Annotated in this window: 47 protein-coding genes and 1 tRNA gene (2 of these 48 cut by a window edge); 27 read left to right on the top strand and 21 right to left on the bottom strand. The window is 41.0% G+C overall.

All coding sequences use genetic code 11. The features are described 5' to 3' along the window. From BJI48_RS01905 to BJI48_RS01855, 10 genes are all read right to left on the bottom strand, one after another. A protein-coding gene (locus tag BJI48_RS01905; protein WP_095331281.1) for an Imm41 family immunity protein crosses the window boundary here: on the bottom strand, window positions 1-779 show its 5' portion. 277 nt of this gene lie to the left of the window's left edge; only the first 779 of its 1,056 coding nucleotides appear in the window; its start codon is at window positions 777-779; its stop codon lies off the left edge, out of view. Further along, on the bottom strand, window positions 779-1,921 hold the full coding sequence (locus tag BJI48_RS09575) for a toxin C-terminal domain-containing protein (protein ID WP_095331279.1): 1,143 nt from the start codon (window positions 1,919-1,921) through the stop codon (window positions 779-781). The genes BJI48_RS01905 and BJI48_RS09575 overlap by 1 nt, the downstream gene beginning before the upstream one ends. A 25-nt stretch (window positions 1,922-1,946) precedes the next feature. Continuing rightward, window positions 1,947-2,072 carry a hypothetical protein gene (locus BJI48_RS09625; RefSeq protein ID WP_257874349.1) on the bottom strand — a complete coding sequence of 42 codons (126 nt, stop codon included), beginning with the start codon at window positions 2,070-2,072 and terminating at the stop codon, window positions 1,947-1,949. Window positions 2,073-2,595: 523 nt separating this feature from the next. Further along, window positions 2,596-2,937 (bottom strand): hypothetical protein, encoded by a 342-nt coding sequence (locus tag BJI48_RS01885; RefSeq protein WP_095331273.1) that lies wholly within the window; start codon window positions 2,935-2,937, stop codon window positions 2,596-2,598. Beyond that, a complete protein-coding gene (locus BJI48_RS01880) occupies window positions 2,915-4,033 on the bottom strand; it encodes a hypothetical protein (RefSeq protein ID WP_095331271.1) in 1,119 nt (372 codons plus the stop codon). Before BJI48_RS01880 ends, BJI48_RS01885 begins: the two co-directional genes overlap by 23 nt. Further along, window positions 4,030-5,703, bottom strand: coding sequence for a colicin E3/pyocin S6 family cytotoxin (locus BJI48_RS09570; protein ID WP_219350122.1), 1,674 nt, complete (start codon window positions 5,701-5,703; stop codon window positions 4,030-4,032). The genes BJI48_RS01880 and BJI48_RS09570 overlap by 4 nt, the downstream gene beginning before the upstream one ends. A gap of 59 nt (window positions 5,704-5,762) precedes the next feature. Then, window positions 5,763-6,287, bottom strand: coding sequence for a hypothetical protein (locus BJI48_RS01870; RefSeq protein WP_095331269.1), 525 nt, complete (start codon window positions 6,285-6,287; stop codon window positions 5,763-5,765). After that, the gene (locus tag BJI48_RS01865) at window positions 6,284-6,733 is read right to left on the bottom strand and encodes a hypothetical protein (RefSeq protein WP_095331267.1); all 450 of its coding nucleotides are present in this window, start codon (window positions 6,731-6,733) and stop codon (window positions 6,284-6,286) included. The genes BJI48_RS01870 and BJI48_RS01865 overlap by 4 nt, the downstream gene beginning before the upstream one ends. A 28-nt stretch (window positions 6,734-6,761) precedes the next feature. Continuing rightward, window positions 6,762-7,343, bottom strand: a complete 582-nt coding sequence (locus BJI48_RS01860) for a hypothetical protein (RefSeq protein ID WP_143428753.1) — start codon at window positions 7,341-7,343, stop codon at window positions 6,762-6,764. 13 nt (window positions 7,344-7,356) lie between these two features. Beyond that, window positions 7,357-14,532, bottom strand: a complete 7,176-nt coding sequence (locus BJI48_RS01855; protein ID WP_095331263.1) for a hemagglutinin repeat-containing protein — start codon at window positions 14,530-14,532, stop codon at window positions 7,357-7,359. 568 nt (window positions 14,533-15,100) lie between these two features. Between BJI48_RS01855 and BJI48_RS01850 the strand changes: the two genes are divergently transcribed. Continuing rightward, complete coding sequence (locus BJI48_RS01850) at window positions 15,101-16,798, top strand: ShlB/FhaC/HecB family hemolysin secretion/activation protein (protein WP_095331261.1); 1,698 nt, start codon at window positions 15,101-15,103, stop codon at window positions 16,796-16,798. 50 nt (window positions 16,799-16,848) lie between these two features. Here BJI48_RS01850 and BJI48_RS01845 read toward each other — a convergent pair whose 3' ends face one another. Genes BJI48_RS01845 through BJI48_RS01835 form a run of 3 tightly spaced genes read right to left on the bottom strand, consistent with a single transcriptional unit; the run spans window position 16,849 to window position 19,981 of the window. Continuing rightward, window positions 16,849-17,817, bottom strand: a complete 969-nt coding sequence (locus BJI48_RS01845) for a Gfo/Idh/MocA family oxidoreductase (RefSeq protein ID WP_095331259.1) — start codon at window positions 17,815-17,817, stop codon at window positions 16,849-16,851. A gap of 2 nt (window positions 17,818-17,819) precedes the next feature. Next, entirely contained in the window at window positions 17,820-18,299 is a 480-nt protein-coding gene (locus BJI48_RS01840) for an acyltransferase (protein WP_095331256.1), read from the bottom strand. Further along, window positions 18,299-19,981: an N-6 DNA methylase gene (locus BJI48_RS01835; protein ID WP_257874348.1), complete on the bottom strand. Its 1,683-nt coding sequence runs from the start codon at window positions 19,979-19,981 to the stop codon at window positions 18,299-18,301. The genes BJI48_RS01840 and BJI48_RS01835 overlap by 1 nt, the downstream gene beginning before the upstream one ends. 161 nt (window positions 19,982-20,142) lie before the next feature. On the opposite strand from BJI48_RS01835, the gene hisA reads away from it, so the two are divergent. From hisA to BJI48_RS01775, 12 genes are all read left to right on the top strand, one after another. Then, window positions 20,143-20,865: a 1-(5-phosphoribosyl)-5-[(5-phosphoribosylamino)methylideneamino]imidazole-4-carboxamide isomerase gene (hisA, locus tag BJI48_RS01830; protein ID WP_095331252.1), complete on the top strand. Its 723-nt coding sequence runs from the start codon at window positions 20,143-20,145 to the stop codon at window positions 20,863-20,865. A gap of 126 nt (window positions 20,866-20,991) precedes the next feature. Then, window positions 20,992-21,366: a chemotaxis response regulator CheY gene (locus tag BJI48_RS01825; protein ID WP_095331250.1), complete on the top strand. Its 375-nt coding sequence runs from the start codon at window positions 20,992-20,994 to the stop codon at window positions 21,364-21,366. Window positions 21,367-21,387: 21 nt separating this feature from the next. Then, a complete protein-coding gene (locus tag BJI48_RS01820) occupies window positions 21,388-22,380 on the top strand; it encodes a 50S ribosomal protein L11 methyltransferase (RefSeq protein WP_095331248.1) in 993 nt (330 codons plus the stop codon). Between the two features lie 36 nt (window positions 22,381-22,416). After that, window positions 22,417-24,336, top strand: coding sequence for an ATP-dependent zinc metalloprotease FtsH (gene ftsH / locus BJI48_RS01815; protein WP_095331246.1), 1,920 nt, complete (start codon window positions 22,417-22,419; stop codon window positions 24,334-24,336). 3 nt (window positions 24,337-24,339) lie between these two features. Beyond that, window positions 24,340-24,951, top strand: a complete 612-nt coding sequence (locus BJI48_RS01810) for a phosphatidylserine decarboxylase (RefSeq protein WP_095331244.1) — start codon at window positions 24,340-24,342, stop codon at window positions 24,949-24,951. Further along, a complete protein-coding gene (pssA, locus tag BJI48_RS01805) occupies window positions 24,948-25,652 on the top strand; it encodes a CDP-diacylglycerol--serine O-phosphatidyltransferase (protein WP_095331242.1) in 705 nt (234 codons plus the stop codon). The genes BJI48_RS01810 and pssA overlap by 4 nt, the downstream gene beginning before the upstream one ends. 226 nt (window positions 25,653-25,878) lie before the next feature. Further along, window positions 25,879-27,426: a 2-isopropylmalate synthase gene (locus BJI48_RS01800; RefSeq protein WP_095331240.1), complete on the top strand. Its 1,548-nt coding sequence runs from the start codon at window positions 25,879-25,881 to the stop codon at window positions 27,424-27,426. 44 nt (window positions 27,427-27,470) lie between these two features. Further along, window positions 27,471-29,846 carry a heavy metal translocating P-type ATPase gene (locus BJI48_RS01795; RefSeq protein WP_095331536.1) on the top strand — a complete coding sequence of 792 codons (2,376 nt, stop codon included), beginning with the start codon at window positions 27,471-27,473 and terminating at the stop codon, window positions 29,844-29,846. Between the two features lie 2 nt (window positions 29,847-29,848). After that, on the top strand, window positions 29,849-30,052 hold the full coding sequence (locus BJI48_RS01790; protein ID WP_095331238.1) for a copper ion binding protein: 204 nt from the start codon (window positions 29,849-29,851) through the stop codon (window positions 30,050-30,052). Further along, complete coding sequence (locus BJI48_RS01785; RefSeq protein ID WP_095331236.1) at window positions 30,049-31,695, top strand: ABC transporter ATP-binding protein; 1,647 nt, start codon at window positions 30,049-30,051, stop codon at window positions 31,693-31,695. Before BJI48_RS01790 ends, BJI48_RS01785 begins: the two co-directional genes overlap by 4 nt. A gap of 132 nt (window positions 31,696-31,827) precedes the next feature. Further along, window positions 31,828-32,493, top strand: coding sequence for a metallophosphoesterase (locus BJI48_RS01780; protein ID WP_095331234.1), 666 nt, complete (start codon window positions 31,828-31,830; stop codon window positions 32,491-32,493). Between the two features lie 429 nt (window positions 32,494-32,922). After that, on the top strand, window positions 32,923-33,951 hold the full coding sequence (locus BJI48_RS01775) for an MraY family glycosyltransferase (RefSeq protein WP_095331232.1): 1,029 nt from the start codon (window positions 32,923-32,925) through the stop codon (window positions 33,949-33,951). A 1,416-nt stretch (window positions 33,952-35,367) separates the two neighbouring features. Here the strand turns inward: BJI48_RS01775 and cysK are convergent. Both cysK and ybeY read right to left on the bottom strand, forming a co-directional pair. Continuing rightward, the gene (gene cysK, locus BJI48_RS01765) at window positions 35,368-36,288 is read right to left on the bottom strand and encodes a cysteine synthase A (protein WP_095331227.1); all 921 of its coding nucleotides are present in this window, start codon (window positions 36,286-36,288) and stop codon (window positions 35,368-35,370) included. Between the two features lie 130 nt (window positions 36,289-36,418). Beyond that, the gene (gene ybeY / locus BJI48_RS01760) at window positions 36,419-36,847 is read right to left on the bottom strand and encodes an rRNA maturation RNase YbeY (RefSeq protein WP_095331225.1); all 429 of its coding nucleotides are present in this window, start codon (window positions 36,845-36,847) and stop codon (window positions 36,419-36,421) included. A gap of 104 nt (window positions 36,848-36,951) precedes the next feature. Here ybeY and speA point away from each other — a divergent pair, with 104 nt between their 5' ends. Next, the gene (gene speA, locus BJI48_RS01755) at window positions 36,952-38,805 is read left to right on the top strand and encodes an arginine decarboxylase (RefSeq protein WP_095331223.1); all 1,854 of its coding nucleotides are present in this window, start codon (window positions 36,952-36,954) and stop codon (window positions 38,803-38,805) included. Continuing rightward, entirely contained in the window at window positions 38,806-39,564 is a 759-nt protein-coding gene (cysE, locus tag BJI48_RS01750) for a serine O-acetyltransferase (RefSeq protein WP_095331221.1), read from the top strand. It abuts the gene before it with no gap. A 474-nt stretch (window positions 39,565-40,038) separates the two neighbouring features. Here cysE and BJI48_RS01745 read toward each other — a convergent pair whose 3' ends face one another. Both BJI48_RS01745 and BJI48_RS01740 read right to left on the bottom strand, forming a co-directional pair. Then, a complete protein-coding gene (locus tag BJI48_RS01745; protein ID WP_257874347.1) occupies window positions 40,039-42,297 on the bottom strand; it encodes an AAA family ATPase in 2,259 nt (752 codons plus the stop codon). A gap of 8 nt (window positions 42,298-42,305) precedes the next feature. Beyond that, window positions 42,306-42,605 carry an ATP-dependent Clp protease adaptor ClpS gene (locus BJI48_RS01740; RefSeq protein WP_095331219.1) on the bottom strand — a complete coding sequence of 100 codons (300 nt, stop codon included), beginning with the start codon at window positions 42,603-42,605 and terminating at the stop codon, window positions 42,306-42,308. A 73-nt stretch (window positions 42,606-42,678) separates the two neighbouring features. Here BJI48_RS01740 and bioD point away from each other — a divergent pair, with 73 nt between their 5' ends. Genes bioD through BJI48_RS01725 form a run of 3 tightly spaced genes read left to right on the top strand, consistent with a single transcriptional unit; the run spans window position 42,679 to window position 45,299 of the window. Continuing rightward, entirely contained in the window at window positions 42,679-43,365 is a 687-nt protein-coding gene (bioD, locus tag BJI48_RS01735; protein WP_095331217.1) for a dethiobiotin synthase, read from the top strand. 59 nt (window positions 43,366-43,424) lie between these two features. Continuing rightward, a complete protein-coding gene (locus tag BJI48_RS01730) occupies window positions 43,425-44,753 on the top strand; it encodes a DUF3440 domain-containing protein (protein ID WP_095331215.1) in 1,329 nt (442 codons plus the stop codon). A 24-nt stretch (window positions 44,754-44,777) separates the two neighbouring features. Beyond that, the gene (locus BJI48_RS01725; RefSeq protein ID WP_095331213.1) at window positions 44,778-45,299 is read left to right on the top strand and encodes a ParB/RepB/Spo0J family partition protein; all 522 of its coding nucleotides are present in this window, start codon (window positions 44,778-44,780) and stop codon (window positions 45,297-45,299) included. Window positions 45,300-45,788: 489 nt separating this feature from the next. Here the strand turns inward: BJI48_RS01725 and BJI48_RS01715 are convergent, their stop codons facing one another. Then, complete coding sequence (locus tag BJI48_RS01715; protein WP_095331209.1) at window positions 45,789-46,643, bottom strand: hypothetical protein; 855 nt, start codon at window positions 46,641-46,643, stop codon at window positions 45,789-45,791. 137 nt (window positions 46,644-46,780) lie between these two features. On the opposite strand from BJI48_RS01715, the gene phoA reads away from it, so the two are divergent. Continuing rightward, window positions 46,781-48,262, top strand: a complete 1,482-nt coding sequence (gene phoA, locus BJI48_RS01710) for an alkaline phosphatase (protein ID WP_219350121.1) — start codon at window positions 46,781-46,783, stop codon at window positions 48,260-48,262. Between the two features lie 110 nt (window positions 48,263-48,372). On the opposite strand, the gene BJI48_RS01705 is transcribed toward phoA, so the two are convergent. After that, window positions 48,373-48,463 (bottom strand) — tRNA-Ser (locus BJI48_RS01705). Window positions 48,464-48,607: 144 nt separating this feature from the next. Between BJI48_RS01705 and fabD the strand changes: the two genes are divergently transcribed. The 4 genes from fabD to BJI48_RS01685 are packed head-to-tail and all read left to right on the top strand — an operon-like array spanning window position 48,608 to window position 51,102. Further along, complete coding sequence (gene fabD, locus BJI48_RS01700) at window positions 48,608-49,537, top strand: ACP S-malonyltransferase (RefSeq protein WP_095331207.1); 930 nt, start codon at window positions 48,608-48,610, stop codon at window positions 49,535-49,537. A 10-nt stretch (window positions 49,538-49,547) separates the two neighbouring features. Then, window positions 49,548-50,240 (top strand): 5'-methylthioadenosine/adenosylhomocysteine nucleosidase, encoded by a 693-nt coding sequence (locus tag BJI48_RS01695; protein WP_095331206.1) that lies wholly within the window; start codon window positions 49,548-49,550, stop codon window positions 50,238-50,240. Window positions 50,241-50,249: 9 nt separating this feature from the next. Further along, window positions 50,250-50,693, top strand: coding sequence for a prepilin-type N-terminal cleavage/methylation domain-containing protein (locus BJI48_RS01690; protein WP_095331204.1), 444 nt, complete (start codon window positions 50,250-50,252; stop codon window positions 50,691-50,693). After that, window positions 50,674-51,102 carry a type II secretion system protein gene (locus tag BJI48_RS01685; RefSeq protein ID WP_095331202.1) on the top strand — a complete coding sequence of 143 codons (429 nt, stop codon included), beginning with the start codon at window positions 50,674-50,676 and terminating at the stop codon, window positions 51,100-51,102. Before BJI48_RS01690 ends, BJI48_RS01685 begins: the two co-directional genes overlap by 20 nt. Before the next feature lie 536 nt (window positions 51,103-51,638). On the opposite strand, the gene BJI48_RS01680 is transcribed toward BJI48_RS01685, so the two are convergent. Together BJI48_RS01680 and BJI48_RS01675 are read right to left on the bottom strand one after the other, a co-directional pair. Further along, window positions 51,639-52,604: a type I restriction endonuclease gene (locus BJI48_RS01680; RefSeq protein ID WP_095331200.1), complete on the bottom strand. Its 966-nt coding sequence runs from the start codon at window positions 52,602-52,604 to the stop codon at window positions 51,639-51,641. Between the two features lie 18 nt (window positions 52,605-52,622). Next, on the bottom strand, window positions 52,623-52,877 hold the full coding sequence (locus BJI48_RS01675; protein ID WP_219350120.1) for a superinfection immunity protein: 255 nt from the start codon (window positions 52,875-52,877) through the stop codon (window positions 52,623-52,625). A 284-nt stretch (window positions 52,878-53,161) separates the two neighbouring features. Here BJI48_RS01675 and thyX point away from each other — a divergent pair, with 284 nt between their 5' ends. From thyX to BJI48_RS01655, 4 genes are all read left to right on the top strand, one after another. Next, window positions 53,162-53,830 (top strand): FAD-dependent thymidylate synthase, encoded by a 669-nt coding sequence (gene thyX / locus BJI48_RS01670; RefSeq protein ID WP_095331198.1) that lies wholly within the window; start codon window positions 53,162-53,164, stop codon window positions 53,828-53,830. Further along, window positions 53,808-56,525: a DNA polymerase I gene (gene polA, locus BJI48_RS01665; RefSeq protein WP_095331196.1), complete on the top strand. Its 2,718-nt coding sequence runs from the start codon at window positions 53,808-53,810 to the stop codon at window positions 56,523-56,525. The genes thyX and polA overlap by 23 nt, the downstream gene beginning before the upstream one ends. Before the next feature lie 297 nt (window positions 56,526-56,822). Then, a complete protein-coding gene (locus BJI48_RS01660) occupies window positions 56,823-57,077 on the top strand; it encodes a hypothetical protein (protein WP_095331194.1) in 255 nt (84 codons plus the stop codon). 142 nt (window positions 57,078-57,219) lie between these two features. Next, window positions 57,220-57,671, top strand: partial view of a DUF2972 domain-containing protein gene (locus BJI48_RS01655; RefSeq protein ID WP_095331192.1) — the 5' portion only. Its footprint extends 517 nt past the window's final position; the window shows 452 of its 969 coding nt (coding positions 1-452); its start codon is at window positions 57,220-57,222; the stop codon falls past the right edge of the window.

The raw sequence follows: 57,671 nt of genomic DNA, 5'->3' as shown, positions 1-57,671 counted from the left end.
AAAATCTCTTCTTGAAGTGAGCAAAATTCTAAAATATAGAAAATGTCTTTTTTGCATTTATGCTTATAAACTATCTTCCCACCTTCGCTAAATGCGAGTCTCTTATCAAGTACTTTTCTCCACCCAGAGCATTTATTTGTAAGCACCAAAAAAATTTTATATGGAAATTTTTTATCTTTAAAGGCTGGCTTTTCCATATAGCCAGTGCAAAGATATTTTTCTAAACCAGAATTGAAATAATAGGCATTGCCTAGTTTAAAATGGTCAAAAATAATATATTTGGCTCGTGAAATATTTTTATTTTTAAGCAATGTAATTTTTTCTATTTTGCGAGTTTGTGGATTAGGATTTTTGATGTAGATAGATGAAATATCTAGATTTTTATTTGCAACCATTGACATTATCAAAAATTTAAAATCTTCAATACGATCACTAATATCAGGATAGTCTTCCCCTAAATCGACATCAATATCTTTAAAGTGCAAAGAAAATTCCAAAGGATTTATTCCCATAAATAGCTCTATGAGCCTGGTTGTAACTGCCCTTAGCTCCAAATCTAATAAATGTTTGCTGTTATTCTTAATAAGAATAGCAATCCCTTTTTTGAGTTTCCAATATTGATCATCGCTCCACTCCGTATAATCAAGCCATATTCCCACAAAAGAATTTCTATCAAAAAAATTATTATCCAAAACATTATGATTGCGAGCTACTTCTAAAGGAATCTTGGAATAATCCAAGCCTAGCATTTTAGATTCTTTATAAAGTAAGTTAAACATTAGTCTCCTATTTTATTTAAATCTCTATCAAAGGTTCCATTTCTTGTTTCTTTTTTTCCTAGATTTCTTGGAGAATTTGCTTCTTTCCACGCTCCGCCATTGTGAGAGTCTTGGTCTCTTGTAATGTAGCTATTTTTCTTGGGGTGTTTGTAAATATCAGCCCCATTAGACTTCCCAGCTTGCTTGTCTTTCTTGTAGCCAAGTTCTTCAGCTTTTCTTTTTGCTTCTTGCTCATTTTGAAATTTTCCATTTTTATTTGTGGCGCTCTTTTCTCCTGCCTCACCTGCCTTGCTCTCACCCCCATCTTTTGAAGTCCCTTGATTATTTCCCTTCCCCTCCTTAGCACTCTCATTTTTTACTGGGGGATTAGCACTTTGTGGGGTTTCCTGCTTAGCCTCTTGTTTGCTTTCCTTTTTCTCCCCTGTTTGTGTTTGAGGATTATTGGTTGATTCTTCACTATAGCCTTCAGGTCTTTGAGGAACTTTAACATTAGAATCATCTTTGTTTTTTCCGAGTTTTTTACTCCATTTAATGATAGCATTTCCGCCCTTTTCTATCAAATAATGAGGGTCGAGATATTTTAAGGCTGGAATACTTTTGATAATACCCCTCTCATCCCTCTCCCCATTCTCTTGGGTATTCTGTGTTCTACTTTGGTCATTGAGTGCATTACCAAGTTGTAAGATTTTATCATTGGCATATTGCTTATTCCATTCTTGGGTTGTAAGCTTGCTTGCTAATTGGTTATTGCTTGCATTCTTTCTTTGGCTATTTCTTTGAGCGATTGCATTACTAAAATTCTTTAATTCCCAAATATTCCCTGCTGTATTGCCTCGATTGAGGGCAGTTTGTTCATTATGGTGGTGGGTGGCTTTATCAGTGGTTTCGTGAAAAATAGTATTGATTACCCCTTTGCTTTGAACTAGATTGTTGGTGCGGGTATTAAATCCAATAGTGTTCTTACCATTGAGGGTATCGGCATACCCTTTGGTAGTAGGGTCATTGTTATAAAGCTTGACTTCCCCATCAAAGCCCTGATGTAAGGAGATTTTTAGATTCAAAGAAGCATTAGCTATCCCAGCAGTGGCAAAAAGGAGAGTGAAAATAATCTTAGAAAGGGTTAAGATAGGGGCTTTACACATTTAAAAACCTGCAAAAGCTTTGGATTTATGATTTATACGCATTTCTTTTTCTCTTGATAACTTTGATGATATTGATAATCAGGCGAATGAATGCAAAAAGAAGCAAAACCATTGCTCCAAACATCAAAACAAAAATATAAAGAATATCCATCAGATAAAGCCCGTAGAATCTCGCTATAAATATGAGCGTGAGGGTAATGAGAAAAATAGCTAAAATAATTTTGCGATTAATGAAAATAATAATCAAATAAATGGCAGTGATAGTGTAGAAAATATTAAATAATTGTGTGTCAAAAATATACTATTGATAGCATAGCAAAACGCCAAAAATAGGCTAATGAAGAGATTGCAAATCATATAAAATATTTTTTTATTTTTGAAATTTAAATACGTGTCAAGCGTGATAATTAGGAAGAATAAAGTAATGTAGATTATTAGAATATTTTCATTTCGAAAATATGAAGAAAGAGAAAAAATTGGATAAAACATTATCATAAAGGACATATTAGCCTTATTAGAAATCAATAATTTTTTATTAATAATTCTGTAAAAAATAAAATTAAAAAAAGTAATATATACGTTAAGCATTATAAATATAAGAATTACAATGCCCCCCTCACCAAAACCCTTAGATTCCCTCAAAAATGAAATTGCCTCATTCCACATTTTTTATCCTAAACCCCATTAATATAATTTTGAATCGGCTCAAATTTATTTTTATCTAAAATCTTCTGGTATTCTCTGATGACTGATGAAGTGAAATCTTGGCAATTATTCAGAAAGAGATTATATTTGGGCGAAAAGGTTTGCTTTACGTTTTCCACCGCTTTTCTCATAATGTCATCATCATAATGCTTGCCATCAGTGTCTTGGTATAAATTTAAGTTTTTAGGATTGTCTGCGTGCAACCCATCATTAAAAAACCCTATATCCCCACCTTTTTCATCTTCAAAGAATATTTGTTGGTGTTGCAGTTTTGTGTTTTTAATAAATTCAATAACTAATTCCCAATTCATAGTATTGACCTTTAATGAAGTAAATATTGATGTAATTTAATAATAATGAAAATTCTTTTTTACTTAAATTTATAGTTTTATCTAAAGAAATAATCTTTTTAAATTTAATAATCCCAATAATATCGACTAATTGATGGAGTTTAAAATTATCAGGGAGGAAAAATAAATCAATCAAAATATAATCTTTATCATAAATATTGCAATATATTTTCGGGCAGGGAATAATAAATTCATTATTTGAAAGCTTCAAAATGCCCAAAAAAAGATTATTGTTCGGCAAGGGTTTATAAAAATATTCTTGAATTTTTTGTGCTTGAGATAGGGTGGGAGTGAAAATCTCAAAGTGGTGGCGGTATTGTAACACAAGCTTGAAATCTTTGGGTTTTGTAGGGACATCATACCCCATTGAAATTCTTTTGTAATCAGTTGCTGGAAATTTTTTTGGCAGGGATTTAAAAATATAACCCAATTCATCTTCTGTTGGTGTATAAAAATATTTAAATTTTTTTAATAAATATTGATATACACAATCACTAAGACTTAAAATATTGCAGTTAAAATCATCTTTATAAAGAAATAAATTTAATTTATTATTAATAAAATAAATCTTTCTAAAACCATCTTTTTTGATGATAGAAGATATTATCTTGAGTTCTCTTTTTTGTGTCCTGCATTCAGGGAAAAACTCACAAGGCACGATATTTTTATATAGCTTGATAATATCTTGCCTTCTTTTTTTTATGCTAAAAACCTTACCTTTATCTATACGAACATTCACATAGGCACAAGATGTAAAAATATCAACACAGCTGTAGGGATTGATTTGAGAAAAACCAATGTTGGATTTGAAAAATTTTATATCTTTATCGTTAAGCCTAAAAGCCATAAAGTTTTTAAATTCCCAGCGGGGAGAATTTTGGATAAAATCCTCAAAAATAGCTTTTGGGATTTTTTTCTTTTGAAGAATTTTGAAGTTATCGGCTATTTCATAAAGATAGAAATGCTGATTTAAAAATGAGCCTAAGGGTATATCTAAGGGCTGTTTGGCAATATAAGTGTATTTAGTATTGGTTGCTTTTGATGAACTTTGCTTCACGGGTCTATTTTCCTGCCAGGTTTTGGAGGCTTGGTTTGTATTCCGTTGTTGTCAAATTCTCCCAGATGATTACCTTTTTTGTCATATTTTTCCCAACGATTATGCAATCTGTCTCTTTGATAGATATTTCCATCTTCATCTGTATAGCCTTGATTGCCTTTTCTCTTTTTTAGGGTTTTGCCATCAACATTTGGAGGACCTGGTTGATGAATATCTTCCTTTCTCTCTCCTGTTTGTTTTGCACTCTCATTTTTGGGAGTTTCCTGCTTAGCCCCTTGTTCATTCCCCTTAGATTGCTTAAGAGGTTCATCTTTTAAGGCTTTATTAATGATTACAGCAGTGCCAACGCCTGCAATGATAGCACAACCTACAGGGTTTTCTATGCAAGCCTCCAGCCCAATTGCTGCTCCCCCAGCTATTGTTGCTGGATGATTATCCCTCTCCCCCTGATTTACTAATCTTGCTTGGTAGGTATTTTGGGTTAATAGCTTAGAAGCTTTTGGGTCTGCTAGCTGTTCTTGATACCATTGCTTAGGTGTGATAGGTTGGTATTGTGGGATTGGGTTGGTTTTTAGTCCTAGCTTATTTGTTTGATTTATCCCTGTTTTATTTGTCTGATTAGGATTGATTCTTCCAGAGGTATGGCTATGTGTGAAATTCAACGCATTACCAAAGCTATAGATAATATTCCCATAGCTACCAGCATTATTAGCAATGTTTTCTTTATGGGTAAGCGAATGGGCTTTTTCGTGAGAAAGGGTATTTATAAATGTTTTAGTGCTAGTGAGTGTCCCATAAGCCCCATTGAGATAGATTTGTTTATGGTTATTATCATAAAAGCCTGTAGCGTTATCTTCTTTATCATAGTAAAGAAGCACATTGTTATTTTCTCCACTTAAGGCTTGGTGAATCTCTTCTGTAGTAAGCCCACTAGCAAGATTATTAATAGTATTTCTATTGAGATTATTGGTGCTTACCATTGCTTTTTGATTCGCAAGGTATTGGGTGGGAATATCTGTAACCAAGCTATCTTTATCTGTAAGGACTTCATAAGAAGTTATTAGAGGATTGAGAACAAAGGTGCTTGTGCTTCCTATGGTGGATTTGATGAGATTTTGGGGGAGAGATTTGAAATCATTCCCTATCTCTTCTCTCCCCTTTTGTGTGAATACACGCATATCAATATTCGTATTGACATCTAATGCGTGGGTGAGTTTATCTTGTGTGATTACTTCGATTGTATTCACATCACGATTAAGGTCTTTAAACTCTTTAAACTCTTTAGTGCCTAAAGATTGGGGATTGTTTATGCCATTAATAACAATCTCTCCCTCTCCTAAAGTAGCTTGGGTCTTGCCTGCTTGGGTATAGCCAATGTGTTGGATTCCAAAGGAAGCAGTGGTATTGCTTGTATTGTTGGCATTGTTTCTGCTACTGCTTATATGATGGCTATTACTGGTATTGTCTCCATTGCTTCTACCACTCCCACCCATTCTAGAAATCCCAAGACTAAGAGCAATGCTGTCTTGATTGTTTTTGTTGTTGATATCTTTGAAATGAAGCGATTGGGTGTTTAAACTAAGCTCTTTGGAACTAGAAATAAGATAGCTTCCCTGAAGATGGGCTTGGATTAAGCAAACTAGAGCAATGAAGATGATTTTTTTAAGCATTGAATTTATATTTTTTCCTTAGTTTTTCTAAAAAATCAAGTTTTTATGTTTCATCATTCTCATAGATTTCTTGGTTTGTGTGCTTCTAGCCAAACATAGTTTTTTGACTTTTCTGCAAAACTTTCCTCATCTTTGGAAAAAATCAAATCTTGTGTGAAATCTTTTGTCTCATCAGCAAGCCTATAATGCTCCACTTCCAAGCTCGCATCAATAAAGGTCTCTAAAATCACATCATTTGAAAAAATAATCTTGATATCTCCAAGTGGATTGCAAATACAATCAATAACCTTTAAGGGAAGTAATGGCGAAATTCGTTCATCTAAGAGCTTGTCAAATACAGAATTTCCCATCTTGTCATCTAAATTTTCTTGAAATCTTTTAGAAATATCATAACTTGCCAGAATGATTTTCTCACCCAAAATAAACCGAAAAGGGCATTGGATATCTAAAGAATATTGAGAAAATTTTTTGAGACTTTCTGAATATTTGGATAAAACCCTTGCCCCAAAATCTAAACAAAAAATTCCCTTGTAAATAGAAATATCTGTCAAATCCAGTCTGATAATTTCTCGAAAAGAAGTCATATCGCCTCTTGTGCAAAACCAAAATGTTTCTTGCTGAATGAATCAATAAATCGCCAATGCTCCACTTCCAAGCTCGCATCAATAAAGGTCTCTAAAATCACATCATTTGAAAAAATAATCTTGATATCTCCAAGTGGATTGCAAATACAATCAATAACCTTTAAGGGAAGTAATGGCGAAATTCGTTCATCTAAGAGCTTGTCAAATACAGAATTTCCCATCTTGTCATCTAAATTTTCTTGAAATCTTTTAGAAATATCATAACTTGCCAGAATGATTTTCTCACCCAAAATAAACCGAAAAGGGCATTGGATATGTAGGGAATAGCAAGGGATTTTGTCATCACCATCATTAAAGAAACCACCAAATCCCAGACATAGCATTGTTGCAATTCTTTTGATACTGCTTAATTCTTTGCCAATCAGAGTGTTTGAGATAAGGGTCATTTGTTAAAAAGTCCTTTTGCAGTATCCATTAATTCTTGATAGGTTGGCTTTGAGCCTTCCTTTCTAATAATCGTGTCGTTTGATAAACCGCAATTGCATCATACAAATAGGAGTCCAAATCTTCAAATAGATAGTCTTCATTTTCTCTTATTATATGAAATTTTAGATTCAAACGATTGGTGAGACAAAAAGGTGGGGCTATTTTCTTGTCTATGTCGTAGTCAGTTTCTATGCTTGTGATAATACAAAATGCATAATCACTAAATTTTTTTTGCAAAAAATCCCCTACCCATATTAAAAACATTAGTGCAATATGAGCAACCTTATCCTTTTTAATATGGATAAAATCATCGATATGAACAGCATTGCAAGAGCATTCTAGGGCGGTCAAATTATCAAACGAAGAGTCTTTCAGGCTTAGATTATAAAAGTCTTTAGACTGCATATTTGTGTATCTATTTGCATTAAAATAGATTTTAGATTTGTCATTATCTATATAGGATTTAGTAATTTTTTTGCAAAATGAATCTAAAAAATCACTAATTTTTTGAGTATCTTTGAGATTTGGTTTCTTGCTTGCCAATAGGTTTTGAGCGAATAAGGCATTCATTTTGAGCATAATTTTATTCTCCTAGATATTTCAATCCTTTTTGGATTCCTTTTTGAACTTTGGGTTCTTTTAATAAATCTTGAACTTTTGGTGGGCCGGGTTGTTTTGTTTTTTGATCAATAAAAGATTTTGTTTTGTTATCGTATAAATATTTTTTTCCATCAATTTCTGTATGAATTTGCCCATCTCTCTTTCCTGGAGCTGGATTTTCTACATCAATTCGGGGTTGTTGCCCTTTAGGGGTAACTGTTTTGCTAGGCATTTGTGGTCCATTTTCACCAAATTTCTTGTCCTCTTTACTCTCATTCTTGGGTGCTTCCTGCTTATTTTCTTTCCCCTCTTGCTTAGCATTTTGATTATTTCCCTTCCCCTGCTTAGCACTTTCACTCTTTACTGGGGGATTAGCACTTTGTGGGGTTTCCTGCTTAGCCTCTTGTTTGCTTTCCTTTTTCTCCCCTGTTTTTGTCTGAGGATTATTGGTTGATTCTTCACTATAGCTTTCAGGTCTTTGAGGAACTTTAACATTAGAATCATCTTTGTTTTTTCCGAGTTTTTTACTCCATTTAATGATAGCATTTCCACCCTTTTCTATCAAATAATGAGGGTCGAGATATTTTAAGGCTGGAATACTTTTGATAATACCCCTCTCATCCCTCTCCCCATTCTCTTGGGTATTTTGTGTTCTACTTTGGTTATTGAGTGCATTACCAAGTTGTAAGATTTTATCATTGGCATATTGCTTATTCCATTCTTGGGTTGTAAGCTTGCTTGCTAATTGGTTATTGCTTGCATTCTTTCTTTGGCTATTTCTTTGAGCGATTGCATTACTAAAATTCTTTAATTCCCAAATATTCCCTGCTGTATTGCCTCGATTGAGGGCAGTTTGTTCATTATGGTGGTGGGTGGCTTTATCAGTGGTTTCGTGAAAAATAGTATTGATTACCCCTTTGCTTTGAACTAGATTGTTGGTGCGGGTATTAAATCCAATAGTATTCTTACCATTGAGTGTGTCTGCATAGCCTTTGGTAGTAGGGTCATTGTTATAGAGTTTGACTTCCCCATCAAAGCCTTTATTTGTTTTGTCTGTATTGTTTTGATTGGTGTTATTACTAGCAATATTTGCTGTTTGTTGGAGTGTGTTTTGCACTCCATTGGGGTCATAGTCTGTAAGATTATTTAACGAGTTGGTGAGTTCTTTATCTTCTTGGATTTGTTTTATCAACCCATCATCTCGGATATAATCTTGCACGGCTTGAACTAAACTGGTATCTTTATCTAAATAAGCATTCTTGAATGATTGGGTGATAATATTGTTTTTGAGTCCTTTGCCTATTTGGGTGATATTTGTTCCTAGATTATGTAAATCATTCCCTATCTCTTCTCTCCCTGCTTGTGTGAATACACGCATATCAATATTCGTATTGACATCTAATGCGTGGGTGAGTTTATCTTGTGTGATTACTTCGATTGTATTCACATCACGATTAAGGTCTTTAAGCTCTTTAAACTCTTTAGTGCCTAAAGATTGGGGATTGTTTATGCCATTAATAACAATCTCTCCCTCTCCTAAAGTAGCTTGGGTCTTGCCTGCTTGGGTATAACCAATGTGTTGGAAATTGCCATTGAGATACGTTTGGGCTAGAGGATTAGGATTATTTATACTGCCATTATTGTTATCTTTCCCACTATTCCTGCTTCTGCCACTCCCACCCATTCCAGAAATCCCTAGACTAAGAGCAATGCTGTCTTGATTGTTTTTGTTGTTGATATCTTTGAAATGAAGCGATTGGGTGTTTAAACTAAGCTCTTTGGAGCTAGAAATAAGATAACTTCCCTTTAATTGGGTCTTATGTTTGGTTTGTATGGTTAGTTTATCTTGGGTAGCTATGCCAGAGGCCTCTCTTACCCATTCTTTATCGGTAGTGCTTTTTTGTAATGAAACATCTAATCCCTTAGCATTCCCTACCCCTATACCCACACTGCCCCCATTGGCTTTTTTAGTCGTAGTGTCTTGTAAAGAAATGATATGGAGATTCTCACTCTTTATACTGGCATCTTGTGCGAATACATTTGCTCCTTTGAGCACAAGGTCTTTGTTGGTAGTGATTGCGATATGTTTCGCATTTAATGTGGTATTCTCATAGGTGCTACTACTCTCTGTGGCTCTATGCTTGCCCCCACCAATACGAGCCCCGATACCATTACTCCCATAGCTCATAGTCATATCAATGGCTTTATTGGTTTGGCTTGTTTGGGTGGTGTTTTCTGAAGCAAGGAGATTAATAGCATTAGCTTCATAGACAAGATTTTCTTTTGCAAGGGAATGGGAACCTATTTGATTAATGTTGCCCCTTGCTTTTAGAGAGATATTATTGGCTTGGAGTATTGAAGCATTATGCGTGATAGATGTTTCTTTTGTAAGCGTTTCATCACCAGAAAGCGAGACAGAAGCAGAGGCATAAAATCCTGTGCCATACGAAGAGGCTGCTGCACTAGCAGCACTGGCAATAGATGTGCTTAGCCCTAAGGTGGCATTACCGACATTAAGGGTGGCAAAGCCAAGATTAATTTTGGCATCATCAAGCGCACTTTTGCTGGCTTTGCCTTGCTCATAGAGTTTTTCTATATGGCGATAATCTTTGGTAGCCTTTAATAAATCCGCACCCGCTTGGGCGAGTTCTTTGCCTGCAAAATACGTGTCCGCATAGGCATTGCCAATATTTAGTGAGAAATTAAGGATACCTTGTATGTCTTGGGTATCTTTGGTTTGGGTGTTTTGAGCGCTTTGGATATTAATAGCTGTAGCGTTTAGTTGCATATCTTTTTTGGCTTGCAGAGTTGAGCCAATGACATTAATAGTATGCGTGCTTTGATGAGGGGCTTGGGAGGCAGTATTAGCTGTGTCAGGATAGCTTTGCCCGGCTTGCAAGATAAGATTTCCCCCAATATTTAGATGAGAACCCACACTTTGGATGTCTTGAGAGGATTGATTGGATTCTTGATAATTGAAATCTGCCCCCAAAGACAGCCGTTGTTTAAGAGACAGAGAAAAGCCCTTGAAATCTCTGGACTCATAATGGTTTGTTTGCGTGGTTTTATTGGTATCTGAGAGGATTTGGATATTCCCATCTTTTGATAATAAGCGGGCGTCTTTTTGGGTAGTGATATTACTGGCTTGAATGCTAATATCTTTTTGGGTAGTGATATTTAGCGTATTAGCTATGAGCGTGCTAGGTTTTACAAGGCTTTGTTTGTTATCCTCACCAGATTCTTTTTGAAACAGCCCAAAGAAAGATTTGTTTTTGGTGGTTAAGTTTTGAGAGTTAGTGTCTTTGACATCTAAAAGCTTGAAACTACCCGCTTCTATCAGCGTATTTTCTTTGGCAAGTAGATTTGCCCCTTTGAGCGTGGCATTTCCTTGAGCTTGTATCGTGATAGCTTTGGCATTGAGGGCAGAATGGTTGTGGGTGAGGTGGCTTGCTTGCTTAGTTGTTTCTTTTGAATCGAGGGTAAAGCCAAAGAGCCTTTCTTCTTCTGATGTGGTTTGTTTGCTGTTGTGGTTGTTGGTAGAAGCCATCTCAAGATAATCTTTTTGGGTAGCGATATATAGGGCTTCTGTAGCATTATAATGGCTACCTATTGAAAGGATATTCCCTTTGGCTTCTAGGGTGATATTTTTTGCTTCAAAGTCATTTCCCTTGCCCTCTATGCTTAGTTCTTCTTGGGTGTGTTTGATGGTTTTTGAAACAAATAACCCCGCTTCATTTTCATAGCGTGTTTTTAAACTTGTAGTCAAATCGTTTGAGGCTAAGAGATTTAAATCCCCGCCAGAAAGCAGATGGGCATTCTGGGTGGCTTTGAGCTTGGCAGTGTTGAGGCTAATAGATGAGCTAGCTTCTATCATCATATCAGAAGCTTCTAGCTTCGCACCCAGATGTTTTTGTCTTGAAATGCTTTGATAAGAATCTTGATAGGTTTCTAGGAGTTCTTGGGTGCTTATAAGGATATTTTTTGCTTTGAGATGGAGTTTATCTTTTGCAGTGATGAGTGAATGGGCGATGTGAAGATTGTCTTTGGCTTCTAGGGTGAGATTTTTTGCTTTTATAGAGGCAGTTTTAGCGATAGTATCTTGGGAATGGCTACTTTGTGAATGGCTTGCTTGGGTGCTTGAAATCTTAGAATCCATCGTGATATCTGAAGCATTCAAGAGGGCATTTTCTGCGAAAATAGCCCCACTATGATGGAGCAATCCATCGCTTCTAAGTAATAGGGTTTTGCTTTGTATATTACCTTGATTACTCAAGAGATCTTTGGCGTATAGCGATGTGCTTTCTGAAGTAATCTTGGAGTGATTGAAAAAGCGAATGCTCTCCATATATAGATTGTTTGCAAGGATACCGGCGTTTTCTTCTTTATCCAAGGGGCTTCGAAAGCTAAAATCCCACGAAGCGGGTAAATAAGCCGAACTCAAATCCCAAATGGTATCCAAAGGTGTATCAAGGTGGGGATTCTTGCGTGAATGTATAGGGGAATCATTATCCCAAGATGGCAGAGCATAGGCAACAGGCAAGGCGTGCGAGGAAGCTAACTGCGAGTTGGCGAGATTGTTTTTTTCTAGGCGGGCTAAAAAATCGTTCAAAACTTCGATATTGAGCGTGTTTTTTAAGAATAAATCCGAGTTATAAAAATCACTTGCGAGTTTGGAATCCATCGCTTCTAAGCGGGTCAAAAAGATGGCTTGGCTTAAAGCACTGCGATGTTTAAAACGCTCATACAAATAAGCAGAATGCAAAAATGATGCCATAGATTCATTCGAAGCATTGGCAATCGGCGTGGGATTGCTAGTTGATGGGCTTTGGTTACTTCTGTGGCGGGGGGCGATAGGCATTGCCATCACAGCGGGGGCGATATTCCCGCTGATGGTCTCACCCATCACGTCGGGTTTGTTTAGCAAGGTTTCTAGGCTTTCTGCAACGCTGGGGAATTTAAGATCTATATCAGAAATCTGTTTGGCGGGGCGGTAGTCAAAGACTTCAAAGCGGGTGGAATGCTTGGTAACTTTTGTCTGGTGAATACAAAATGTAAGGTGATCGCCCCAACCCTTGCATTCTGTAGTCTCATAGCTATAATTTTGAAAGCCTGCTTGCCTGCCTGTTTGAATGATTGTCTTTTTGGCTTGTGGGAGGTTATTTTGCATATCATCGATATGTAAATCGGTGCGAGGGGCAATGAGAGAACCCCCTTGATTTTTTAAAGATGTTGCTTGAATAGCTAGCAAATCCCCGCTGATTATCATTGAAGGCTTGTAGCTAGAAAGGATCAGTTTGTCTTCATAGGTGGTGCGCTCAAAGTCTTTATCCCCATTGTGTAGATAATAAATTGCTGGGTTAAAAAAGTAGAAACGATGTGAGGACCTCGCCTTATCATAACCTTGCCAATTTCCCTGCGTGATGTGTTCTCTTGCGACAAGCTCGCTTTGGGTTTGAATGTTGGCGATATTTTCTATATTAGTAGCAACAATCGCCAAAGAATTTTTTGCCCCTAGCAACGCATAGATATTTTCTAGCTTCGAGGCGTTTATGACAAGATTATCGCCTAAGATATTGGCTTTGTCTTGATTATGGAGCGTTTGGGCGTTGATGATGATATCTTTGGCGTGGATATAGGCGTTTTGATTTAGGAGCTTAGAGGTTTGAATCAATAAATCAGTGTTAGAATCCATAACGCCAGTATTGACAAGCATATCTTTAATATTTAGGCTTTGGGTATTATGCGAATAGATAGTCCCATTATTTTGTAAGGCTAAAGCTTGCATATCTAGCGTGTTGCTTGAATAAAATCCCATATGGGGAGGGCTTGAAAGATTTGGCTGGCTAGCTTGCTTGGAATCTTTTGGGGAAGTCTGGGGCAATGCTAGTGATGGTGTTGGCTCTGTGTTTGGAGTAGCGATGATGATCTTGCCTGCTGTATTGATGGTAAATCCCCCATCAAATGCTTCTTTTGAGGGAAAGGTTGCCATCACGCCAGCATTATAAATAGACGCTGTGGCTTGAGAATTTATTAGATAAATACTTTTAGCATAAACCCCACCCAAATACGCCACATCCAGAGCAAAGAGGGTTTGGGTTTGTGTGCTGGGTTCAGAGGCTTCTTGAGGGGGTGGGTTGTCTTTGATTGTGATAGGTTCATACAGCAAAATGGCAGGATTTTCATTAATATTTAGCCCGATTTGGTTCGCACCTAAAATGATATTGAGCTTATTGGCAAAGAGGGCTTTGTCAATCTTTAAGGTTTCTGATAGGAGATTAAGGGTGTCGATGTTGCGTGTATCTAAGGTTTCAATAGCAATATGCCCTCTTTGGACCATTATTTTTAAGCGTTCATTCAAAGAGGCAATGGAATCTTTGAGAGCAAGGGTGGGATTGCTAGGTAGTTCTAATGATGGGGGAGTGTTATGTTGGCTATCAAAAACACGATTTTCTGTGTTGGTATCCCAAGAGATAATCCCTGTGGTAAGGGTGAGATTGGAAGTATTGATAAAGCCACAACCCGCACAGGTGATTCCATTGGGATTGGCAATGATGAGACCAGCTTCTTTCCCTGCAATCTCTAAAAGCCCCAAGAGTTCTGAAGTATGCGTGGAAGTGACTTGATTGAGGATTAAATTAGCTTCTTGATCTTTAAAATGGGGATTGGAGCTGATAAGCCCGCCAAGCTCTGTGGGCGTGATGGGATCAAGGGAGTTATTCAAGATAAGCCCCTCTTGTTTGACATTGAAATCGATGTAATGGTTATCAGAAATCCCAAAAGCATTGGGGGCAACGATATTAATGATGGGAGTGCCATTGTTAGCCACATCGAGGCTAGGGGCATTGATTGGAGCGGAAGTATCAATGGTGATAGCTGGGGACATAGAGGCTTGAGGGGGCAGACTAGGGATTTGTTTGGATTGGTTTTCAAGGTTGTGATGAGAGAGATTTTCTTGGGTTGGGGGTGTTATCATCTCATCAGTGGCATTCAAACAGAGGGGAAAAAGTAGCAACAAGGCAAAGAGGGCAGAAAAGAAAAAAGAAGCAAAAAGCCTGGCAATGATGTGAAGTTTTTTGCAATGATGGGGATAGTGAGTGGTTTGATAGTGAGAATTGTTATGATAAAAAAATAATGCCTGCCCATCAAATATTTTTTTCATATTATCTTCTGCCAATATTTTTGAATAATTTTGCCTTAATGATTCTTAAATCGTGTATAAAGTTATCAATAAATATAAAATATATTTTGCTATGATATAAAAATAAATCTTTTAAGATATAAAGGGTTTTAAAATGGCAATAAAATAAGCATAAAAAAGATGGGCAAGAATGCTTTAGGCTCGCACACCGAGGCGTTTATGCCCGTTAGGGCATAGCCTACGGGACAATGGGTTGTTGCTCGCAGTAGTTTCAGATTTGCAATGTGAATCAATTGCAAATAGTGGTTTTCTGCAACCTTGATTGCGAATTTTTTAAAGCCACACAAATGCGACAAAGGCTAGCAGTTCAAGAATTACTAGCAAACCAAAGCCTGCTATGTCTTTTCACCTTATCTGCTAAGGGAGCAGGTCAGGGGGATTTAAACCCACCCACCCGAAAAAAATAAAAATAAAACAAAGGATTTTTTTAATTTGCTTTGTCTGCTTATTTCACTAAAATGTCAAAATATAAGAAAAATTTTTGTTAATTTGCAAAACGTTAAAACACCCAAGCCTGCTTGGAGACAAGATGATAACTTCAGAAGCAAATACTGATTCAACTAGTGGGAGTGGCCTTGCGATTTGTTTGCAAAAAACAAACCGAGTAAAAATAATCGCTTTGATTATGGCATTTTTTTGGTATCTCCCCCTTGCTGGCAAGGAAATAGCCATCACACCAGCACCCAATCCCATCACGCCAGAAAAAAATTGTTTTGATATTGATGAGATTTTGCTTGTCCCAAATGTCTCATCGCTAGTAGCTGGGGTCAAAAAGACGTTTTTATTTCTCTCGCCAATCCTTGCTACCTATTCGCACCAATGCCTTGATAAAGAAAAAATAACCCATCTCCTCAATGCCCTCAAACTCGCCTCGCTCAAAAAAGGCTACATCACGACAGAATTTGGTATCACCCCCCAAGACCTTAGGAGCAAGCAACTCATCATCACCCTACAAACCACCATCGTAGGGGCGATAGAGGTCCAAGGGAAACAGGCAGGTTGGCTTTGGGGCAAAGATTATGCGATCAACATCGGGGATATTTTATCGATCAAGCCCATTGAGAGGGGATTGTATAACTTCAAACGCCTCAAAACCAACCAACCTGTTGTCGAGATCTTGCCTATGCCAGCTAGTTTGCCTGATAAGCCCCAAGAATCCAAAATCTCTATCGAAAATCCCCAGCCCGCCTTGCCTATTTATGCTTCCATCAGTGCGGATAATGCAGGATCTCTTAGCACAGGCATTTATCAGACCTCTTTGCAGTTTGGGCTTGAAAATCTTCTCTCTTTGGCTGAATCTTTCCATACCTACGCCGTTTTCACCCCTGATATGTCTCAAGCCCATAGTATTTATGTTTCAAGCGATTTTAGTATCCCTTGGAGGCGGTTTTTGCTCTCAGTGAGTGGCTCGTATGCACACTACGCCCAAAAGCTCTCCATCGGGCAAAAAACATTCTCTTACAACGGCTATGGGGCGAATCTGGATATCAAAGGGAGCGTTTTGGTTTATCTGGATAATCTCAATAGTCTCAACTTCAATTTTGGGCTGGGTAAGCGATGGGCGCAAAACTATCTTGAAAACATCGCACTCATCGTTCAAAATAGAAATCTCACCAATATTTATGCCAACATCAATTATTCCAGATATATCAAAAATGCCTCCATTAGCGTGAGTATAGGCGTCAAACAAGGTGTCAAATGGCTAGGTTCAATGAAAAATTTTCCAAACAATAATGTGAAATCTGCACCCAATTTCTTTTATACACTTCCCACTATTGATGTCTATACGAGCGTGCCATTGAGGCTTTGGGATCAAAATTTTGCTTACAGTGGCTTTGTCAAAACCCAAATATCACGGACGCACCTTTATGCGAGTGAAAAATTTGGCTTGGGAGGGATTTATAGTGTGCGGGGATTTGATAGCTCGGTGCTAAGTGGCGAGATAGGCGTTTTGAATCGCAATGATTGGACCTACTACCTACCAAGCGTCTTTAAACTCACGTTTGTGCCATCATTGGGGTTGGATATGGGATACACGAGTGGCATTGATAGAAGTCGCAATGATGGGCTAGAAGATTCGGGTTTTATTATCGGTTCAGCAGCTGGGGTAAAAATCTATTGGAGTAAATATTTTAACGCCCAGATATGGGGATATGCACCCCTTTATAATCCACACAACCTCAAAGGCAGGTATTTTTATGCTAGCGTGGGGGCAAACTGGGAGTGAGGGCGGTATTTGATGGGTTTTGAGGGCTTGCATAAAACCTCAATACAAAATCACGACTTCGAGATGATTTCAAGGGCTTGGATCACTCGGAGGACGTGTTCTTTTTGGGCTTTGTTGGGCGTTTTGTCTTGGATATGTTTCAAAAACGTATTGATGGAAGCGTCCAATGCCATAAAATTTTCTAAAACAGGTTTTTCTTCTTTGCCGAGTTTGTATTCGACCATTTTTTCATAGAGGCTGTTTTTGTCAAACTCATCCTTGATGATAACGCCCGTGTCAAAAAGCGTGATTTTATCGCGTTTGGTATCATCATAAATCGCCGTTTTTTGTTCCCCGCCGATAATCATTTCCCGCACCTTGATAGGAGAGAGCCAAGAAACATTGATCGTGATAACAATGCCATTATGGAGTTCCAAATTGATATTAGCCAGGGCGTCATTGGGGTAGTTGCGGTATTTTTTGGTAAATGTTTTTGATTTTTTGATATCAAGCGTGATGAGATAATCGATGATAGAAAGATCGTGGATCGCAAGATCCCAGATGACATCGACACTGCTTTGGAAAAGCCCTAGATTGATACGTCTGGAGTTGATATAGACAATATCGCCAAATGAAGCGATATGTCCCTTGAGCCATTTGATCGCAGGGGAGTATAAAAACGTGTGATCACAATGCAGGACACGCCCGTGTTTCTCCGCAAGCTCATAGAGTTCGTAAGCCTCTTGGATATTCGTAGTCAGGGGCTTTTCGACAAATACGTGTTTGCCAGCTAACAATGCGCGTTTGGTGAGGGCATAATGCGTATGGGGTGGGGTGATGATAAAAAGGGCTTGGATATTTGTATCCAAAAGAATCTCTTCAAAGCTCGCATAGGGCGTGAAAGCATAATGTTTTTTGGCTTCGTTTATGCGCTCAATGTCCGCATCAAAAATAGTTTTGATATTAAAATGCGGGTTTTTATCGAGGCTTTTGGCGATATTGATCCCCCAATACCCGTAACCAATGATACCAACATCCACCGCTAAAGTCTTTTGAAACGGCGGGGTTTTTTTAGCGGGCGGAGTTTTTTGGCAGGATTGCCCGCATAGATACCCGCTTGTGTGATATCTTTGGTAACGACACTCCCAGCACCAATCACGACATTATCACAGATTTTTACTGGCAAAATCGTCGCATTGCTCCCGATAGAGACATTATTACCAATATGCGTGCTTTTCCATTCTGCCTCGCTCAGTGATGGGTGTCCTTTTTCAAACAAATCATTAATAAACATCACGCCGTGAGCGATGAAGCAGTCTTTGCCAATGGTTACAAGCGAACAGATAAAACTATGGCTTTGGATACGGGTATTTTCCCCGATAGTAACGTCTTTTTGGATTTCTACAAACGGCCCGATAAAGACATTATCGCCTAGCGTGCAACCATAGAGATTGCACGGGGTGATGATGGAGACATTTTTTCCATAAGCAATGTTTTTTAAATCCGATGGGATAGTTGTCATTAAGATTCCTTTAGAACTTTTATTTTGTCTTCGATGGCTTGGAGGTCATTGCCTAATTTTTCAAGCACGCTGAATATTTTTTTGGCGTGTTTGTCATAGTCTTTGGGGATATTGAGTTGGTAGAGATTTTCGATATTAACGGTGTTTTCCCCGCTTTGTTCGTAGATTTTTTTGAGGGCGTTTTCCCCATCGGTGCGGAAAAAATAGCAATAAAGCCCGATCGCCATTGATTTGTTTTTTGCTCGCAGTGTGATGATACCAGCGTTGGCAACACAACAGCTTTTAAGCTCGCCAAGTAGGGCGATTTTGGGTGAGACACCCCTAAGAGAGAGCAAAATATCATAAGAATGCAAGGCGTATTTTTTGATTTTTGCTTTGTCGCCACGATTTTTTTTGTTTTCAAAAGTTTGCGTCATCCCATAGGGTTTAAAATCTGCAATACCTACATCGTAATACTCGATAGGTTCATCTTTTGGGCTACCATAGACGCGTTGCCCGCGAAAAATCTCTACATCTAGGGATTTGAGGGTGAAAGTATGCCTTGGGGGGAGATTTCTATTGACATAGCTTTGTGCGCGCAAGTCGTGGATTTGGATATTTGAAAGTGGCGTGAGTGTCGAATAGGGTGTTTGGAGTTTTTTCTTGAAAATATTTGCGAGTTCTTCAGTATGCACGAGCCGATTGTATTTGCCATCTTTTTGATAAAAATATTCATTGTTGGCATTGATATGCAAAATATCCTCGTTATTTGGCGAAATCACGAGGATAGAAAATTCGTGATTTTGGTGAGGGAAGATGTTTTTGGGTAGCTCAATGATCGCTTCGATCATTTTTTCTTTGCAGAGGCGCTCACGGAGCTTTTCTTCTAAGGAAGATTTTTGGAGTGTCTGATTGCGGATGATAAACACGCCTCTTTTTTTTAGGTGGGCGAGGGCGTGGGTCAAAAACACCAGTTCGGGATAGTTTTTTACCAAGATCCCCATCTTGCCAAAGCGTTCGTCTTCTTTGAGGTATTCAATGCCCATATGAGCGTATAGCGGGGGATTGCATAGGACTTTGTCGAATTTTTCAAAACCATTTTTTGTTTTGAAAATCGGTTGTTTCAAGATGTCATTGACATAAAGTTTGGTGTCTTTGATTTGGGCGAGTTGGGCGATGAGATGGGCGATATTTGAGAGCTTTTCATCGAGTTCTTCCCCATAGAGTTTGATTGCTTTTGTTGTGTTGCCTATGCTTAAAAACACGCTCCCAATCCCATAGCAGGGATTGTATATCTCATCACCGGGGGCAATATCCAAAAGAGAAATCAAGAGTTGATTGACCTCCGAGGGGGTGGAATAATAATAGAGCTTGTTGGCGGTTTTTTTTTGGGTGATGGTGTGGAGAAATTGCTCGATGATATGGTTGTCTAGCGGGGCTTGATGGATGATTTTGAGGATTTTTGAGATATTGGCATTGGGATTGATTTTGACATAAAAAGAAGGCTTGATGAGGTTTTGGATCAAGGTTTGTAGCTCATTATAAAGCAGATTTTTTTTTGTATCTTTTTCGATGAGATGGGCGAGGGCTGTGGGATTTTGGGTTTTGAGGATAAAGAGTTCTAAAATAATGGATATGGTATCAAGCACATCAATATGGTAGCGTTTCAAATACTCAAAACAATCCAGCAATTTTTTCATCATCAAGCCCCGTTTTCAAATTCCAAGAGATTGGACCATTATTCGTAATCGGGTAATTTTATCATAATCCCTGCGAAAATTGCACTTGGGAATCTTGCGTGGTTTGGCGGATTTGTTTGTGGTAAAATTTATCATTAATTCAAAAAACAAAAAGGATTTATGCGATGTTAGAGATATTCCCAGCAATCGATCTCAAAGAGGGCAAGGCTGTGAGGCTATTTCAAGGCGAGATGGCAAGTGCAAAAATCTATGGAGAAGCCAGCGAATTTGCCAAAAAATTTGAGGATTTGGGCGCAAAGTGGGTGCATATCGTGGATTTGGACGGGGCATTTTGTGGGAAGCCCAAAAATCTCGCCGTCATTGAGAACATTGCCAAAACCTGCCAGCTCAAAATCCAGCTTGGTGGGGGAATACGCGATGAAGACACGATAAAAACATATACCGATATGGGTATTGATCGCTTGATTTTAGGCTCAGTAGCGATGAAAAATCCCGCATTTGTCAAAGAAATGGCAAAAAAATACAAAATCGCTGTGGGGATTGATTCTAAAAATGGCAAAGTTGCTGTCGATGGCTGGGCAAAAACAGGAGAAATAAAAGATCTAGAACTAGCAGAAATGTTTCAAAATAGCGATATTGATGCGATCATTTGCACCGATATTAGCAGAGATGGCGCACTTAGTGGTATCAATGTCGAATGGACGTTGCAGATGGCAAAACATAGCGGGTGTTTTTGTATCGCTAGCGGGGGATTCAAAGACAAAAATGATTTGTATGCTTTAGAGCAAGGGTTGAAAGATAATGCTATGTGTGGCGGGGTTATCATCGGGAAAGCGTATTATGAGGGGCAGGTCGATTTGGGATGGGTATTAAAACGATTTGTATGAATGGTTTTAGAATTTCTTAGCGATTTATGATGGGAACTATGTTATGATTCCAAAAGTCTTCACTAAGAGAAAATATTAATTGAAGTATGATAGCAAATTGTATATTTATTTTTCGAGGAGTAGAAATTGAAATTGCTGGTAGTAGATGATAGTTCCACAATGAGAAGGATTATAAAAAATACGCTTCAGCGATTGGGCTATGAAGATATTTTAGAGGCTGAGCACGGGGTGGAAGCTTGGGGTCTCTTAGATAGTGTTGAAGATATCAAAGTCTTGATAACTGATTGGAATATGCCTGAAATGAACGGGCTTGAGCTTGTCAAAAAAGTGCGTGCAGATAAGCGATACACAGATATTCCTATTATTATGGTTACAACTGAGGGGGGCAAGGCAGAAGTTATCACCGCACTCAAAGCGGGTGTGAATAACTATATCGTCAAGCCTTTCACCCCCCAAGTTTTGAAAGAAAAGCTTGAAGTGGTTTTAGGCACGAATGACTAAAAGAAATGACTAAAGGTTTTTATGCAGGAGCATTATTTTGAAACGCTTATTATCCCGAGTGATTGCGATGAGGTATTTGCTGATTTTTTGATTGAAATCACCCAAGATGCGATCGAGGAGAGGGATATTCATTCAGATGTTTCAAAAATTCTTGATAACCCCATTTATCTTAATATTTCTCAAATCCCTTCCCCCAAAAAAGCTTTGATTGTTTATGGCTCTAGCAGTCCAGAAGATAGTTTGATCCCGGCTTTAAAAGACTTTTGTTCGCAATTATCAACCAGACTAAACCAAAACATCGGCGTTGCCTATGAAAGCAAGATTTGCAAAAATCAAGACTGGATACAAAACTACCAAGCGAGTATCACCCCGATTTGGTGCGGGAGGTTTTATATCCGCCCGAGCTGGTGTGAGCCACCAAAGACGCCTGATGAACTAGCCAATGGGGCGTGCGGGGAAGCGGTGCAAAAATCCCATCAAACGCAAAATCTAGGAGAAGCCAAAAATCCCCAAAAAGTCATAGATATTTTGATCGACCCCGCATTGGCTTTTGGTTCAGGGCATCACGCTAGCACAGCGATGTGTTTGCAAATGCTTTCAGAGATGGATTTATCAGGCAAGGATGTCTTGGATGTGGGCTGTGGGAGCGGGATATTATCCATCGCTGCTAAAAAGCTAGGGGCGAGGGTGCAAATGTGTGATACCGATGTGTTAGCCGTGAAAGAAAGCCAGAAAAATTTTGCACTCAATGCTTTGGAAGTTGATAAGATTTGGGAGGGGTCTATCCAGCAAGCCCCACAAAAATATGACCTCATTATTGCCAATATCCTTGCAGATGTGCTTAAACTGCTCCATCAGGATTTTCTTCACGCCTTAAAGCCTCATTCCGTCTTGATTTTATCGGGTATTTTAGAGGATTATGAATCCTCTGTTTTGGAGACATTCACAGATTTTGAGGTGCTAGAGATTTTACATCTTGATGAGTGGGTAGGGGTAAAACTTACTCAAAAATAATATAATTGACCCTAAAATTCAAAAAACGAGGAAAAGATGGCACAAAACAACAACCAAAATCCCAATAATCCAAACAATAAAAAACCATTCAATCAAAATCCCGTGGTATTGTTTATTATCTTTGTCGTGGTTGCGTTGATTGCTTTTCGTATTATGAGTCCTGAAGATGGCGGATTAGCAGATCGTTTTGGGGCTAGTAGCACAAAAAATATTAATTATTATGATTTTAAACAGCTCATCAAAGACAAAGAAGTCAGCTCTGTAAGTATCGGGCAAACCCTTGTAAAAGCCGTCGGGAAAGGGGCAAATGGGCAAAAAATAATCTATGTTGCCAAAAAGGTCGCTGACCCATCCTTAGTGCCATTGCTCGATGATCAAAAAATCGAATATAGTGGGTTTAGCGAGTCGAATTTCTTTACAGAGATCTTGAGTTGGTTGCTTCCGGTCTTTATCATCTTGGGATTGTGGATGTTTATGGCAAATCGGATGCAAAAAAATATGGGCGGGGGTTTTTTTGGGATGGGAAGCTCCAAAAAGCTCGTGAATGCAGAGAAACCAAAGGTCAAATTTGATGATATGGCAGGCAATGAAGAAGCAAAAGAAGAGGTTGTTGAGATTGTGGATTTTCTCAAATACCCCGATAGATACGCTTCTTTGGGAGCAAAAATCCCCAAAGGTGTTTTGCTCGTAGGGCCTCCGGGCACCGGTAAAACGCTCTTGGCAAAAGCTGTGGCAGGCGAGGCGAATGTGCCGTTTTTTTCAATGAGTGGGAGTAGTTTTATTGAGATGTTTGTCGGGCTTGGGGCAAGTCGGGTGCGGGATTTGTTTGAAATGGCAAAAAAAGAAGCCCCCAGCATTATATTCATCGATGAGATTGATGCGATTGGAAAATCTCGGGCTGCCGGTGGGATGATTAGCGGGAATGATGAGCGGGAGCAAACGCTCAACCAGCTTTTGGCTGAAATGGATGGATTTGGTTCAGAAAACGCCCCTGTCATCGTGCTGGCTGCGACTAATCGACCCGAAGTCCTTGATCCTGCGTTGCTAAGACCGGGGCGATTTGACAGGCAAGTTTTGGTCGATAAACCTGATTTTAACGGCAGGGTCGAGATTTTAAAGGTCCATATCAAATCGGTAAAACTAGCCCGTGATGTCGATTTACAAGAGATTGCCAAGCTCACTGCCGGGCTTGCGGGTGCGGATTTGGCAAATATTATCAATGAAGCAGCACTCCTTGCTGGGAGAGCTAATCAAAAAGAAGTCAGCCAAAAACATCTCAAAGAAGCCGTTGAGCGGGGCATTGCAGGATTAGAGAAAAAGTCTCGCCGTATTTCGCCCAAAGAAAAAAAGATTGTCGCTTATCACGAAAGCGGGCACGCTGTGATCTCGGAAATGACAGAGGGTTCTGCTCGGGTGAATAAAGTTTCTATCATCCCACGAGGGATGGCAGCACTAGGCTATACCCTCAATACCCCCGAAGAAAACAAATACCTAATGCAAAAACACGAACTCATTGCTGAAATCGACGTTTTGCTCGGTGGTCGTGCCGCAGAAGAAGTCTTTTTGGGTGAAATCTCCACAGGGGCAAGCAATGATTTGGAGCGGGCGACAGATATTATCAAATCAATGGTGAGCTATTATGGGATGACAGATGTAAGCGGTTTGATGGTTTTAGAAAAGCCAAGAAATGCGTTTCTTGGTGGGGGCTTGGGGAGTGCGCGCGAATTTAGCGAAAAAACAGCTGAAAATATGGATAATTTCATCAAAAAAACACTCGATGAGCGCTACATTCACGTCAAGCAAACGTTGAGTGATTATCAAGAAGCTATCGAAAAAATGGTCCAAGAATTATTTGAAAAAGAAGTTATTGATGGGGCGAGGGTGCGAGAAATCATCGCTGATTATGAAACCCACAACAATCTACCTACAAGATTGGTCAATATTGAAGAGAACTAAAAAATGACAAGCACGCAAATCATCGCAAAAGAGGGCTATAAGGGAGCAATCGTCCTTTTGGTTTTGTTTTTGGTTTTTTTATGGTTGGACTGGGGATTGCTGATCTTTTTGTCTTTTTTATGCCTACTTTTGTGGCTTTTTGCATTTAGAAATCCCGAAAGACTTCCCGATGATAGGTTTAACCCCATCGTGTTGGCCCCTATTGATGGTAAGATCGAGAAAATTTCTGCACACGCTGATAGGTTACATATTTGTATTGCAGTCGATTGGCTCGATGTGGGGATTATCAGAGCGCCTAGCGATATTGTGAGCTATGAGGTTTGCAAAAAAAGTGGGCTTTTTTTGAGATATTGCCAAGAAGAACTCAAAAATGCCCTCAATACAAAGATAACCTTTTCTTCTCAAGCCCAGCATTGTTTTGAAATGGAGCTTTTTCCTGAAATATTTTCTTCAGCAACGTTTTATGAAAAAACCCATTGCACCATCAATGATCGGATGGGCTTTATGAAGCTGGGTCGCTTGGAGCTTCGATTCCCCGCAAAGCTTTTGGACATCAAGGTCAATATTGGTGATAAAATCAAAGGCGGACAAACTTTAATAGGATATATCAAATGAATATCAACCCGTTATACGCACTCCCAAACCTCTTTACGGCTGGGAGCATTTTTTTGGGCGTTGTGAGTATTATGTTTTCTTCCAATGCGATGTTTGAGTGGTCTTGTTGGTTGATTATAGCTTCGATGGTTTTAGATGGGCTTGATGGGCGAGTAGCGAGGATGACACGCACCACCAGCAAGTTTGGCGTGGAGTTTGATTCGCTTGCAGATGTCATTGCTTTTGGTGTTGCCCCTGCGATGTTATTGTATTTTTATATCGGTGGGGAATATGGCAGGTATGGCGTTATCGTGTCGGCTTTGTTTGTTATTTTTGGTGCGATCCGATTGGCACGATTTAATATCGCCACCCCCGATGCGGAACCAAACTCTTTTATCGGCTTGCCTATCCCATCAGCAGCTGTTTTGGTCGTGTTGTGGATACTCATTGACATCCAGTATGGCATTTTTGGTGTGGAATACGGCTATGTGATACTCATAGCCACCTTTGTTTTGAGTATCTTGATGGTGAGCAATATCCGCTACCCGAGCTTTAAAAAAATCAAATGGAATCTGAAATCTTTCGTGATACTTTTGATTTTTCTAGCGATTGCGTTCCTCAGACCTCGCGAGGTTTTAAGTATTTGTATGACATTTTATGCCCTTTATGGGATTTTGCGTTGGTTATTTTTGATTGGCAAAATGTTTGTTAAAAAAATTTAAAATTATTCATCTTAAATCAAAGCCGTATTTAAGAAAATAAAAGATACACTTGAAAAATCTAGGAGTGAGTCCAAAACAAGGCAAATCAATGAGAATCTGTATGCAAATCACGTATCATTGTAGCAAGAAAATTCACTCCACCCTCCTTCTGGGCTTTTAGTAGCCTCACCCTTATACCCAATAAATTACCTATATTCACCATAAAAAATAAACTAAAGGATAACTAATGTCTGAAATGATTAAGATTTTTGATACCACATTGCGAGATGGCGAGCAAAGCCCGGGTGCTTCGATGAATATCGAAGAAAAGATAAAAGTCGCCAAACAACTTGAGAGATTGGGCGTTGATGTGATTGAAGCGGGGTTTGCCGCTTCGAGCCCGGGAGATTTTGAAGCGATTGAGAGGATTTCACAAGTCATAAAAACAAGCACGATTTGTTCTTTGTGCCGTGCGGTTGAAAAAGACATTTGGAGTGCAGCCCAAGCCCTCAAATCCGCTCAATCCAAACGGCTTCATATTTTTATCGCTACTTCTAATATCCATATGGAATACAAGCTAAAAATGAAGCCTGATGAGGTTATCAAACGTGCGGTGAATGCCATCGCTTATGCCAAGACATTAGCGAGCGATATCCAGTTTAGCTGTGAGGACGCTTCACGGAGTGATATGGGCTTTTTGAAAGAAATCCTTACTGCCGTAGTCGAGGCTGGGGCAACCACGCTAAATCTCCCCGATACCGTTGGCTATGCTTTGCCAGAAGAAATGGGAAAAATCATCGCTGAATTTTCGTATTTGACCCAACAAGGCATTGTTTTGTCCGTGCATTGCCACGATGATTTGGGCTTGGCAGTGGCAAATTCCATCGCTGGGGTTCAAAATGGTGCGAGGCAGGTTGAATGCACCATCAATGCACTAGGGGAGCGTGGGGGCAATACCGCACTTGAAGAAGTGGTGATGATTTTAAAAACCAGAAAAGAGCTTTTTAATGGCTTGGATACAAGGATCACAACCCAAGAAATCTACCCGACCTCCAAGCTTGTAGCTGATGTTACCGGTATCAAACCCCAGCCAAATAAAGCTATCGTAGGGCAAAATGCCTTTGCTCACGAAAGCGGTATCCATCAAGATGGTATGCTCAAAAATCCCCAAACCTATGAGATCATCAAGCCTGCTGATGTGGGGATTATCCAAAATAACACATTGGTGCTTGGCAAGCATTCAGGCAGAGCGGCCTTTAGGGATAAGATAAAATCGCTAGGATTTAGCGTAGATGATGAGGAGCTCAACAAGGCATTTGAGAGGTTTAAGGTCCTTTGTGATAGCAAAAAACAAGTCTTTGATGATGATATTCGTGCGATTTTAAACGAAGAAACCACGCATATACCGCAAGTTTTTGCCCTTGAGCTCACCCAAATCAGTGCGAGTTCTGCAGGTAAATATTGTGCGGTTGTGAGTATCACCAAAGATGGCGTTGCCTATAGCGATTGTGCGTTGGGTAATGGCAGTGTCGATAGTATCCTCAAAAGTATCGATCGTATCACAGGAATCACAGGCAATCTCAAAGATTATCAGGTCGAATCTGTCAGTAGTGGGAAAGACGCATTAGCAAAGGTGGTCGTGCGGGTGGTGTTTGAAGCGAATAAACCTGCGATTATGGGACACGGCATTGATCTTGATACGATGAGTGCCACAGCAAAAGCGTATGTATCTGCCCTCAATAGTTATTTGAGTATGAAAGATTTGCTAAAATCATCTCCTAAGGAAAATACCTAAACTAAATCTTGGCTGTGAAGCCAAAAAGCAAAAATGGGGTGATGATGAAAACGGAGAGATTTATTATCGAGGGGATGAGCTGTGCGGCGTGTTCTAGTGGTATTGAGCGGGCAGTGGGGCGAAAGGAATTTGTTTGTAGTATCGAGGTAAATCTCCTTTCAAAAACGGCAAAAATCACTTATGATGAGACACAAGGCAGTTTAGAAGATGTGTTTGCTCATATTGCCAAGATGGGCTATGCCGCAAGCCTGCTGCCAGAAAATCGATGGAATGGGGAAAATCGAGAGAATCCACAAGATTTACAAACCCGATTTACAAACTCACCCCAAGCAAAAAAAGGATTTTTGCCATTTTTGTTCCTGCCATTTTCATCGTCATTTTTGACCCCCAAAATAAAAGTGATTTTCTCGATTGTTTTTACGCTCGGGGTTCTTTATTTATCGATGTTTGCGATGTTTTTTCCCCATCTGGTCCCAGAAATTTTGCAAGACCCCAAAACCAATGGGGTTTTGCAGTTGCTTTTTACGCTGGTGGTAATGCATATGGGGCGTGATTTTTATTTTAGGGGTATAGGCACGCTTATAGGCAGACATCCCAATATGGACACCCTCATCACTATCGGCACCGGCAGTGCGTTTATTTATAGCCTGTATTTGCTTATCAAGCTATTTATCGGGGTAGATGGGGTTAGCACTAGGCATTATGATGGGTTTTATTTTGAGAGCGTGTGTGTGATTATTGTTTTTGTGTTGCTCGGCAAGATGATTGAAGAGCGTTCAAAAATTCGTTCAAACGATGCGATAAAACGCCTCGTGTCTTGTGTGAGTCAAACGGCTTTAAAAATTCAAGCCACCAAAGGAAATGGCGCAAAAGGGGATGAGGTATTAGAAATCCCAAGCGATACGATTGTCGCAGGGGATATTATCAAGGTGCTTCCCGGAAGCCATATCCCTGTTGATGGGATCATCACGCAAGGTGAGGCGAATATCGATGAATCAATGCTAACGGGTGAAGCGTTGCCGGTATGGAAGCGTTTGGGTCAAGCGGTGTATTCTGGGACTATCAACACCGATAGGGCGTTTTTGATGCGGGCTTTAAAATCAAGCAAAGACAGCACGCTTTATAGGATTATTGAGATGATTGAAAATGCTCAAGGGAGCAAAGCACCCATTGCTAGGATTGCTGATAGGGTTTCGGCAATTTTTGTGCCTATCGTGATGATTATTGCAACATTAGCAGGGATTTTTTGGTGGGGGCAACTTGGGGATTTTGGTTTTGCTTTAGAGATTTTTGTTTCGGTGTTGGTGATTTCTTGCCCGTGCGCATTGGGTCTTGCTACACCAATGGCGATTATGGTAGGGGGCGGTAGGGCAGCTGATGGGGGTATATTTTTCAAAAATGCCAAATCACTAGAAAATACCCAGAAAGTTACTGCGGTGGTGTTTGATAAAACTGGCACCTTGAGTGTTGGTGCGCCCGTGCTAGATGAGATCGTGGTTTTTGATACGAGCAAAACCAAAGAAGACATCATCGCACTTGCAAGTGGTGTGGAACTCGGTAGCGAGCATATCATCGCCAAATCCATCGTCAAATACGCTAAGGAACACCATATCGAGCCTGAGGTTGGCAAAGATTTTGAGGCAAAATCAGGCTATGGTATCACAGCTACGATCGGGCAAAAACGTATCAAGCTTGGCAATGAAGAAAGTTTTTGTTTTGAAAACCCCGCTGTTTCCCATCAGGTTGCTAGAATTACCCAAACCGATGGTATCGTTGTTTTGGTGGGCGAAACTGGGACCACAGAAATGACAACTCAAGATACAAAAAACCAAGACAGGCTTTTGGGTGCTATCATCCTCAAAGACGCCCTCAAACCCCATACCAAAAAAACCATCGCTACCATCAAGGCGATGGGGCTAAAAACCATCCTTTTGAGTGGCGATAAAATGTCTAATGTCCAGACAATCGCTGATGAGCTTGAAGTCGATGAGGCGATCGCACACGCTAAGCCCAATGACAAGCTCGAAAAAATCCAATCCCTAAAAAATCAAAACGAAATCGTGATGATGGTAGGCGATGGGATGAATGACGCCCCTGCGTTGGCTTTGGCTGATATTTCCCTAGCGATGGGAAAAGGGAGCGATGTGAGTATCCAAGCGAGTGATATTGTCGCATTTAACGATGATATCCGATCGGTCATTAATGCGATTTCTCTGAGCCGTGCAACGATAAAAAATATCAAAGAAAATCTATTCTGGGCTTTTTGCTATAATGTGGTTTCCATACCCTTAGCCTGTGGGGTTGCCTATGGGGCGGGCATTTTACTCAACCCAATGATCGCTTCTTTGGCGATGAGTTTGAGTAGCCTTAGCGTTGTTTTTAATGCCCAAAGGCTAAGAGGTTTTAGATTCAAGGAGTAAAAATGCAAAAAGAATTTCGTGTTCTTGGGATGAGTTGTTCTCATTGTGTTGATAAGATAGAAAAATTTATCGGGGAAATTGATGGGGTCAGCCATATCGATGTCGATTTGGACCAAAAAATCGTTAGCGTTAGCTTCCAGGCCCCTGCTAGTGAAAAAGCCATCATTGAAGCCATCGGTGATGCCGGATATGAAGTCGATCAATGAAGCGGTTTTTGAGAAGATTTTTGCCTTATGTTAGAGATTATTATGTTTATTTTTTTATTGCGTTTTTAGCAACGATCCTCACCGCTGTTTGCACGGCTTGGGGCACTTATTTGGTCAAGCCGGTTTTGGATGATATTTTTATCAAAAAAGACACGCAAATGCTGGTGATATTGCCATTTTTGGTTGTCGCTGCCTATCTAGGAAAAAGCTTAGGGATGTATATCCAGACGTATTTTATGAGTTATATTGGTTTGGATATTGTCAGAAAGATTCGCGATCAAATGTTAGGGCATCTCTTGAAATTAGAGATGGAATTTTTCAATAAAATGCGCAGTGGGGAGCTGATCGCTCGCATAACGAATGATATTGGCTTGATCCGAGCGAGTGTGTCAAACTATCTGGCTGAATTTGTGCGTGAGCTACTCACGGTTATTTGCCTCATTGGTGTGGTGATTTATCAAAGCCCCAAGCTCGCAGTCGTCGGTCTTGTGATTATGCCATTGGCGATCTACCCGCTTTCTCGGATTATCAAAAAAATCAAAAAAATATCCCGTCTCAATCAGGAAAAAAATTCTGATATTACCGCAAAACTTTCTGAGATATTTAACAATATCGAAATCATCAAGGCGAGCAATGGCGAAAAATTGGAAAATAAAAATTTCAATGAAGAAAATTACAAATTTTTTAGATTAGGGCTGAAAGGCACGATAATTGGGCAATTATCTTCACCTTTGATGGAGTTTTTGGGTTCGATTGCCATCGCATTTGTGATTTATCTCGGCGGGAGCGAGGTGATTGCAGGCAGAATGACAGCGGGAGCATTTTTTTCATTTATCACCGCACTTTTTATGCTCTACACACCCATCAAGCGTTTGGTAGGTATCGCTTCTGCGTGGCAAGAAGCATTGGTGGCTGGGGATAGGATATTTGAAATCTTAGATAAAAAGCCCAGTATTAATGATGGCAACAAACACCTCAAGCCTCCTGTCCAGTCCATTGCTATTGAAAATGTTTCTTTGCATTATAGTGGCACACCGGCTTTAAATGGCGTGAGTTTGGAGATTTTCAAAAATCAAATCGTGGCATTTGTGGGAAAAAGCGGGAGTGGGAAAAGCTCGCTAGTGAATTTGATGTTGCGTCTTTATGAGCCTAGCGGGGGGAAGATCTGTATCAATGGCGTTGAGCTGGGCGATTATACCCAAGAAAGCGTGCGTGATAATGTCGCTATCGTAACGCAGAGGATTTTTATATTCAATGATAGTATCGCTGCTAATGTCGCTTATGGCAAACAAATCGATGAAGAAAAGGTCATCACTAGTCTCAAAAAAGCCCAAGCGTGGGATTTTGTATCCTCGCTTCCTGATGGCATTGATACGATATTAGATGAGTTTGGGGCAAATCTTAGTGGCGGGCAACGCCAAAGGATTGCGATTGCTCGGGCGATTTACAAAAATCCTGAGGTTTTGATTCTTGATGAGGCAACTTCAGCCCTTGATGCCAAAACAGAAGAAGCCATCAAAAATACGATCGCTACTATCAGGGAGGATAAAATCATCATTTTGATTGCCCATCGCCCCAGCACTATCGAGCTTGCCGATAAGGTTTATCATTTTGAAGATGGCAAGATCGTGCGGGTTTCTTAACGTTTCTTGGCATTTTTCAAGTTTTTGAATATTTTTAAAAGCGCTTGGGTGCTGGTGGATGGGAATTTGTTTAGGTGGGATTCAAGAAAAACCTATTAAAATGCGAAAATTTTATTTTAAAGACAAAAAATAATGAAGTTTCACCTCAATTTGGATACCTTTGTCATCTCAGATACGCATTTTGGGCATAAAGCTGTCTTGAAAAAAGAGCCCTTACGCCACCAAGTTGCCAAGCAAAATGGATTCAAGGATTTTGATACTTATAGTGTCTCATCGTGGAATGCCGTCGTGGGCAAAAATGACAATATCTTGCATTTAGGGGATTTGTATTTCAAAGATGGTTGGCGATACCTTTTGGAGCTTTCGGGCAACAAACGCCTACTGGTAGGGAATAATGACTTGAAAAAATATACCCGCTTAGAGGATTTTGATGATTGGAGTATTTGCAAAAAAATCAAGCTCAAGATAGAAAATAAGAAAAAAATCCTTAAAAAACTAGCAACCAAATGGGGCAAAGACGCTCTAAAAGATGAATTACTCAATGCGATTGTTATTGATTTGGCTACCGAACGGATAATGTTTAGCCATTTTCCCGTGATGGATAGAAAGAAAAACGATCGCTATGCCTTTACACGGGATGTGCTTGATGATTTATACAAGATGTGTGATTGCTCGCTCAATATCCACGGGCATACGCATTCCAAAAACACCAAAAACCCTTTTTGTCTCAATGTTAGTGCGGAGAATATTGGATTTGTGCCTCTGAGGATTGCTGATGTGCTTTCACTGCGCCCGTAAGCTTATTTTTTGAGACTGATTTTGGAGGCTGGTTTTTGGGGCTTTTGGAAAGCAATCTATAAAGGTTAGAATTTGCAGGGCAAATCCTAAGACCATTCCAAGAAGCTTTGCCTCCAAAAAGCGGTCTTCAGATTCAGTTTAAAGAACTGAATTGAGTAAAAACCTATGAAACTGGGTTGATGACGTGCAAAGCACGGAATAACCCAATAACTTTAGGAATGGAGCAGAGTTTCACTCTGCGGAATGGTCTTCAGGTTTGATTTGTCAAACCGAGTTTGTATAATAAAAACCTTAGAAACTTATTTCCAATACCCAAGCAACGCTTGGGTATGAAATGGTTACTTTAGGAGCGTTTGGGGGCTTTGCCTCCAAAAAGCGGTCTCCAGATTCACAACGTGAATCGAATAAAAAAATGACAAAAGGCAATCGATGGAATTTCCAAAACATACCAGCTTAGAAATACTAGCACAAATAGGCGTGGCGGGATTTTTGATTTCGCTTGTGAGTTCTTTGATAGTGATTTTTCTATCAAAAAAATTCCGCATTTTTATCGACACCGCCGATAGTGCCAAGCCCCAAAGATTCCATTTCGCCCCCACACCACGATCAGGGGGTATTGGCATATTTTTGAGTTTCGTTTTGGTGGGCTTAGCAGGATTGGAGCACACGCCCGCAAGCCTCTATTTTCTTGCTGGGCTAGCGATTATTTTTTTTAGCGGTTTGATGGAGGATTTTTCTGCCTCGCTTAGCCCCAAAGCCCGGCTTTTTATCCAGCTAGTAGGCGTGGGCGTAGGCGTGTTTGGGATGGGCGTGGTTATCACCGACCTTTCCCCTGTCGTTATTTTGCCCTATGGGGTGGGGGTTGCTTTTAGTCTTTTTGGGATTGTAGGGGTTTGTAATGCCATCAATATCATCGATGGCTTCAACGGCTTGGCTGGGGGGATTTGTGCGATGGCGTTTGTCGCTATTGGCATTGCGGGAGCGGGCGATATGTTTGTTTTGTGGGTTTGTGTCGTCGGGCTTGGGGCGACATTGGGTTTTTTGGCACTAAATTTTCCCAAAGGCAAGATATTCTTGGGCGATGGCGGGGCGTATATGCTTGGATTCATCCTAGCGATTTTGCTCGCAATCCTCTCACAAAGCGATAGGGGAATTTCGGCTTGGTTTGGGCTTTTGGTGATGATTTATCCTGTGTGGGAGGTGGTATTTTCTATCATTCGCAGGAGGCTTCAAAAACAATCTGCAATGCAACCTGATGGCAAGCACCTCCATACGCTTATCTATCAAAAGGTTCAAGACAACCCGCTCACCGCCGTTTTGATATGGCTTTTGAATCTCCCTTTTATGGTGCTTGCAGTGGTTTTTATGCACGAAGCGTGGGTGCTTATCGGGCTTTGTGGTGTTTTTGTGGTGGTGTATAGCGGGATTTATTTTGTTTTGAGTGCTTCTATTAAATAAACTCGGTTTGCCTTTTTGGCAAACCTGAAGACCGGCTCATCTATTTTTTACTCGATTCAGTTTTTAGAAACTGAATCTGAAGACCATTCCGCAGAGTGAAACTCTGCTCCATTCCTAAAGCTTAGGGTTATTCCCAGCTACCGCTGGTCATCAACCCAGTTTCTAAGGTTTTTAAATCCTATCCACTAGCAAACCAAAGCCAACTACGCCCTGTCATCTGACCTACTAAGGGGGCGTGCAGGGGGAGGCGGGGTTAAGGGGGAAACGGGGGGCGCTTCGCAAGTCAGCCCCCCATTCCCCCTTCTAGCTAGTATAAGAAACAATAATTAGCGGTAAGGCTATGAAAAAATAAACAATGCGGTTTTAAAACATTATGTTTTACTCGGTTTGTTAAAACAAACCTGAAAACCACTGCGGGCAGTAAAACCCGCTTTTGTCGTATGCTATGCTCCTTAAGGTCGCATAAACGCATCGCCGTGCGGAGCTACCAAAGCCAAGCAGTTGGCTTTTTTAACGCTCCTCCTCCTAAAGTAATCATCTCACACTTGGATGGGTGGGTCAAAACCAGAGGCTGTGCGTTCGAGATAAATTTCTAAGGTTTTTTCCTGGCAATGATGATATAAAAATAGCATAAAAAAAGAGCGATTTAGCTGTGGTATAATCCGTTCCAGAATGAAAAAGGAGTTCTGTTGGAAGCGCAGATAAAAGAAGAAATCGCATATCTTAGGACATTTATCAGTATTTTTATTGTGGCTTTATTTGGTATGGTAAGTTATTTTTTTGTAAATTTTGATAGGTTAAGCATTTTTAAGATAATCATTATTGTTAGTGCTATGGTTGCTTTAACGCTTATCGTTATTTATTTTCATAGGTCGATAATCAACAAAATCAAAAGTCTAGGGGGTTTATGATGGTATTGAATGCAATCATTTTTATAATTATGCTGGTGATGGTTTTTGGGTTGATTGCTTATATCGGGTTTGATTTATCAAAAGACCATAAGTAAAATTACTAGAATATTATTGCCTTGATTTGTGTTGTTTTTACTTGGTTTTCATTATGTTTTACTCGATTCAGTTTGAAAAACTGAATCTAAAGACCACTCCGCAAGATGTGAAATCTTGCTTCGCTCCTAAAGAATAGGGTTATAACGGCGTGCGTTGCACTTCGTTATCAACCCAGTTTTATAGGTTTTTACTCAATTCAGTTCTTTAAACTGAATCTGAAGACCGCTTGCACGGGTAAAACCCGTGTTCGCTCCTAAAGTAATCATCTCGTCAGCCAAGCGGAGCTTGTGCGTTCGAGATAAGTTTCATAGGTTTGAAGTCTGGAATTGCTATCAAGCCAAATCCAGCTACGCTTTGTCATCGTATCCATTCAGGGAGCTAGCGGGTAAATTTTTCTATCAAGCCCGGGCTATTCTTCGGCAAATAGCTCCGTGCTAAGATACCGCTCCGCAGTATCACACAGCATTGTAACGATATTTTTACCCGGGAATCTCTTAGCAAGTTGCGTGGCTGCCCATAGGTTTGCTCCTGAAGAAATCCCTATCAAGATACCTTCAGATTTTGCTGCTTCAGAAACAAAGGCATAAGCGTCTTGAGTCTCCACCTGCAAAACCTCCTCATAAAGGCTTGTATTGAGGATTTTTGGGACAAAACCCGCACCAATGCCCTGAATCTTGTGCGCTCCGGGCTTGCCACCAGAAAGCACAGGCGAGAGGGTCGGCTCTAAGGCAAACAGCTTGGCATTAGGATTTCGTTCCTTGAGCACTTCACCCACGCCGGTGAGTGTCCCACCCGTCCCAACACCCGCAACAAAAACATCAATCTCGCCATCTAACGCCTCGATGATTTCTTTTGCTGTGGTCTCCCGATGGGCTTTGAGATTGTCAGGATTTTGAAACTGCTGCAAAATAAATGAATCCTCAATCTCATCAGCAAGCTCAAATGCCCTTTGCGCAGCCCCGCTCATCCCTTTTGCCGGATCGGTAAGCTCAATATGCGCACCTAGCATTGCCATCAATTTACGGCGTTCCACGCTCATTGAAGCGGGCATTGTCAATACCAGCTTTATCCCCAAAGACGCACATACAGAAGCCATACCAATGCCTGTATTCCCGCTTGTAGGTTCGATCAAAACGGTGCTAAGGCTGATGCGTTTTTCTTCCAAAGCATTTTTAATCATATACCAAGCAATCCTGTCTTTTACCGAGCTGTTGGGATTGATAAACTCGCATTTCCCAAAGATATTCGCCCCATATTTCGCAGAAATTTTTCGCAATTCCAAAAGTGGCGTATTGCCAATCATATCCAATACCGATCGTGCCGTTTTCATTTTTTACCTCACTCTTAAATCTTTTCCACACTAAGGATAAAATTATTTCTCAATTCTATTAATAATTTTATCTAAAACTATAATAAATCAATATTAAGCAATGCCTAACCATTCCAGAAAACAATCGGCATTATTGATTTCTAACAATCAAACTCGGGGGTAATCCAAAATAAGCTATCAGCGCTTCTTCTTTATCGCGATGTTCGCCCGTGTCGTTTTCGTGATCATAACCCAAAAGGTGCAAAATCCCGTGGATAAGCAACAAAGCAATCTCAAACTCCACGCAATGCCCGAGTTTTTTTGCCATCCTTTTTGCCATATCGACATTAATCACCACACTGCCTAATGGCAAATCCACCCCAACAATCCCCATATCCGAAAATGGGAAGCTTAGCACATCGGTGGTTTTATTTTTCGCACGAAATGTTTTGTTTAGCTCCAAAACCTCCTCATCACCTGCAAGCACAAGCTCGATGTCTTTGGGGCTTAGATGATGGGCGATTTGATTAAAAAGTTCGCCATCAAAAATGTCTTGGGTTTGGTTGCTGATTTCTAGCATTTCATTCCATTGATATGATTTGTTGGTAATACAAACTGCGTGTTCGCATCCAAAATAAGTGCTATAATTTAACCCTAAAATCAGATTTTATTCAAGGAATGTTTATGGTTGATTATGGAATCAAATTCTGGTCAAGTGATGATTTTATTATCGATGATGGTGTCGTCAAGGTCAATCACAAAAATAAGCCCGCTATCATCGACATCGTTAGCGAAGTCAGAGAAAAAGGCTACAAAGGTCCTTTGCTTATAAGGTTCCCGCACCTCATCCAAAAACAAATCGAAAAAATATTTTCTACATTCAAGCATTCCATTCAAGAATACAAATACAAAGGCAAATTTAAAGCTGTTTTTCCCCTCAAGGTCAATCAAATGCCTAATTTTGTCCTACCACTAGTCGCCTGCAGTCAAGACCAATGCTACGGGCTTGAAGCCGGGAGCAAATCCGAACTCATCGTTGCGATGGCTTATACCAACAAAAATTCCCCCATCACGGTCAATGGCTTCAAAGACAAAGAAATGATTAGTCTGGGTTTTATCGCTGCGAATATGGGACACGACATCACGCTTACCATTGAGGGGCTAAACGAGCTTGAAACCATCATCGAAGTCGCCAAAGAAATGGGTGCTCCCTACCCAAAAATCGGGCTACGTATCCGATTGCATAGCACAGGGACAGGCATATGGGCAAAAAGCGGGGGGATTAATTCAAAATTTGGGCTCACCAGCACCGAACTGCTTGAAGCGATGAAATTGCTTGAAGATTCCAAGCTTTTAGGGCAATTTAGTATGATCCATTTCCATATTGGTAGCCAAATCAGCGATATTTCCCCGCTAAAAAAAGCGATTCGTGAGGTGGGCAATATCTATGCAGAACTCCGTAAGATGGGGGCAAAAAACCTCACGTGTGTCAATATCGGCGGGGGATTGGCTGTAGAATACACCCAGCACGAAGGCAACAATAACCGCAACTACACGCTGAGCGAATTTAGCGGGGATGTGGTGTTTTTGCTCAAAGAAATCGTCAAAAACAAAAAAGAACTCGAGCCGGATATTTTCATCGAATCTGGGCGGTTTATCTCTGCAAATCACGCTGTTCTCATTGCCCCAGTGCTGGAGTTGTTTTCGCAAGAATATGATGAAAAAGCCCTCAAACTCAAAGAAAAAAACCCGCCCCTTATTGAGGAAATGCTCGATTTGTATCAAAGTATGTGCGAAAAAAATGCCATCGAATACCTCCACGATAGCTTCGATCATATGGAATCCTTGCTCACACTCTTTGATCTAGGTTATATCGATCTGCAAGACAGGAGCAACACAGAGGTTTTGGTCCATCTTATCATCAAAAAAGTCATCAAACTCCTCAAGCATAAAAATCACAATGACATCATCCGTATCCAAGAACAAGTCCAAGAACGCTATTTGCTGAATTGTTCATTTTTCCAGAGTTTGCCCGATTATTGGGGCTTGGGGCAAAATTTTCCGGTAATGCCCCTTGATAGGCTCAATCGCCGCCCCACACGCAGTGCGAGCCTGTGGGATATTACCTGTGATAGCGATGGGGAGATTGCGTTTGATTCGAGTAAGCCATTATTTTTGCACGATGTTGATGTTACCAAAGAAGAATATTTCTTGGGATTTTTCCTTGTGGGGGCGTATCAGGAGGTGCTTGGAATGCGGCACAATCTTTTCACCCACCCGACAGAATTTAGCGTGGTGTTTGATGATGACCTCAACAAAGGCTATGCGATTGAAAACCTCCTAGAAGCCCAAACCATCCTAGATGTGCTTGATGACTTGGATTATGACACCAAAGAAATCGAGCGAATCCTCAAACAAAGAATCGAGGACAATCAAGACATCGATGAAGAAACCAAAAAAGAAGTCTTGGGGCAACTCTATATTATGCTAAGCGAAAATGGCTATCTGCGAACCATCGCAAACGGCGAAAAAAACTAAATGGCACAGACAAAAGAACCCCAAACCAGAGGAAATAAACAAATCAGCCTGTTTGGTCTCATCAAAGAAGATTTTAGCGTCCCTTTGAAAAAAGACCCGGCTATCCATTCAAAAATCGAGCTTTTTTTCAACTACCCCGGATTGCTTGCTATCGTGCATTATCGTATCGCGCACAAACTCCATCTATGGGGGTTCAAGGTGTTTGCACGGCTTTTGATGGGATTTACGCAATTCCTCACCAACATCGACATCCACCCTGCTTGCAAGATTGGGCGGCGGGTGTTTATCGATCACGGCATTGGCGTGGTGATTGGCGAGACAGCTGAGGTCGGCGATGATGTTACGATTTATCAAGGCGTGAGCTTAGGCGGGGTGAGCTTGGAAAAGGTCAAACGCCACCCCACACTCCAAAATGGCGTCGTCGTGGGGGCGGGTGCCAAGGTATTGGGCAATATTACCATCGGGGAAAATGCAAAAATCGGTGCGAACTCCGTAGTCATCAAAGATGTCCCAGCCGGTGCAACGGCGGTGGGGATTCCTGCACGTATGCTTAGCAAAGACAAATCCAAAGAAGAAAACACGCCCATTCAAAAACTCCCCGACATCGATAAAGAGCTTTTCAAATGCCTCATCAAAAAAATCAGCTTGCTAGAACAAACCATCAGGGAGCAATCCGCACAGACCGACCCAAAAACCACCGGAAGTATCGAAAATATCGAAGAAGACACCGAACTTCAAAATCTCTTGAAAACTTTATAATCTTACCACCCCCTTAGTGGGCGAGGTGACAAGGCGTAGCGGGCTGGGTTTGTAGGTAGATTAGGATTTCCAAACCTTAGAAACTTTGCCCGCCCGCCCCAAGTTGATGACCAGCGGTAGCTGGGAATAACCCCATACTTTAGGAACGAAAACGGGTTTTACCCAAACCAACACCTTTAAAACCTATCTCGAACGCACAAGCGTAGCTTGGCTGATGAGATGATTGCTTTAGGAGGAGGAGCGTTAAGTCAAAGACAACTGCTTGTCTTTGGTAGCTCCGCACGGCGATGCGTTTATGCTCCGATAGGAGCATAGCATACGACAAAAGCGGGCTTTGCCTTGCGTAGCGGTCTTCAGATTTGGATTTTAAAATCCAAACCGAGTAAAAAAACAATGAATACCGATAAATCAAATCTAAAGCAAGCCTGTGTATTCAAGATAAATTTCTAAGGTTTGTTTTTAGAATCTAAGAATCTAATTTCCAAAACTGATTTTTAGCCCGTTTTTATCTACGCCAATGGTTGCTTTCCCGCCATTTTTGAGCGTGCCAAATAATATTTCATCGCTAAGTTTGTGTTTGATCTCATTGTCGATGATTTTGCGGATTTCTCTTGCACCCAGCGCATTTTCAATGCTCCGTGAAGCAATGTTTTGCAAGGCTTTTGGTTGTATTTGCAGTGTGATATTTTTTTCTTTGAGTTGGGCGTTGAGTTCGCCAATGATTTTTTTGGCGATTTTTTCAAATTCAGCCTTGCCAAGCGGATAAAATGGAATCACCCCATCAAGGCGGCTACGAAATTCAGGGGTAAAAATATTTTTCAAAGCATCGTGATGTTTGTTGTGTTTCTCGCCATAACCGCTACCAAACCCCAAGGGATTGCTAGCAGTGCTACCAGCATTTGATGTCATAATCAAAATCACATTTTTAAAATCAGCAACATTGCCCCCATTGTCTGTCAAGCTCGCACTATCCATTATCTGCAAGAGAATGTTATAAATATCAGGATGGGCTTTTTCAATCTCATCAAGCAACAAAACACAATGGGGGTGCTTTTTGATCGCATCAATAAGTAGCCCGCCTTGCTCAAATCCCACATACCCTGCAGGCGCACCGATGAGCCTAGAGACGCTGTGGGCTTCCATATATTCACTCATATCAAATTTCTCAAAATGCAGTCCTAGCACATTGGAAAGCTCCCTGCTAAGCTCGGTTTTGCCCACCCCACTAGGCCCTATGAACAAAAAGCTCCCAATCGGGCGATGGGGCGTCCCCAAGCCGGCTTTGTTGGCTTTGATAGCTTGGGTGAGCGCATCAATGGCGCTATCTTGAGAAAATATTTTTGATTTGAGTTTTGTCGCGAGGTTTTTTAACAACCCTCTTTCATCGCTACTGACTTGTGATTTGGGGATATTCACATTTTTTGAGATGATATTTTCTATGTCTTGTTTGTAGATGATATGGGGCTTTTTGCTGGCTTTGTTGGTGGCGTGATTTTTATAATCAGTGTGGATTTTTTTGTTTGCTCCCACCTCATCCATCAAATCGATTGCCTTATCAGGCAGGAATTTATCACTGATGTAGCGACTAGAGAGATCGACACAAGCCTTGAGCGCTTCAGGGGTGTAGCTGATGGCGTGGTAAGCCTCATAAATAGGGGCTAAACCCGCAATGATCTGGTAGCACGCCTCTAGGCTAGGTTCATTGACTTCGATTTTTGAAAAACGCCGTGAGAGGGCTTTGTCTTTGTCAAAATGGTTTTTGTATTCGCTAAATGTCGTCGCTCCAATGCACCTAAGCGAGCCATTAGCAAGCATTGGTTTGAGTAGGTTGGAAGCATCGAGACTGCCTCCTGATGTCGCCCCAGCGCCTACGATGGTATGGATTTCATCGATAAAAAGCACCGCTTGGGGGATCTGCTCGATTTCTGCAAGCACGCCTTTGAGGCGTTTTTCAAAATCCCCGCGGTATTTGCTCCCTGCGACCATACTGCCCAAATCCAGTGCGAATATTTGGCAATTATGCAGGGCTTCGGGGGCATTTTTTTGGGCGATTTCACGGGCGATCCCTTCGGCTATCGCAGTTTTTCCTACGCCGGGTTCGCCCACAAGGATCGGGTTATTTTTTTTGCGACGGCAAAGGATTTCGCTTACACGTGTGATTTCATTTTCTCTGCCAATCACAGGGTCAATCTTGCCAGCTTTTGCCAGCTCGATGAGGTTTTTGCTGTATTTTTTGAGATAATCGCTACTTTGGTTGGGTTTGGTGCAGGTGCTTTCTTCAGAACTTTGGGTTTGTGATTTGTTTTCTTCGGCAATTTTTTCAAGAATATCCAAACGGCTGATCCCTTGAGACAAAATGAGCTTGGTCGCATAGCTGTTTTCTTCTTGCAGGATAAAAGCGAGCAAATCACCGACTTCTAGGACTTTTTGATTGGCATTTGCAGCGTGTTCGATCATTGAGCTAAAGACCCGATCGAGTGCGGGGGTTTGCGAGGGGAGGGAAATCTCTTGATTGTTAGAAGCGGGGATATAATTACTCAAATAAAGGCGAATGATCTTTTCCATCAAAAAGACATCCGCACCACAAGATCGCAACAGCTCCTCGCCCTTTTGGTTGCTTAGCATTGCCAAAAAAAGATGTTCAATGGTAAGTATCTCGTGCTTCATCTCTCTGGCAGTCTCAACAGCGTCGTTGATGGTTTGGGTGAGGTTTGGGCTGATGAGGTGGTTCAAATTTTCTCCTAGTTGAGGTCTTGGGTGATGATTTTTAAGGGGAAGCCATTTTTTTGCGCCCGTTGTTTGGCGATTTTGGCTTTGAATTCAGCGATGTCATAAGGATACACCCCGCACATCCCGCTGCCGTTTTTATGCACGCTCAACATCACTTCAGTAGCTTCGTTGTAGGATTTTTCAAAAACATCCATCAGGATTTTGATGACAAACTCCATCGTTGTATAATCATCATTGAGCAAAATCACTTTGGACATTTTGGGTTCTTGCAAAAAAAGCTCAATTTCTGCTTGCGTGTTGATTTGTGCCATTAAAAAATCCCCAACATATTTTCATTGATTGCCTATAATTTTACCAAATTTTATTAACTAGTAAAGGCGGGTTTTGAAGACATTATTTATCAGTGCGACAGGCACAAACATCGGCAAGACTTACACAGCGGGCTTGTTAAGTCATTATTGCAATCAACAAGGTATCAAAACCCTTGTTGCTAAGCCCATTGAGACAGGGTGGGTAGGGTCAAGTGATTTGGTTGGCGGTAATAGCACGCCCGATGCGATTATCCATCTAAATGCCGCCCAAAAAGCTGGGATTGATGTGGGCTTAGAGGATGTGAATTTTTATCGCTATGGCTTGCCGGCTTCGCCATTTGTTGCCCAAATGCACCAGCCCCAAGCCCCAAAAGTCGATTTTGAATTTATCGCAAAAAAGATTATGGCGTTGCAAAAGAAATGTGATTTTGTGATTATCGAAGGAGCTGGTGGGCTTTTGGTGCCTATTGGCACGGGGGATAATATGTTTGATTTAGCCCAATATTTGGGGTCTCATCTGTTGCTTGTGAGTAGCGATCGGCTCGGGATGCTTAATGATTTGCTTTTGAATAAGGCATTTTTGGATTCAAAAGGATTTCCTTGCACATATGCTATCAATGTGCGTGATGAGGAGAGCTATAAAGAGATTAGCCAGCCGTATATCGAATATCTCAATGCGATTTCACAGAAGCGAATCCACCAACTCCAAACCGATATGTCTCTGATTGCTTCAGAAGTGCTTTCTTTTTGTAAGATTTGATTGTTTATAAGTGTCAATGTATAATTAAGTAAAAAACCCAAATACAAAATGGAAAATATTTGTCAGTTAAAAATGTAGGAAAAAAATACCAACATATTGATGTCTATGAAGCGGCAAATCAGAGATTGCGGTTTATATTTTCGCATTTTGAACGCGTGATCGTGAGCTTTTCAGGGGGCAAGGATAGCGGGGTGCTATTGAATTTGGTTTTAGACTATGTCAAAACGCACAGAATAAAGAAAAAAATTATTTTGCTTTTTATTGATTTGGAAGCCCAATATAATTATACCATTGCCTATATCCAAAGAATCATTGAAGCCAATCAAAAATACCTTGAAGTCCATTGGTGTTGCTTACCGCTAAACCTACGCAATGCTACGAGTGTGTTTAGCCCATTTTGGACGTGTTGGGATGCAGACAACGCCGATAAATGGGTGCGGGACTATCCAGAGATTCACAATCCCAAAAAAGGCATTTATGTCTGGACGCAGCACAATCACCCATTCAAGTTTTTTAGCTACAAGATGGAATTTGAAGAATTTACGACGATATTTTTGGAGCATTTTGGGAATGATGGCAAAAAAACCATCTGTTTAGTCGGGATTCGTGCTGATGAGAGTTTCAATCGTTTTAGAACCATCGCTTCAAAAACCAAAAGAACCTTCAAAGGCAAGCCATACACCACGCAAGTTGGCAAAGATAGTAGCAATATTTATAATGCTTACCCGATTTATGATTGGACGACTGAAGATGTTTGGATCGCAAACTATCGCTTCAAATGGGATTACAACGAGCTTTATGATTTGTTTTATCAAGCTGGTGTCCCCCTTTCGATGATGCGGATTTGCCAGCCATATGGTGATGATCAAAAAAATGGGCTCAATCTCTTTCGCATTATCGAGCCTGATACGTGGCTAGGCGTGGTCAATCGTGTTAGCGGGGCAAATTTTGGGAATATTTATTGCAAAGATAAAGTAATGGGCTATTATGACGTCAAACTCCCCGAGGGACACACGTGGAAAAGCTATACGAAAATGCTTTTGATGACATTGCCAAAAGAACTTCGGGAGCATTATGTCCATAAATTTATCAAATTTATCCGTTATTGGAACAAAAAAGGTTGCCATATCGGCGAGGAAAGCAGGAAGCTTCCGGGCGTGAAACGGCTAAATCTGTTAAATTCACGAGGCAAGGAGCTTTTTGTTTTTACCAAGATCTTAGATTATGCCCCTAGAAAAATCGAATCTGCCAAAGAAGCATTGACGTGGAGACGTATGGCGGTATGTATCATCAAAAATGACGTGCTTTGTCGGGGACTAAGTTTTGCACAGACAAAAGAGCAACGCCATAAAATTGCTTTAATTATGGAAAAATACAAACGTTTTTAAATGCTACAAAACAAAGGAGACAAGATGCCCACAAAGGATAATTTTCAATCCCCTGTATATAAAGTCATCGCTGTGCCTTTTGAAAAAGTCCGGTCCAATACCTACAACCCCAACCATATCGCCACCCCCGAGATGGCATTGCTATACCAGTCTATACTCAATGATGGCTATACGATGCCGATTGTGTGCTATTACATAGCCGATGAGGACAAATATGAAATCGTCGATGGGTTTCATCGGTATTTGATTATGCGCGAACATCGGGATATCTATGAGCGTGAAAAGGGGCGTTTGCCTGTGGTGGTTATCGATAAGGATATTTCCCATCGGATGGCTTCTACCATACGCCACAATCGTGCCAGAGGTAGCCACGCCGTCGAGCTAATGCAAAAGATTGTTGCTGAGCTTATCGAATGTGGTAAAAGCGATGAATGGATAATGAAAAATATCGGGATGGATGCTGATGAACTCTTGCGCCTCAAGCAAGTCAGTGGCCTAAGCTCGCTATTTGCAAGCAAGGATTTTAGCAAAAGCTGGACGATTTGAGGGGGTGTATTTTATCATTTTCTACTCGATTCACTAACGTGAATCTGAAGACCACTCCGCAAGATGTGAAATCTTGCTTCGTTCCTAAAGTATGGGGTTATTCCCAGCTACCGCTGGTCATCAACCCAGTTTTATAGGTTTTTACTCAATTCAGTTCTTTAAACTGAATCTGAAGACCGCTTTTTGGAGGCAAAGCCCCCGTTCGCTCCCAAAGGATAGGGTTATGAGGGCGTTTCACTTCCTCATCAACCCGTTTTCTAAGGTTTGAAATTTTAAACTGCTTGCCTTTGTCGCTGCTTGTGTGCTGTGAAAAATCGGAAAATTTGACCCGCCCACCCAAAGAGGTTTTAGGAGGGGGCGGGTAGCTTGCTAAGTAGAACCCCACCCCCTCCTAATAGGCGAAGCCTCAAAACATTATTTTTTACTCGATTCGATAAATCAAACCTGAAGACCACTGCGAGCAGTGAAACTGCTTTGTATTCTTGCTTGTCAATCTCTCTTGATCTCGATAAATTCACCCTTTTGGACATCATAAACCTTGTGCGTTGCTAAATCAATACGATAAATCTCTCTAAGAACATTCCCCAAAAAGCCAATCTCAACGATAGAAAGCGTATCAAAATCCGCCTTGATGGGCGTTTTCATTACTTCATTGAAGCGTTTTGCCACACCTGCCATCGCTGTGGTGATGGTTTTATCCAAAGCGTGATCGCTATATACCAAAGTCATATGGGGGCGATAGCGCTCGTGTTTTTGGTTGTTTGTGATCGCATTGATACCACTAACGCCAAAATCTCGGATTTGCGATTGCGCTACTTTATCCAAACCAGCATACACAGGACCTGTGAAGCTTGGTATCGGCGTGGCACGCAAAGGAGCAATGGCAATGGCGACTTCACGATTGTAATCTGCGATTTGATCAAACCCTAGCGATTTTTCTACGCCAATATCAAACCACCACGGCAAGCTTGTATGCGGGCTTGCCTTGATGAAGCTGTAATGGCTTAGATAGAGACTAAATGGCTTTGGGGGAACAGGGAGTGCGTGCAGGATTTTCTCCGGTGTGCTTGGGTCGGGATTATGGATATGAAGCACCGTGATATGGGGGATGTTATACCTCAAGACCTCTTTGAGGAGACCATTTTGCAGGAGCGTTTCTGTGAGGGCACCTTGGGTTTTTTCCAAAACATCACGAACGCTTTTACTAGCCACAGGAAACACCACCCCATAAGTCCGCTCATAAGGCAAAAAATCCTTTTTTGAAAGCGAGGTATTATCCACGCCAAACATCACGCTGAAAGCCAAAACCAAAAAACAAAATGGGAGACAGAAATATTTTTTCATCACAAATCCTTTTTTAAAATTTAGATTTGGCATATCTTAGGTGGATTTGATTGCATTTTGATTGCAATATTGTCATCAAAATGTCGCCTTTTTGGTTTAGCATTTTTTTCATAAATTTCAATACATAAGGAATCACAATGAAAATTTATACCACCGAGTTGATGGCAACAAAAACAGGTTACGCCTCTCATAGCGGTCTTGAGGCTGGCAAAATAAACCGAGCAATCATCATCTTATTGTGCGTTTTGATGGGGATAACAAGCCTATCGGGCAAAACGCTTTATGACAGGGGGATTCGTGGCGATGTGAGTGAATTTGGCGGTAGCAGGCGGCTTTTTGGCGATGTTGGGGCAGAATTACAAAACTTTATTTCTAATAAGCCGGTAAAAAATGTGATTTTACTCATCGGCGATGGGATGGGGGATTCTGAAATCACCATCGCACGCAACTACCACAAAGGGGCGGGGGGATTTTTAGAGGGGATTGATGCTTTGCCATTTAGCGGGCAATATACACATTATTCGCTTGACAAACAAACCTATAAGCCCAATTATGTTACCGATTCTGCGGCTTCAGCAACCGCTTGGAGCACAGGGGTAAAGACCTACAACGGCGCTTTAGGCATTGATGTGTATGGCAAATCGCACAAAACCCTTTTAGAGCTTGCCAAAATCTCAGGCAAAGCCACAGGAAATATCACCACTGCTGAAATCCAAGATGCCACGCCCGCAGCACTTGTTTCGCATATTTCTTCACGCAAATGCTATGGACCTATTGAGACCCAAAAACTCTGCCCAGAATATGCCCTTGAAAACGGCGGGGCAGGCTCGATCACCGAACAAATCCTAGATATCCGCCCTGATGTGACGATGGGCGGGGGTTTGAAAGTATTTTTTCAAAAAACTAATTCTGGAGCGTATAAAGGAAAAACCCTGCTAGAACAAAGCCAAGAGCGAGGTTTTGTAATCGCACGCAATCTCAAAGAACTCCAAGCTATCAAGGTGGCTAATGACAAATCGCCGGTGTTGGGGCTTTTTGCTGATGGGAATCTGCCCGTGCGTTATGAGGGACCCAAAGCGGTCTATCACGGGAATTTAGACAATCCACCGATAAAATGCCAAGCAAATCCAAAGCGAGATAAAACCATCCCAACGCTTGCAGCGATGACACAAAAATCCATCGAGTTGCTTTCTAAAAACAAAAATGGATTTTTCTTGCAAGTTGAGGGTGCGAGCATTGACAAGCAAGACCACGCGGCTAATCCTTGCGGGCAGATAGGTGAGACGATCGATTTGGATGAAGCGGTGCAAGTCGCCTTGGATTTTGCTCGCAAAAACGGCGAAACCCTTGTGATTGTAACCGCTGATCACGCCCATTCTAGCCAGATTATTGGCAAGGATGAAAAAGCACCCGGTCTCACCCAATCGCTCATTACCCACGATGGGGCGGTGATGACTATAAGTTATGGAAACTCTGAAACCGCCTCGCAAGGGCATACGGGCACCCAGCTTCGGATTGCTGCATTTGGCCCGCACGCCATCAATGTCGTGGGCTTGCTTGATCAAACCGATGTGTTTTTTATCATCGCTGATGCGTTAGGGTTGCCTTATAAACGATAGTAGAGCCAACACGGGGGCGAAAAAAATGCTACGAAGAAAAATAAAGCTAAAAAATATTTTTTTGTTTGGGTAGGGATTTGGCGTTTGAAGAGTAAATAAAAATAATAATATGGCGGACAGGGAGGGATTCGAACCCTCGGTAATCTTGCGACTACGCATCCTTAGCAGGGATGTGGTTTCAGCCAACTCACCCACCGGTCCAGCCAATATCCAGATTGTTACCAAAATGGAAAACGCATTCTAAAACAAAAATCATAAATTCCAACTTAACGCCCCAAAAAATCAGCTTGAAAATATGCTAAAATCCCACTTTTAATCAAGCCACAACAAACAAAAGGGTTATCTATGAAATATGCTTTTATTTTCCCCGGTCAAGGCTCACAAAGCATTGGGATGGGTAAAGAATTTTACGACAATTTCAGCCGTGCCAAAGATCTCTTTGAGCAAGCCAGCGAGTGTATCCACACCGATATGAAACAACTCCTTTTTGAAGAAAATGACCAAATCCATCAGACCCAATACACCCAACCAGCGATTTTTCTCATTAGTGCGATCGCTCATAGTATTTTCCAAGAAGAATCCCCCTTGCTCCCAGAAATCGCCCTGGGGCATTCGCTCGGAGAAATCACAGCTTTATCGATCACGGGTGCGCTTTCTTTTGAAAATGCGATAATACTCACGCACAAACGTGGGGCGTTAATGCAAAAAGCTTGCGAGGGCAAAGACGCCGGTATGATGGTCGTTGTGGGCTTGGAAGACAAAAAATTGCAAGATTTTTGCCAGGAGAGCCAAAACGCAGGCAAAAGCCTCTGGTGTGCTAACTACAACGGCGATGGGCAAATCGTGCTTGCGGGCAAAAAATCCGATCTTTCTGAAGCCGAAAGTGCTATCAAGGCGATGGGGGCAAAGCGGGCATTATTATTGCCAATGTCTGTGGCGAGCCATTGCCCGATGTTAGAGGGAATCACCGATGAATTTAGGGAGCTTCTTAACCAAAGCCTTGGTGAAGAATTTTCACTCAGCGTGCTTTCTAATGCGACATTAGAACCCTATAACACCAAGCAAGACGCTATTTGCCTCCTCACTGAGCAACTCATTAAGCCCGTGCTTTATAAGCAATCGATTCAAAAGCTCCAAAACGACATCGATGTGTTTATTGAGTTTGGACACGGCGGGGTGTTAAAAGGGCTGAATAAGCGCCTAAGCGATAAGCCCACCTATAGCGTTGCTAACCTCGCTTCATTGAGCGAGACGATCGCACAAATTCAAAAATAAAGGAAATCAAATGAAAATCGGTATCATCGGGGCGATGCGTGAAGAAATCGTCCCATTGCTAGAGATTTTTGGCAAATACGAAGAAATCTCTTTGGGAGGCAATGTCTTTTACTGCGTCCCTTACAAAAACGCTACGATCTATGTCGCCTACAGCAAAATCGGCAAGGTGCATTCCGCACTGACGGCTTCGAGTATGATTTTGCATTTTGGTTGTGAAAAAATCATATTCAGCGGGGTTGCTGGGGGTTTGCGGGAAGACCTCAAGGTTGGCGATCTTCTGATTGCTACCGAGCTTTGCCAGCACGATGTTGATATTAGTGCGTTTGGGCATCCCCTAGGATTTATCCCAGAAAGTAAAGTTACTATCGCTTCTGACCCTGCGCTCAATGACATCGCAAGGTCTGTGGCTAAACGCTATGAATGCAACCTCAAAGAGGGCAGGATCGCCTCAGGGGATCAATTTATCCATAGTAGCGAGAAAAAACAATGGCTTATAGAGACATTCCAAGCCGATGCTGTCGAGATGGAGGGCGCTAGCGTGGCAGTGGTTTGCGATTTGTTGGGCGTGCCGTTTTGTATATTTCGCTCCATCAGTGATAGTGCCGATGGTGAAGCAGATATGAGCTTTGATGAGTTTTTGGATTCTTCGGCACGGGTGTCGGCAAATTTTGTCAAAAATATGGTCGATACCTTACTGGCATAAGGTGGGGCAATGAGGCAAGCATTTAGTATGATCGAGATGGTCTTTGTTATCGTTATCATCGGGATCATCGCTGCCATCGCTATTCCCAAGCTCTCCATCACACGAGGCGATGCCCAATATGTCGCTGTGCAGAGTGATATTCAGACCATCTTGAGCGCTATCCAGACCAAAGCGCTCACAGAAGATATTGATTTTGCGACCTTGAACGGGGATTTTATCTTTGAAACTGCTGGGCTCAATCCCACGAGATGGATCGCCACCCCCACTGGCGTGCGCCTGGCTAAAAATGGCGCAATCGATACAGCCAATGATTGCGTGCGTATCGACTTTGCTAATGATATGCTCGAATTTTCCATCGGTGGGGTGGTTACTTCTGCCCTATGCAAAAAACTCGCCAAAATCTATACAAAAAAAGTCTCCATTCCCTTGAATAATGGCTCGATCAATTTCTAAGGCGTTTAGTCTGATCGAGATTGTTTTTGCGGTTGTGGTTCTTGGGATTATCCTCTCATTCGCACTCCCGCGATTTTCTGCGAATGCTAAAATCTGTGAAATCCAGCTTAGTTCTAAGCTCGGCGTGTTGCAAAGTAGGCTCGCAATGCTTTTTACCCAAGCACAATTTGAAAATAAACAAGCCGATATTGGCGAGATCTTTGCCCTCCTTAATTCGCTTAATCAGGCAGGTTCGGCGGAGTGTTTTTTGCGATTTGACCCCCAAAGTCGGCGTATTTTGGCACGCTCGCATTCCCAAAGCACGATTTTTACCATCTCGCCCAATGACTTTTCAGAAAATCCAAAAATATCTTGCCCGCTAGAGGACGCTTTATGCAAAAAAATCAGCTTCAAGACAAAGCGAAAATAACATCGCTGGGGGCAAAAGGCGGGCAGGAAAAAACGGACAAAAAAGAGAAAACAGGGAAAAACCGCTGAAGTATAATGGGAGAGACACAAGGTTTTTGCTTTGTGGGGTTGAGGTTTTAATAAAAACCTATGAAACTTATCTCGAACACACAAACTATGCTTGGGTATTTACCTATTAAGGGGAAGGGGGGCTTAAATTGCGAAGTCCGCCCCCCTTTCCCCTTAAACCCCTACCCCCTGACCCGCCCCCTTAGTAGATAAGGTAACAGGGCGTAGATTGCTTTTTTGCTAGCAATTCCATATTTCAAACCTTAGAAACTTATCTCGAATATTCAATGCAAGCTTGAATATGAGATGGTAGCTTTAGGAGCGAAGTAAGATAAAGCGTCTTGCGGAGCAGTCAAGAGAATTTAGTTTGCAAAAACTGAATCGAGTAAAACATAATAAATTCTAATCCCCTGCGGTTTAAAAAAATAGGGAATATTTATTTTTCAAAACCTTTGGCGTTTCTCGCCCAAAGATTTTATAAGCTTTTATCTATTTGAGGCGATATAAAACAGCACCATATTTTCCTTTTTTTCCTGTGCGTTCAGCAAAATCTTTCATTTCTAGAACATTCCCAATAAGATACCAAATCTCTTCAAATCCTTGCCTGCGTTCTAAAATATCCCTTTTGCTAAACTCAGCTTTGCCTATTTCTTCTTTAACAATTTTACGGATCAATTCTTTTCGCTCAGGAATACTGAGAGCTATAAAATTTTTAGCATCTTGATTGTCGCTAGAGATAGTTTCATCAGGCTTGTCTTGTAGTTGGTAAAGCTCACCAAAGGCTTTTTTGAGGTATTTTTTGCATTTATCTTTTACGGACTGATGGACCTGTTTTATCCCGAAAGAATCTTTGAGAGCTTTTGCAAAACATTCTGCTAATTCATCGCTAGGACTCTTGATTTCTTCGCAAAGCTTATCAAACACCTTTTGATAAACCTTATTTTCTTTCCCCCATTTCCTTATTTTCTCCAAATCGATTGTGTTATAAGAAAAATCTTCAAGCTTTGCCAAATCCGCCTCGCTATGGTTTTTCAAATCAAAAACAAAAAACGGCTCGCTATCGAGTCTATTTCTCTCAAAATTTGAGAAAAATCGATATTCCACCCCATCAGTAAGTAAAACAATCGTGCTACTTTCTGTCGCAGTAAAATACCATTCAATCTGTTGTTTAAATTTTTCCTTATCTAAATTTTCTCCATAGGCTTTAGCCTCTATCAGTATTAATGGCTTTTCATCTTTATAAATAACGCAGTCTATTCTGTCATTATCTTGTTTTCTGCTACCTGCGGTTACCTCACGACCATAACATTTTGGACTTTGTGTATCATATCCCAGAGCCCTTAAAAACGGCTCAATAAGGGAAGTTATTGTTTGGGCTTCCTTGTTTTTTATAGGCTTTATAAAATCAGAGTTGAAAATTTCCTCTTGAAGCCTTTCAATTTCTTTTACATTCATCTTCACTCCTTTGAATTTTTATTCGTTTTTGTCATTACCATTGTTGATGATGATAGTTTGGGGTGGTTGGGGCTTACTGGTGCAAGCCATTACCAAAGCGATAATCCAGCCAATGACAACCCAGCGGGCGAAGAAATTGACAAGAAAAACGCCCATCGTATTGTGTTTGCGCAAAATTGCGATGATGGTAGGCAAAAAATAAAACACAAATCCCATAATAAAAAGAAATACAACTAAAAAAATACTCATACCAGCAATGGCAACATCAGACATAAAAACCCCTTTATTTTTAAAAATTTTGTAAGTATTCTAGGTAATGTTTCCTTAAATAAATAATAATTTAGGCAATATTTACCTAATTTGTTTTGAAATATTTTTTGATTATACTACATCAAAAACTCCAGAGGCATACGATGAAACTCACCCAGCAAGACATTGTCGCCCATCTTAGCATTGACCCTAAGACCTTATGCAATTGATGTAAAAAGTAAGTTCTATTGATCGGTTTAATTTTTTTTGAATCAAAAGGTTGCTAAGATTCGCAAAAGGATTCAATAATGAAAGTAACACTCAAACATTTTACCCCCCTTGAAGTCTGTTCGATGGCGATCCGCACCTGTTGGCAAAGCTTTGATAAATCCGATGATGGCGGGGAAAAAGACCTCGCCCTGATTGATCGTGTCGGCAACAAAAACAAGCACGCCAGCACGCTCGAACATCTCTATTACAATTTTTACATTCAAGGGATCAGCCGTGCGTGCCTCCAAGAGCTCGCACGCCATCGGATGGCGAGCTTTAGTGTCAAATCCTCCCGCTATACCCTCAAAGAAATCAAAGAAGAAGCTAGCTTTTTGCCTATTGATGAAGCCAACCTTGCCCGTGCGGAAAAATATCTTGTTTTTACGCCCAATGAACGGGTGAATATCGCTGCAGTCCAGGCGCTTGAAAACCTACGGGAAATCCTATGTGCAAACATACACAACGACTTTGCCAAATACGCAATGCCAGAATCTTACAAAACCGAACTCCACTGGAGTATCAACGCTAGAAGCCTGCAAAATTTCCTCGAGCTTCGCACGGCAAGAGCTGCCCTTTGGGAGATCCAAAAGCTTGCCCATTGTATTTATGAGGCATTGCCCCCAACGCACAAATATATTTTTGAAGAAAAAATCACCCAACCCTACGAAAAAAACAAGGATGGCAATGCAAACCCTAACGATTGTTGATACCTTTGGATTCTTTTTTCGCAGTTTCTACGCACTCCCACCGCTAAAAAATGCCGAGGGCTTCCCCACAGGGCTTTTGATGGGCTTTGCCAATCTGATTATGAACCTGCATAAAGAGGGTATTTCTGATTACATCGTTTTTGCCCTTGAAGGGCAGGGGCAGAGCAAACGAAAAGAATTTTATCCCGCTTACAAAGCTACACGAGTCCAAGCCCCCCAAGATCTGCTAATGCAACTCCCTATTGCGATTGAGTGGATAAAAAAAATGGGCTTTTTGAACTTGAGTTTTGAGGGCTACGAAGCCGATGACGCCATCGCTTCTTTGGATAAAATCGCCAATAAAAACAACATTGATGTGCGTATCATTAGCCACGACAAGGACCTCTACCAGCTCATCGATGGGAATACCTATCTTTATGACCCCATCAAAAAAACCGATATTCGTGAAAAAGAATGTATCAGCAAATACGGCGTTCCCCCATCGGCATTTATCGATTATCAAAGCTTAGTCGGTGATAGCAGTGATAATGTCCCCGGAATCAAGGGTATTGGCGCAAAAACCGCCCAAAAGCTCATCGAGACATTTGGGAGCTTGGAGGGGATTTATGCTAACCTCGATAAAATCGCTGCGATCACAAGCCCAAGGATTGCCAATCTCATCACACAGGGCAAGGAGATGGCGTATTTGAGTAAAGAACTCGTGAGTCTCAAAACCGATTTGTTGCAAGATTTTGACCTGCAATCTTGCAAAATGCCTGTGCAAAACCCGCTCCTAAATATCGCTGATGAACTCGAACGTTACGAATTTATCAAGATAGTCCAAAGGCTCAAAGGGATGCCAATGAGCCAACCAGCCAAGGTTTTTAAAGCCAAATCCAAAGGCATTGGCGGGCTGAATGCTTCATCAAAATCACGCTTCTGCTACACCCCCCATCTCATCAATGACCCCGCTAAACTTTTCGCAATCCTTGAAGCAATCCCTGCCGAACAAGAAATCTCTTATGATTGTGAGACCAACTCGCTTGATGTCCAAAATGCCCTAATGGTAGGATTTAGCTTTTGTGTGGATAGGGAAAATGGCTATTATGTCCCCATCGCTCATAATTATCTCGGTGTGGAAACGCAGATTTCACAAGAACACGCCAAAAAAGCTATCGAAAAAATCTTTTCTCACCCCCTCATCGGGCATAATCTCAAATTTGATCTCCTCATCGCACAAAACAACTTCAACCTCGAGCCCAAAAAGCCCATCAAGGATTCGATGGTGCTCGCTTGGTTGCTTGATAGCGTGATGAGTGTCGGGCTAGACAACCAGATGGAAAGGTGGTTTAATCACAAGATGATTGCATTTGAAGAGATTGTTCCTAAGGGGCAGGATTTTTCTAGCGTCCATCTTGATATTGCTGCCAAATACGCTAGTGAAGACGCTGTGGCGAGTGTAAATCTGTATTGGCGTTTGATTGAAGAGCTCAAAACCCAAGGGCTTGATTCGCTCATCTATATCGCTGAAACGATGGAATTTCCGTTTATCGAAGTCCTCAAAGATATGGAAACCAATGGTATCAAAATCAATGTGGCGTGGTTTGAAAAACTCAAAGATGAGCTTTCTATCAAGCTCGCCCAAATCCAAAGCAGGATTTTTGAGCATACCGGCTATGATTTCAATCTCAACTCCCCCAAACAGCTCGCCGAAGTGCTATTTACCCGATTAGGACTCAAAGCTATCCGACAAATCAAGGGCGGGTATAGCACCGATGAGCAGACGCTTGAAAGCTTGATTGACGCCCACCCTATCATCCCGGAAATAATGGAATATCGTGAGATTTTTAAGCTCAAAAATACCTATATCGAACCCCTACTCAAGCACCACAACGATGAAGACAAGATCCATACATCATTTTTGCAGACAGGCACAGCTACTGGTAGGCTAAGCTCCAAATCGCCTAATCTCCAAAATATCCCCGTTCGCACCGAAGCGGGCAAGCAAATACGGGAGGGATTTATCGTTAGTGATGATAAAAATACGCTTTTGAGTGTGGATTATTCCCAAATCGAACTCCGATTGCTCGCGCATTTTTGCGGGGACAAAAATTTGGTCGATTCTTTTGTGTGCGACAAGGACATCCATACCGAAACAGCTATCAGGATTTTTGGTGAGGAAAATGCCAAAGAAAAGCGCGCGATTGCCAAGTCGATCAATTTTGGTTTGATCTATGGGATGGGTTCAAGGAAACTGGCTAAAACGCTCAAAATCTCCCCAAAAGAAGCCAAAAGTTATATTGATAGTTATTTTGAATCATTCCCAACGGTGAAAAATTTTCTCAAATCCCAAGAAGAGGAGATCTTGAGAAATGGTTACGCGCAGACACTGCTAGGACATCGGAGGTATTTTGACTTTAGCAGTGCGACAGATTTTATGAAAGCCAACTACCTCCGGGAGGGTATCAATTCGATATTTCAAGGGAGTGCAGCCGATCTCATCAAACTCGCAATGCTTAAAATCCACCAGCATTTTAAAAACTCGCCTGTGAAGATGTTGCTCCAAGTGCACGATGAATTGATTTTTGAACTGCCAAAAGACCTCGTGCAAGAGGCTTCAAGAGATATTGAAACAATGATGAATAACATCTATACGCTCAATGTCCCCCTCAAATGCGGGATCGCTATTGGCGATAATTGGGCAGCACTGAAATAATTGCGATTGACTGAGAAATAGCCATCAGAGAGAGGTGTGAAGCTAAAATAACCCTGAAAGCTTCCTGCCTCCGGAGTTATTTTAAGTTTTGGGCGTCCTGCTATGCTCCTTATAGTCGCCATCGCTCCTCCTGTTATCAAGGAAGTTTTAGAGATTTCTACTTAATTTTATTTTGCCAACCCAATCAACATAACCCCCGCATTTCAGGTCTATTTCCAAACAAACCGAGTAGAATACAAATACAAAAAATCAGCTTGAACGATGAGAGCAACACAAAAATTTCACAAAAGGAAAAAAATGTTTAAAAAAATTAAAAGCAAGTTTAATACATTTAAATTCATCTTTGAGAATGAATGCTATGATGTTATTATCCATAAGTTGTTAGGAAATCACAGCAACGCCCTGCCTTTCAAAGAAAATCACCGCTATATTATTTTGAGTTCGCACGGCACAGGACTTAGCTCATTTCTTTCTTTTATGATGGAAACTTCTAAAATCAAAGCGACAGACTGCAGGACTACTGAAAAGCTCGTGCGGGGGGGGGGGGCATAAATCCTTTCGTGCATTATTCTTCAAACACCCCATCCTTTCAATCAAACAAATACTAAAAAATTTCATTTTTTCTCAAGATGAAACTACCATTGGACCAAGTGATGCGATATGGATTGATTATGCGATAAGCTTTCCTTTTATAATGTATAAATGCGATGGTTTAGTTATTGAGCAGGCGTTTGATAAGCCACGCCATCAAGATAGCAAAAAAATGCTCAAAAGATTGAAGAAAAAAGTCCCCATCATCTGGCTTGTTCGTGATCCGATTGAAATCATCAAGTCTTATGCGAATCTCATCATTCTAAGAAATTTTAAAGAGGCTAATGATATGTCTGGACTTATCAAATATCTCCTAGATGACACATCTTACACGATTGATTTTGATAATATTTATAGCCAAGTATCACATTTAAAAAGCAAACTTTTTATCTTTGATACCAAAGATATCAGTGGGGAAACCAACATCAAGCGCACGATGGATTTTGTTGCCAAAGAGCTTGAATTGGGGGATTTTATGCCAGATAATCACGGCATCCACGGCAATGAAATCTCACGTATCTTTCCTATCAAACTAGCAATTAACCTCCAACACTA

This window comes from Helicobacter sp. 11S02596-1, from assembly GCF_002272825.1.
Taxonomy (GTDB): Bacteria; Campylobacterota; Campylobacteria; order Campylobacterales; family Helicobacteraceae; genus Helicobacter_J.
The sequence above is the reverse complement of the archived record's forward strand: the minus strand, read 5'-3'. Positions and strand labels throughout refer to the sequence as shown.

Excerpts from the sequence above, each read along its gene's own strand:
- BJI48_RS01660 (WP_095331194.1), top strand. The coding sequence starts at position 56,823 with ATGTTTAAAAAAATTAAAAGCAAGTTTAATACATTTAAATTCATCTTT.
- cysK (WP_095331227.1), bottom strand. The coding sequence starts at position 36,288 with ATGAAAACGGCACGATCGGTATTGGATATGATTGGCAATACGCCACTT.
- hisA (WP_095331252.1), top strand. The coding sequence starts at position 20,143 with ATGTTAGAGATATTCCCAGCAATCGATCTCAAAGAGGGCAAGGCTGTG.
- ybeY (WP_095331225.1), bottom strand. The coding sequence starts at position 36,847 with ATGCTAGAAATCAGCAACCAAACCCAAGACATTTTTGATGGCGAACTT.
- BJI48_RS01885 (WP_095331273.1), bottom strand. The coding sequence starts at position 2,937 with ATGAATTGGGAATTAGTTATTGAATTTATTAAAAACACAAAACTGCAA.
- BJI48_RS01780 (WP_095331234.1), top strand. The coding sequence starts at position 31,828 with ATGAAGTTTCACCTCAATTTGGATACCTTTGTCATCTCAGATACGCAT.
- BJI48_RS09575 (WP_095331279.1), bottom strand. The coding sequence starts at position 1,921 with ATGTGTAAAGCCCCTATCTTAACCCTTTCTAAGATTATTTTCACTCTC.
- BJI48_RS01695 (WP_095331206.1), top strand. The coding sequence starts at position 49,548 with ATGAAAATCGGTATCATCGGGGCGATGCGTGAAGAAATCGTCCCATTG.
- ftsH (WP_095331246.1), top strand. The coding sequence starts at position 22,417 with ATGGCACAAAACAACAACCAAAATCCCAATAATCCAAACAATAAAAAA.
- BJI48_RS01795 (WP_095331536.1), top strand. The coding sequence starts at position 27,471 with ATGAAAACGGAGAGATTTATTATCGAGGGGATGAGCTGTGCGGCGTGT.
- BJI48_RS01860 (WP_143428753.1), bottom strand. The coding sequence starts at position 7,343 with ATGAATGCCTTATTCGCTCAAAACCTATTGGCAAGCAAGAAACCAAAT.
- phoA (WP_219350121.1), top strand. The coding sequence starts at position 46,781 with ATGAAAATTTATACCACCGAGTTGATGGCAACAAAAACAGGTTACGCC.
- BJI48_RS01790 (WP_095331238.1), top strand. The coding sequence starts at position 29,849 with ATGCAAAAAGAATTTCGTGTTCTTGGGATGAGTTGTTCTCATTGTGTT.
- BJI48_RS01775 (WP_095331232.1), top strand. The coding sequence starts at position 32,923 with ATGGAATTTCCAAAACATACCAGCTTAGAAATACTAGCACAAATAGGC.
- BJI48_RS01870 (WP_095331269.1), bottom strand. The coding sequence starts at position 6,287 with ATGACTTCTTTTCGAGAAATTATCAGACTGGATTTGACAGATATTTCT.
- BJI48_RS01680 (WP_095331200.1), bottom strand. The coding sequence starts at position 52,604 with ATGAATGTAAAAGAAATTGAAAGGCTTCAAGAGGAAATTTTCAACTCT.
- pssA (WP_095331242.1), top strand. The coding sequence starts at position 24,948 with ATGAATATCAACCCGTTATACGCACTCCCAAACCTCTTTACGGCTGGG.
- BJI48_RS01690 (WP_095331204.1), top strand. The coding sequence starts at position 50,250 with ATGAGGCAAGCATTTAGTATGATCGAGATGGTCTTTGTTATCGTTATC.
- speA (WP_095331223.1), top strand. The coding sequence starts at position 36,952 with ATGGTTGATTATGGAATCAAATTCTGGTCAAGTGATGATTTTATTATC.
- BJI48_RS01850 (WP_095331261.1), top strand. The coding sequence starts at position 15,101 with ATGATAACTTCAGAAGCAAATACTGATTCAACTAGTGGGAGTGGCCTT.
- fabD (WP_095331207.1), top strand. The coding sequence starts at position 48,608 with ATGAAATATGCTTTTATTTTCCCCGGTCAAGGCTCACAAAGCATTGGG.
- BJI48_RS01820 (WP_095331248.1), top strand. The coding sequence starts at position 21,388 with ATGCAGGAGCATTATTTTGAAACGCTTATTATCCCGAGTGATTGCGAT.
- BJI48_RS01855 (WP_095331263.1), bottom strand. The coding sequence starts at position 14,532 with ATGAAAAAAATATTTGATGGGCAGGCATTATTTTTTTATCATAACAAT.
- thyX (WP_095331198.1), top strand. The coding sequence starts at position 53,162 with ATGAAAGTAACACTCAAACATTTTACCCCCCTTGAAGTCTGTTCGATG.
- BJI48_RS09570 (WP_219350122.1), bottom strand. The coding sequence starts at position 5,703 with ATGCTTAAAAAAATCATCTTCATTGCTCTAGTTTGCTTAATCCAAGCC.
- BJI48_RS01840 (WP_095331256.1), bottom strand. The coding sequence starts at position 18,299 with ATGACAACTATCCCATCGGATTTAAAAAACATTGCTTATGGAAAAAAT.
- BJI48_RS01685 (WP_095331202.1), top strand. The coding sequence starts at position 50,674 with ATGGCTCGATCAATTTCTAAGGCGTTTAGTCTGATCGAGATTGTTTTT.
- BJI48_RS01725 (WP_095331213.1), top strand. The coding sequence starts at position 44,778 with ATGCCCACAAAGGATAATTTTCAATCCCCTGTATATAAAGTCATCGCT.
- BJI48_RS01715 (WP_095331209.1), bottom strand. The coding sequence starts at position 46,643 with ATGAAAAAATATTTCTGTCTCCCATTTTGTTTTTTGGTTTTGGCTTTC.
- BJI48_RS01865 (WP_095331267.1), bottom strand. The coding sequence starts at position 6,733 with ATGACCCTTATCTCAAACACTCTGATTGGCAAAGAATTAAGCAGTATC.
- BJI48_RS01740 (WP_095331219.1), bottom strand. The coding sequence starts at position 42,605 with ATGGCACAAATCAACACGCAAGCAGAAATTGAGCTTTTTTTGCAAGAA.
- BJI48_RS09625 (WP_257874349.1), bottom strand. The coding sequence starts at position 2,072 with ATGGATATTCTTTATATTTTTGTTTTGATGTTTGGAGCAATGGTTTTG.
- BJI48_RS01835 (WP_257874348.1), bottom strand. The coding sequence starts at position 19,981 with ATGATGAAAAAATTGCTGGATTGTTTTGAGTATTTGAAACGCTACCAT.
- BJI48_RS01675 (WP_219350120.1), bottom strand. The coding sequence starts at position 52,877 with ATGTCTGATGTTGCCATTGCTGGTATGAGTATTTTTTTAGTTGTATTT.
- BJI48_RS01785 (WP_095331236.1), top strand. The coding sequence starts at position 30,049 with ATGAAGCGGTTTTTGAGAAGATTTTTGCCTTATGTTAGAGATTATTAT.
- BJI48_RS01810 (WP_095331244.1), top strand. The coding sequence starts at position 24,340 with ATGACAAGCACGCAAATCATCGCAAAAGAGGGCTATAAGGGAGCAATC.
- cysE (WP_095331221.1), top strand. The coding sequence starts at position 38,806 with ATGGCACAGACAAAAGAACCCCAAACCAGAGGAAATAAACAAATCAGC.
- polA (WP_095331196.1), top strand. The coding sequence starts at position 53,808 with ATGCAAACCCTAACGATTGTTGATACCTTTGGATTCTTTTTTCGCAGT.
- BJI48_RS01800 (WP_095331240.1), top strand. The coding sequence starts at position 25,879 with ATGTCTGAAATGATTAAGATTTTTGATACCACATTGCGAGATGGCGAG.